Raw genomic sequence first — 57,671 nt, forward strand, 5'->3', positions numbered from 1 at the left:
TCTGCAGAAGACCCCGCGTTCATAGGCAAACTGCTGGAAACCTTCCAGGGTCTTTGGATCATGGACTTCGACGCAGGTACAGCCGCCCATGATACGGACTTCTTTGATGCGCGGGTCAGAGAAATTTTCCATTTCCTGACGGGAAATCTGTTCGATATGCCGGATCTTGCTCATATAATCGTCACGTTCAAAGATCTCGATTCCCTTAAGTGCAACGGCACAGGCAAGTGGATTTCCCATAAAGGTCGGACCGTGCATCAGGGCAAGGCGGTCATCGTCACTATAAAAAGCGTCAAAGACTTTGTGGTTTGCAACGGTGACAGCATGTCCGATATAACCGCCGGTCAGGGCTTTTCCGAGAACCAGGATGTCCGGAAGGACAAGGTCGGCTACAAAGCGGTTTCCGGTACGTCCGAATCCTGTTGCAACCTCATCAAAAATCAGAAGCACATCATATTGATTGCACAGTTCTCTGGCACGTTTCAGGAAAGAAATATCATACATCCGCATGCCGCCGGCGCCCTGGAGCAGCGGCTCTACGATAAAGCAGTTCAGCCGGTCATGATACAGTTCAAATGCATCCTCAAGCGCCGGGATCTCTGTCGAGATATGAACGACGCCTTCTTTTTTGTCAAAAGCGAAATGATAATCTTCGTCATCTCCGACTTCCATTGCCTTGAAAGTGTCTCCGTGGTAGGCATGTTCCAGAGCCAGCACCAGAGGGCGTTTCCTTCCCTGATTGGTGTTGTACTGGAGTGCCATCTTAAGAGAGACTTCTACTGCGACACTTCCCGAGTCAGAAAAGAAGCAGTAGTCCAGGTCACCCGGAAGAAATTCCTGAAGCTTATCAGAAAGTTTTTCTACCGGTTCATGGGTGAGACCGCCGAGCATTACATGGCAGAAACGGTCAGCCTGTTCTTTGATGGCGGCGGTCAGCTCCGGATGTTTGTAGCCGTGGATCATGCACCACCAGGAAGAAATTGAATCGATCAGCTTCTGGTCTTTGGTGTAGAGATGCACGCCTTCTGCATCCAGAATCCTGTAAGGTTCTTTCATTGTTTTCATCTGTTCATAAGGATACCATATCATCTGATCTTCACCTCGTCATAAAGTGCACTCAGCACATCTGCATCTGTTTCAAGTTCTGTGACATTGTCCTGTACCTTCGCAAGCACAGGAAGCCCTGTCATATGTTCACACATAAAAATATTATCTTCTTCCATGATGTTCCCCGGATGGTAATGATTAAAAATGATGCCCTTAAGCGGAAGGTTGTGTGCCTTCATATATTCGAAAGTCAGGACAACACTGTTGATTGTGCCAAGACCGGCATCGGCGATAAGGATACTGGAAAGATTAAATTCCCGGATCACATCTTCAAGCTGGATCTTATGCTCATCAAAACAGAGAGGGCAGAGGATTCCGCCGCTTCCTTCCATGGTGATGTAGTCATAGTTCTCAGCGACTTTTGCAAAACCTTCGCGGACAACAGCGAGGTCAACAGGATTTCCTTCCACGCGGGATGCAAGGTGTGGTGACCAGGCATTTTCATATACATAAGGGCACATTTCATCAAGCGGCTGTGAGATACCGGACATCTGTCGCACAAAAAGTGCATCGCCCGGGATCAGGCTTTCGTCTGACCGGCGGTCATTTCCGCTCATGGCTGCTTTATAGTAAGCTGGATTTTTGCCTGCCTGTGCAAGTTTTTTTACGATTAGTCCGGCAATAAAGGTTTTGCCGATATCTGTTCCGGTTCCGGTGAGAAAAATTGCTTTGCTCATTTTTATTTTACACTTCCTTCCAGTATTCAGGAGTTACGTCACGTCCCATGTCAGCGAGCATCTTGCGGTCGCTTCGGATCGTCGCACATGCAACGGTGGTCAGCATGTTTCCGGTGATGGAAGCGGAAGCTCCGGCTTTGAAAGCAGTTTCTCCGTCGTTGGTGAGAAGTGCGCGTCCGGCAGCGAGACGGATGTTTGCTTCCGGGTTGATATAGCGGAAGAAGGCGATCGTACGCAGGATATCCGGCTCAGAAAGTTCCGGTAGATGTTCCAGAGGTGTTCCTGGGATCGGCATCAGAGCATTGATCGGGATGGAATCGATGCCAAGTTCAGCAAGGCTGATCGCCATATCCAGACGGTCTTCCCAGGTCTCACCCATGCCGATGATACCGCCGGAGCAGGCACACATGCCTTCGGCTTTGACTTTTTTGAGGGTCTCGATCTTCATGTCGTAGGTGTGTGTGGTACAGATATTCGGGAAATTTCTACGGGAGGTTTCGATGTTGTGGTGGTAGCTGGTCACACCTGCCTCGTGAAGACGGTGAAGTTGTTCGGCAGAAATAAATCCCATGGAAGCGCAGAGGTCAATCTTGCATTCTCTGTGCATGGTCTCGTAAGCATGGATTGCCTGGTCGAATTCTTTTCCTGTCAGAGCTTTTCCGGCGGTGACGATGGAAAAACGGTCGACACCTTCGGACTCATTCATCTTACAGGCTTCAAGGATCTTTTCCTCCGGAAGAAAATTGTAAACTTCGCAGGAAGTGTGGTGGTGTGCGGACTGTGCACAGTATTTACAGTCTTCCGGACATCTGCCGCTGCGTCCGTTGATGATTGAGCAGAGATCTACTTTGTCTCCGATACAGGCTTCTCGAATGCGGTCTGCACCTTCACATAATTCATCCAGATCGCAGGTGAGAAAGAAGGAAAGATCATCCTCTCTTGTGATCCTGCGTCCGTCAATAATTTCCTGGGCTAAAGTAAGTGGGTTCATTTTGCTGTCTCCTCCGTATGTAATAAAGTTGTATTGGAATCAGAAAGGTACTGGATCACGACCGGACGAACACGTCTGGCAATGATGGCCCCAAGGATGCTTAAAGCGATGTCACCAGGTACTGCAAGAAGGAAGCAGTAGAGGATGAGCGGCCAGATTCCGATTGGTGTGTCGATCACATAATTGCAGATTACATAGTAGTAGATCATGCCGCAGGCATAGACGATCATAAGTCCAGCCAGGTTTGCGAGCAGGTAGCGGAAGATCGTCTTTTTCTTCAGATGTTCTGCGATACGTCCTGTCACGTAAGTTCCGAGGCAGAATCCAATGATATAGCCAAAACTCGGCTTAAAGACATACCAGAGACCGCCGCCCTCAGAGAAGATCGGAAGCCCTGCAAGCCCCAGAAGCATGTAGGCAACGACAGAGATTGTTCCACGTTTAGAACCAAGCAGCAGCCCTGCAAGCATCGTAAACAGATACTGCAAAGTAAAAGGAACCACCGGCACCGGGATCTTGATAAAAGCCCCCGCCGCAATCAGCGCAGTAAAAAGACTGCAGTAGATTAAAGTTTTCGTCTTTGACATTTGTAAACCTCCAAAATCTTTATGGTTTACAATTTTAAAAGAAAGAAAAGATAATGTCAACTAAAAAAATAGAAAAGTTTACAATTGTATTTAGATTTAAAACAAGACCGTTTTTTGTACCGGTTCCGATGCTCAGTCTCGTTGGCTGTGCAGTCTGTGGATTTTCTGTTGGAATTATGTGGCCGGGAACATTCAGCATTGCATCGGCATCCATCAGAGGTGGAGGTACGGCAATGTTTGCATTGCTTGCTCTTGCAGGAGACCTTGGCTGCTCCGGTGGTCCGACACTTGCAGGTTTTGTATCCAGCAGTGTGGGGAATAATCTGAGAATGGGAATTCTTGCGGCAATCGTATTCCCGGTGCTTTTACTTATGGGAATTCAGATATGTAAAAAGAGTCAGGAGAACTGAATAAAAGAGAAGCGTACATTATAAATGAATATGGAAAAAGGTCTGGACCTTTGAGAATGATACAGTTCCGTGCTGCGTAAACAGGCAGAGAAAAACTGTAAATATTCCCGATGGGTACAGACCTTTTTGCTTTATAGGACATTACTGCATAGATATATTATTTCATGGAATCAATGGCTTTTTGTGCATGCTCCACATACATCCTGCGTATTCCAGGATATTCACCCAGTCCTTTGATGATCGGACAGACTTCAAATCCGGCATTTTCAAACTGACATACCCAGGAATCCGGAGAATCACCAGCCATATCATTGTGTGCATGATCGCCTGCTACGATCATAAAAGGTGTTACATAGATTTTGGATGGCTGGAAAGATGTTACTTCTTTTACCAGATCATGGATGGTTGGATCAACTTCGACGGTTCCGATAAAAACATTGGCGTGGGCGGACTCTTTGAATTTCTGATCAAGTCCTGCATACACGGTGTTTACCTGATGGGTTGTTCCATGTCCCATGAATACAAGAGCTTCTGTTTCTTTCAGATCAGAAAATTCTGTTGTTACTGCGTTGATTGCCTGTGATTCATCTTTCGAATCTGCAAGAAGAGGAGTTCCAAATGCGATTTTGTCAAAAGATTCTTTATAAGAAAGAACTTCTTCTTTCATAATATTATTCTCGATACCGTCCAGGATATGGGTCGGCTGAACAACCACCTCCCGGATCCCGTCTGTGATCATTTGTTCAAGAGCTTCCTTTACAGTCGGAACCGTATAGTTATCTCTTTTTTTCAGAATTGAGATGATAAATTTACTGGTCCATGCACGATAGATCCGATGATCCTGAAAAGCGTTTCTAATGTCCTGTTCAATCTTCTCTATAGTGGCTTTTCGGGATGCTTCATAGCTGGTTCCGAAGCTCACGACCAGAATCGCTTTATCTGTCTGCTGATTCATAAAAAGTATTCTCCTAAGTATTTATTTTTCGCGTATAAATGAATTATACAATACCGCGAAAAAAAGTTCAAATTTTTTCCAAAAACCTATTGACATTTCGGGTAAAAAGGAATAACATACTAAACATATCAAAGAGGTATGTTAATAAAAACAGACACGAATAAATAAGTAAAAAGAAAGGCGGTAAACACCATGGCAAACATTTATAAAGGAACACTTGGACTGATCGGAAACACTCCACTTGTAGAAGTAACAAATGTAGAGAAGGAACTTGGACTGGAAGCAACTCTCCTTGTGAAACTTGAGTATTTTAACCCGGCAGGAAGCGTCAAGGACAGAATCGCCAAAGCGATGATCGAGGACGCTGAAGCAAAGGGAATCCTTAAAGAAGGATCTGTAATCATCGAGCCAACATCCGGAAACACAGGTATCGGTCTTGCATCTATCGCAGCAGCGAAAGGATACAGAATCATCCTTACCATGCCGGAGACCATGAGTATTGAGCGTAGAAATATTCTGAAAGCATATGGCGCAGAACTGGTTCTGACAGAAGGAGCCAAGGGAATGAAAGGTGCAATCGCCAAAGCAGATGAACTTGCTAAAGAAATCCCGAACAGCTATATCCCGGGACAGTTTGTAAATCCGGCAAACCCGGCAGCACACAAAGCAACCACAGGTCCTGAAATCTGGAAAGATACAGACGGAAAGGTAGACATCTTCGTAGCTGGTGTCGGCACAGGCGGAACACTTACAGGAACAGGAGAATACCTGAAAGAGCAGAAACCGGATATTAAGATCGTAGCAGTAGAACCTGCAACTTCCCCGGTTCTTTCCGAAGGAAAAGGCGGCCCGCATAAGATTCAGGGTATCGGAGCAGGATTCGTTCCGGAAGTCCTGAACACACAGATTTATGACGAGATCATGCCAATCGACAATGAAGTATGCTTCACAACAGCAAAACTTCTGGCAAAGAAAGAGGGCGTTCTCGTGGGTATTTCTTCAGGAGCAGCTCTTTATGCAGCAATTGAACTTGCAAAACGTCCGGAAAACAAAGGAAAGACTATCGTAGCACTTCTTCCGGATACTGGTGACAGATATTATTCTACAGCATTGTTTACAGAGTAAATTAGCAGATTTCGGATGTGTGCAATGTGCCAGTTGCAAATGTTTTGTACGGACTGAGAGGAAACGCAGACAGTGAAAGTAGCGTGCTACGGAGTACTCCGCAGTGTATAATATATATAATATAATGGTTTTAAATCAAAAAAACAGAAAAGAGGATCAGACTCATGGGTGAAAAAATCACAAGAGAAAACAGAAAATTCAAATTTGAAACACTTCAGCTTCACGTAGGACAGGAACAGCCGGATCCGGTTACTGACGCAAGAGCCGTTCCAATCTACCAGACTTCTTCTTATGTATTCCGTAACTGCGATCATGCAGCAGCTCGTTTCGGACTGGCAGATGCAGGTAACATCTATGGTCGTCTGACAAACCCGACAGAAGATGTTTTTGAAAAAAGAATTGCAGCTCTTGAAGGTGGTACAGCTGCACTTGCAGTAGCTTCCGGTGCAGCAGCAATTACATATACAATCGAAAACCTTGCACAGAATGGAGATCATATCGTAGCAGCAAAGAATATCTACGGTGGAACAACAAACCTTCTGGAGCATACACTTCCGGCATACGGAATCACAACAACATTTGTTGATATCTTCAATCTTGAAGAGGTAGAGAATGCAATCCAGGACAACACCAAAGCACTTTACATCGAGACTCTTGGAAATCCGAACTCTGACGTTGTTGACGTTGAGGCATGTGCTGAGATCGCACACAGACATCAGATTCCGCTTGTTGTAGATAATACATTTGCAACACCATACCTTGTAAGACCGATCGAATACGGTGCTGATATCGTTGTTCATTCTGCAACAAAATTCATCGGTGGACATGGAACAACAATCGGTGGTGTCATCGTTGAAGGTGGTAAATTTGACTGGGAAGCTTCCGGTAAGTTCCCGTCTCTGACAGAGCCAAACCCGAGTTATCATGGAATCAGCTTTACAAAAGCATGCGGACCGGCTGCATTTGTTACAAAGATCCGTGCAATCCTTCTTCGTGATACAGGAGCAACTATTTCTCCAGTAAGCTCATTCATCTTCCTGCAGGGACTTGAAACACTGTCTCTCCGTGTAGAACGTCATGTTGAGAATGCACTGAAAGTTGTTCAGTATCTGAATAATCATCCGCAGGTAGAAAAAGTTCATCATCCGTCTGTAACAGATGATGAAAGCCAGAAGGCACTGTATGCAAAATACTTCCCGAATGGTGGTGGATCTATCTTCACATTCGAAATCAAGGGAGATGCACAGACAGCCAAAGACTTCATCGATAATCTGGAACTGTTTTCACTCCTTGCAAACGTAGCAGATGTTAAATCACTGGTTATCCATCCTGCAACCACCACACACAGCCAGTGCACAGAAGAAGAGCTTCTGGATCAGGGTATCAAACCGAACACAATCCGTCTTTCCATCGGAACAGAAAACATCGATGATATCATTCAGGATCTGGACGAAGCTTTCAAAGCAATCCAGTAATTGAAATTCTGTAAAAAAACCAGATATGGTCTCACTGCGTTGGTGGATCTGGCTGCTCAGCCGTCCACCACACCGGTAGCCCTGAAAACCATTGCTGAGAGAAATGACATTTCTCTCCAGTTTCTGGAACACATATTTGCCTCGTTCCGCAGAACAGGCATAGTAAAAAGTGTCAAAGGCTCTCAGGGAGGATATAATCTGGCAAAAGCTGCTGACGAGATTACGGTTGCATCTGTGGTGGAAGCACTGGAAGGCAGTTACCACCTTGAAGATGAGGATGTTCTGGCGGAAAACAGTTATAAAGGAATCTCTGACACGATTCAGAAACTGGTGGTGGATTCCGTCAACCAGGAACTCGATCAGATTCTGTCAAATGTAACTTTGGCACAAATGAGCGGATATTATTCCGATCACTATGATAAACAGGAAATGTACTATATCTGAATATTACCGGGGGTTAGAGACACAGGGCTGTCCTGACTTCCGGTTCTTTTTTTACGGAGATCTGTCGAAGGAAAGCAGAGAGAGGAAATACATATGTCAATCAAAAAGATCGCAGAAAAAGCAGGAGTATCTATATCAACCGTATCACGTATCCTGAACCGGCCGGATTACAAATGTTCAGTGCCTGGCCTCAGAGAAAAAGTCTGGTCAATTGCCATGGAAATGAATTATGTTCCAAATGAGGCGGCACGAAACCTGAAAAAGGGAACACAGGCAAAAGAAAGCAAAATCTGGTATATCAACGTTCTTATGACACGTACAGATGAATCCAGAACAGATCCTTTTTTTACAGAATTGCTCAGGGTTGTAGAAAGTGAGATACATGAACATAACTGTATTTTATCAAAAGTCTGGTATATGCCGCTTTTTTCTGATGATCGAAAATGCAGAAGAGAAAATCTTGACCAGATCATTCAGCGAATGTATACTGAGACAGAAGAAAATAAAGACGGACTGATCATCATTGGACGATGTAATCCGCTTGCTTTGAAGAAACTGAATCAGAAATACAGAAGTGTTGTATCTGTTAATCGAAATTCTACAAATTATGAAGTTGATGAGGTTTTGTGCGATGGAAAGAAAATTGCACAGATGGCAGTTGAACATTTGATCTCGCTTGGTCATAGAAACATCGGATATGTAGGCGGCTGCAGAAATGAAGATCGTTATGTTGGTTATCTGGATACGTTGAAGAAAAATAACCTGGATGTCATACCGGAGTATGTAGTAGAAACAGATCAGACAGAGAGAGAAGGCTATGAGGCAATGGAGAAGCTTTTGAAATCTGAGGACTGCCCGACTGGCATTTACTGCGCAAATGATATCACGGCTGTGGGTATACTGAAATATCTCAGAAAGTGCAGAAATCTGTATTTTACTCCATCCATTATAGCCAGTGACGATATTGAAGAAGCGCAATTTACCAAACCAATGCTGACGACAGTTGGTCTTCCAAAAGAAGAAATGGGACGATTTGCCCTGTATCTGCTTCTGGACAGAATGAAAGGCGGCCATTCGGGAGTAGTCCGAATGGAACTATCCGGGAAACTGCTGGTAAGAAACAGCTGCTCTCATGTTTCGGAGAGCTTCTGGAGTGATTACTGTATATAAGAAAAGTATAAGGAAGATTGATATGTGTATTAGAACAATTGAAGAGTTACAGGAAGATACAAGAGAAAAGCAGATCATAGATATCCGTGATGCCGCGGATTTTGAGAAGGAGACTTATCCTGGTGCGGTCAATATTTACTGGGAGGAATTGGCAGCGCATATGGATGAAATACGTAAAGACTGTCCGGTTTACCTGCTTTGTTATACCGGTCAGAAGAGTGAAGAAATCGCAGAAGAGCTGACAGAACAGGGATATGAAATTTACAGCATCAAAAATGGCTATCGTGCATGGCTTAAGATGAAGCTCAGCAAAATGATGGCTGATCACAATGCAGCGGAACAGCGTACAAAGGACATTGAACGAAGCATTATCAAGAAATTCCGCAAACCTATCTGGAGACGGTTTACGAAGGCAATCAGAGAATATGAACTGGTGCAGGATGGTGATAAAATTGCAGTCTGCATTTCTGGTGGAAAAGATTCCATGTTGATGGCAAAGTTGTTTCAGGAGCTTTCCCGTCATGGAAAAAAGAATTTTGAAGTTGTCTTTCTTGTAATGAATCCGGGATACAATGAGATCAACTATCAGACGATCAAAGATAATGCACAGATCCTGAATGTTCCGATCACAGTATTTGAGTCGGATATCTTTAATATTGTAGCATCTGAGGAACAGTCACCGTGTTATCTCTGTGCTCGTATGAGAAGAGGTTATCTATACAGCAAAGCAAAGGAACTTGGCTGCAATAAGATTGCGTTAGGGCATCATTATGACGATGTTATTGAAACGATCCTGATGGGAATGCTTTACGGTGCGCAGGTACAGACGATGATGCCGAAGCTTCACAGTACAAACTTTGAGGGAATGGAACTGATTCGCCCGCTGTATCTGATCCGTGAGGCGGATATCATTCACTGGGCGAACTACAATGACCTTCATTTTATTCAGTGTGCGTGTCGTTTTACGGAGCATTGTGCTTCCTGTGGTGGTACGGAAAAAGGTTCCAAGCGTGCAGAGATCAAGGAATTGATTCACGAACTCGCTCAGAAAGATCCGGTAATTGAGTATAATATTTTTCGAAGTGTTGAGAATGTAAATCTGAATACAGTCATTGGGTATAAACAGGATGGTGTGAGACATAATTTCCTTGATACTTACGATGATGTGAAATAGCTTCCGGCAGGATTGCAGCTGTTATCATAAATGATGGCAGCTGCTTTTTTATATGCGTGTGCAAACGTTTTCTTATAAACATATTTAAAAACTATGTTTATTGGTATATAATGCCATTAACGTAAAACATACCAATCACATATGTTAACGAAATAATCATCCAACGGGAGTGGAATAAATGATAAAAAAGAAATTCAGAAACATCTGCCTGGTATCAGTACTTGGAATAGCTGCATTTGCCGGCGTCTGTTCTTACGATGCCGGTGCAGGTTCAAACATACATATCATCAATGTTTCTTATGATCCGACAAGAGAACTTTACGAGTCCTATAATGAGATTTTTAAGGAACACTGGAAAGAAAAAACAGGACAGGATGTTGATGTGATCCAGTCACATGGAGGCTCCGGTAAACAGGCACTGGAAGTGATCAACGGCCTGCAGGCAGATGTAGTGACACTTGCACTTGATTATGATATTGATGCAATCGAAAATGCCGGCATGATTCAGAGTGGATGGAAGGAAGAACTTCCTGATGACAGTGCTCCGTACACATCTACGATCGTATTTCTGGTACGGAAAGGAAATCCAAAGAATATCCAGGACTGGGATGACCTCATCCGAGACGATGTCGATGTGATCACTCCAAACCCGAAGACATCCGGCGGTGCACGATGGAATTATCTGGCAGCCTGGGCTTATGCTCAGAAAATATATAATAATGATGAAGAGAAGATGGAAGCATTTATAAAGAAATTATACCAGAATGTTCTGGTACTGGATTCCGGAGCAAGAAGTGCTACGACCTCTTTTGTAGAAAACGGGCAGGGAGATGTGCTGATTGCCTGGGAAAATGAAGCATTTCTTTCTGTAAAAGATGATCCGGATGAATTTGAGATCATTACTCCGAGTATCAGTGTTCTGGCTCAACCGTCGGTAGCTGTTGTGGATGAGGTTGCAGAGAATCGTGGTACAGAAGAAGTTTCCAGGGAATATCTGAATTATCTGTATTCTGATGACGCACAGAGAATTGCAGCTGAGAATTATTATCGTCCGGTCAATCAGGAAATTTTGGAGGAATACAGTGATGTTTTTGATCTGAATATGGAACTGAAGACGATTGATGATTTTGGCGGCTGGCAGGAAGTGCAGCGGAAACATTTTGCAGATGGAGGAGTTTTTGACAGAATCTATGGAAACTAGAAGATGAGGAGTGGATATTATGAAAAAAAGCAAAAAAAGAGTGATACCGGGATTTGGACTGACGATGGGTGTGACAATCACTATGCTGAGCATTGTTGTTCTGATTCCGCTGGCGTCACTTGTAATCTATTCTTCCCAACTTGGGTTTAATGAATTTATTGAGGTTATAACCCGTAAAAGAATTTTATCCAGTTTTTATGTGAGTTTTATTACGGCTCTTGGAGCTTCTTTTGTAAATGCAGTGATGGGGCTGATCTTGGCATGGGTGCTGGTACGTTATGAATTTCCGGGAAAAAGGATCATGGATGGAATGATTGAGCTTCCATTTGCGCTTCCAACAGCAGTAGCAGGCATTTCTCTGACTTCCCTTACTTCGGATCAGGGACTGATCGGAAGCTTTTTTACAAAGTTTGGAATTAAGATTGCCTATACAAAGCTTGGAATTACATTTGCACTGATCTTTGTGGGGATTCCTTTTGTAGCGAGAGCTGTTCAGCCGGTTCTTGAGAAACTGGATGGTTCTTATGAAGAAGCGGCAAGAGTTATGGGCGCAAAGCCAGCCTATATTTTTCGAAGAGTGATTCTTCCGGAACTTTTACCGCCGCTTTTGACTGGAACCGGACTTGCATTTGGACGATGCCTGGGAGAATATGGAAGCGTAGTATTTATTGCAGGAAACAGACCGTATGAAACAGAGATCACACCATTGATCATTATGTCTGAATTACAGGAATTTGATTATAAAAGTGCCACATCCATTGCACTGGTTATGCTGGTGGCTTCATTCCTGATTCTGTTTCTGATGAATCTGATGCAGGCACGCAATTCAAAAAGACTGAGAGGAGGCAATGCGTGATGGGTAAGAAAAAAGAATCAAAGCTGGTCAAATATCTGCTGATCGGAATCAGCATTCTCTTTCTTTTTGTTATGCTGGTGCTTCCTTTGTTTGTAGTTGTAACGGAGGCATTGAAAAAAGGATGGCAGGTTTATGTGGAAGCGGTGACAGATTCTTTTACGATCGCTGCACTGATGCTGACGTTAAAAGCAACAGTCATTGCGGTATTATGTAACACTGTTTTGGGCTTATGTGCAGCCTGGGCAGTGACGCGATTTCAGTTTAAAGGGAAAAAATTTCTGACGACTCTGATCGATGTACCAGTCACGGTTTCGCCAATCATTGCAGGTCTGATCTATCTTCTTGTATTTGGAAAACAGAGCATTCTTTACCCGTATCTGCAAAAAGCAAATATCCAGATTGTATTTGCTGTTCCGGGAATCATTCTGGCTACTGTATTTGTAACATTTCCATTTGTTTTTCGTGAACTGCTTCCAGTACTGGAGTCGATTGGAACGGATGAGGAAGAAGCAGCAGCACTTATGGGAGCAAAAGGATGGACGATTTTTTCAAAAATAACATTTCCACATATCAAATGGGCGCTGTTGTATGGAATCGTACTCTGTACTGCAAGAGCCATGGGGGAATTTGGCGCAGTATCTGTACTGTCAGGTCATCTCAGGGGACTGACGAATACATTGCCGCTGCATGTAGAAATTTTATTTAATGAATTCCAGTATGTTCCGGCATTTGCTGTATCATCAATTCTGGTAATCATGGCAATTATTCTTCTGGTCATTCGAAGCATCATGGAGTATAAAGGCAAAAAAGAGGAGGAAGCATAATGTACGTGGAATTAAAAGATATCAATAAAACCTTTGGGGACTATAAAGCTTCAGATCATGTTTCCTTCGGGATTGAGAAGGGAAAACTGATCGGTCTGCTTGGACCAAGTGGAAGTGGAAAAACGACAATACTACGTATGATTGCGGGACTGGAACAGCCAGACAGCGGGGAGATCATTATTGACGGAAAAGTAGTGAATGATATACCGGCAAGCGAACGTGGAATAGGATTTGTATTTCAAAGTTATGCGTTATTTCGTTACATGACAGTTTATGACAATATTGCATTTGGTCTGAAAGTACAGAAAGCGGATAAAACCTATATTAAAAAAAGAGTAACGGAATTGATTGAACTGATCGGACTGAAAGGACTTGAAAAAAGATATCCAAGTCAACTTTCCGGTGGTCAGAGACAGAGAGTGGCTTTTGCGAGAGCTCTTGCACCAAATCCGCAGCTTCTTCTGTTGGATGAGCCGTTTGCAGCGATTGATGCAAAAATCCGACAGGAACTTCGTACATGGTTGAAGGATATGATTGAAAAACTTGGGATCACCAGTATTTTTGTTACGCATGACCAGGATGAGGCAATTGAAGTGGCAGATGAGATCATTATTACAAACCGGGGACATATTGAACAGAAAGGCAGCCCGGTAGAGGTATATCAGAGTCCTGAAACTGCTTTTAGTGCGTCTTTTTTTGGACAGGCGGCTACAGTCAGGGATTATCATGTCTTCAATTACTTTGAAGATATTCCGGGTGCAGAATATGCAATTGTACGTCCTGAGTTTGTAAAGGTGACCAGAAAAAATGAAGTACAGAAATACAAAAGTTCTGCATCGGAAGCAGATGTTGAACGTGTGGCCTTCAGAGGCAGTTATTTTGAACTTCAGCTGAAACTTGGAGAAGTTGTGCTGTCTGCAAGAAGAGGACTGGATGAACCCCTGGTCCGTCAGGGAGAAAAAGTGGATGTGTTTGTACAGCGGCTTTTTGTAATAAAAGAAAACAAAGTATATGCACTGGAGAACAGCTCTGCAAGAGAAGATTATCTTGTAATCTGATGATTGACACTTGTTTTCCCTATAACCTTGTGGTATAATAGGTTTATGGAGGGGATTTCATGAAGATATCAACGAGAGGACGTTATGCGATCCGCGTTATGCTGGATCTTGCAGAACATAATAATGGAGAGTATATTCCATTAATGGACATTGCGAAAAGACAGGAGATTTCTGAGAAATATCTCGAGTCCATTGTTTCTGTCTTGAGCAAACAGAAATTTGTCAAAGCGCTTCGAGGAAAAGGTGGAGGGTATCGCCTGGTCAGGACTCCTGCTGAATATACGATCGGAAGTATCCTGCGTATCACGGAAGGTTCAATGGCACCGGTTGCCTGTCTGGATGATCATCCGAATCAGTGCGAGAGAGCGTCATCCTGCAAAACACTGCAGATGTGGGAAGGTTTCTATAAGCTGCTCAATGAATATTTTGACGGAATTACTTTGGAAGACCTTCTGGAGCAGAGCACAGATACAGGAGACTATGTAATCTGATGAATAGCGCGGAACAAAGGGCAGATCAGAATAAGTAAAATAGCTGTCGGATCAAGAGAACAGAACTGTCAGAAGTACAGTGGCTGTTCTTTTTTTCTGCGGAATAAAGTTTAAAATTGTAAATTTATAGAAAAAATGGAAAAAAGCATACATTACCTATTGACATGGTATGTTTATAGGTATATAGTAATACCAACACAAATGAAAAGAAAAAAGGAGCACAGGAATGAAAGAATACGGTTTTAATACAACTTTGCTTCATGGGACAGAGGGTAACAATCCTCACGGTGCGACACAGGTACCGATCTACCAGTCCAGTGCATTCCGTCATGATACAGCTGAGGAACTTGAGAAAATCTTTTCAAATAAAATGGCTGGGTATTCTTACACAAGAATCAACAACCCGACGATAGAATCTTTTGAAAAAAGGATGGCAAAGCTTGAAGGCGGGATTGGAAGTGTGGCGTGTTCTTCCGGCATGGCGGCACTTAGCATGGCTCTTATGAATGTCCTTCAGAGAGGAGACCATGTTGTTGCAGCAGCTGGCTTATATGGAGGAACTGTGGAACTTCTGGATGAGCTGAAAGTATATGGTGTTACGACAACTTATGTAAAAGTCAATACACCGCAGGCTTTTGAGGCGGAAATCACCCCTGAGACCAGAGCTGTTTTTGCTGAGACAATCGGAAATCCGAAACTGGATGTCACGGATATTCAGGGAGTTGCAGAAATTGCACATAAATATGGAATTCCATTTCTTGTGGATAATACAGTAGCGACACCTTATCTGATCAATCCATTGAAACTTGGAGCAGATGTAGTTATTCATTCCTCTTCTAAATATATCAATGGAAGCAGTGATGCAATCAGTGGTATACTGATAAGCGGCGGAAAGTTTAAATGGGATGCAGATAAATATCCAGGAATGAAAAAATTCAAAAAGTTTGGACCTTTTGCTTATCTTGCTAAATTGCGAAACGGATTGTTTCGAAGCATGGGAGCCTGTCTGGCACCACAGAATGCTTTTCTCAATAATCTGGGACTTGAGACACTTGGTCTTCGAATGCAGCGCCACTGTAGTAACGCCATGGGGCTGGCGGAGTTTCTGAATGGATTAGGACACGGCATTACGGTTTCCTATCCGGGACTTAAGGAACATCCATATCATGAGATTGCGGCAAAACAGTTCCATGGTGGATTTGGAGCAATCATTACATTAAGAACAGAAAGCAAAGAAAGAGCGTTTCAGATATTAAATGAATTGAAAATTCCATGGCTGGTTTCCAATATTGGAGATACCAAGACACTAGTGATTCATCCATCGAGTACGATAGCAGCTCATTTGTCACAGGAGGAAAAAGAACTCTCAGGAGTTTATGATGATATGATTCGAATCAGTGTCGGAATTGAAGATATAGAAGATTTGAAAGAAGATTTCAAAAGAGTAATAGAAGGAGATGACGAAAATGGCAAAAGTTGATTACGCAACCTTAAAAAAAGGCGGATTTATGCGCCAGAAACAGAAAAATAATTTTTCACTCAGACTTGCCTGCGTTGGTGGAGCTCTTACGGCAGAGAACCTCAAAAAGATTGCGGAAGTTGCAGAAAAATACGGAGATGGATATGTTCATCTGACTTCCAGACAGGGAGTTGAGATTCCTTTTATTAAATTAGACGATATTGATGATGTAACAGCAGATCTTGCCAAAGGTGGATGTCGTCCGGGTGTCTGTGGACCGAGAGTCCGCACAGTAACAGCCTGTCAGGGCAATGCAGTCTGTCCAAGTGGAAATATCAACAGCTATGACATCGCAGTAAAATTAAACGAAAGATATTTTGGACGAGAACTTCCTCACAAGTTTAAATTTGGTGTGACGGGATGTCAGAACAACTGCCTCAAAGCAGAAGAAAATGATGTTGGAATCAAGGGAGCAGCACAGATCAACTGGAAAGAAGATACCTGTATTCATTGTGGTGTCTGCGAAAAGGCATGTCGTGAAGAAGCAATTTCTTTCCAGGATGATAAACTGATCATCGATAATGAAAAATGCAACTATTGTGGCAGATGTGCAAAATCCTGTCCGGTAGATGCATGGGATGTAAATGAGGCATTTCTTGTATCGTTTGGTGGTACTTTTGGAAATCATATCAGTAAGGGAAGAGAATTCCTTCCACTGATCACTTCTGAAGAGCAGCTGTTCCGTGTGACAGATGCAGCCATCCAGTTTTTTGCAGATCATGCAAATGCAGGAGAGCGATTCAAATTTACAATTGATCGAGTTGGAGAAGAAAAACTGTACGAAGTACTGAAAGGAGCTTATGATGGCTGATTATAAAATTGATGATACCGTAGATATTACGGATGTTGTATGTCCGGTAACATTTGTAAAAGCAAAGGTTGCGCTGGAGGAACTTGATGACGGACAGATTCTTGCTGTTCGTATGAATAATGGAGAATCGGTACAGAATGTTCCGAGAAGTATTAAAGAAGAAGGACATCAGATTCTGAAACTGGAAGACAATGGGGATGATACATTTACCCTGATCGTTAAGAAAGTAGAGGATGAATGATATGGCACTCAGAATCAATGCAGAGAATTTCGAAGAAAAAGTGTTAAAAGCAGATAAGCCGGTCCTCATTGATTTTTACTCTGATACCTGTATTCCATGCAAACAGATGGCAGGAATACTTGGGGATATCGAAGATGAACATGAGGATACTGTTTATATTTACAAAGTGAACGTAAATTATGATAAGGCACTTGCTGAGCAATATAAGGTTATGTCTGTTCCGACGGTGATCTGTTTTGTGAACGGAGAACAGAAGGGGAAAGTAGTCGGACTGAAAGAACAGGAAGAAGTAGAAGCACTGTTTGAAGAATATCTTTGATAAGTTTATTTAATAAGTTTATGTGTGCGTGATCAAATATATAAAAGGAGAATAATCATTATGTTTATCAAAGTAGCAGGAGAAAAGAAAGAATATCCGGAAGGACTTACAGTTAAAGAACTGATTGAGAAAGAGGATGTAGAAACACCACAGTATGTTACAGTAACTATTAATGATGAATTCGTAGAAAGTGGAGCTTTTGAATCCACAGAAGTGAAAGACGGTGATGAAATCGAATTCCTGTACTTCATGGGAGGAGGAGCAAGATAATGGCATTTACGAATGAACAATTAGAGCGTTATTCCCGTCATATCATCCTCAAAGAGGTTGGTGCCAAAGGACAGAAAAAACTCCTGAACGCCAGTGTACTGATTATTGGGGCAGGTGGACTTGGAGCACCGGCAGCTATGTATCTGGCGGCAGCAGGTGTAGGAACGATCGGAATTGCCGATGCGGATGAAGTTGATCTTTCCAATCTTCAGAGACAGGTTATCCATACAACAGCAGACCTTGGAAAAGCAAAAGTAAAGTCGGCAAAAGAAACCATGCAGGCAATCAATCCGGATGTCAAAGTAAATACATACCGCAAGTTCATCACATCCGAGAATATCATGGATATCATCAAAGATTACGACTTTATTATTGACGGAACCGATAACTTTCCGGCAAAATTCCTGATCAATGATGCCTGTGTCATGGCACAGAAACCATTCTCTCATGCAGGAATCATCCGTTTCAAAGGCCAGCTTATGACCTATGTTCCAGGAGAAGGACCATGTTATAGATGTGTATTTAAAGATCCGCCGCCGAAGGACGCAGTACCGACTTGTAAACAGGCCGGCGTTATCGGAGCTATGGGTGGAGTCATCGGAAGCCTTCAGGCAATGGAAGCAATCAAATACATTATCGGTAAAGGAGAACTTCTCACAGGAAGACTTCTTACCTATGATGCACTGTCTATGACTTTCCGTACCATTAAACTTCCAAAGAACCATGACTGCCCGGTATGCGGTGATCATCCTACTATCACGAAGCTGATTGATTACGAGCAGGTCGAGTGCGATATGCATATGTAAATTTATATAACCTCACGTGTGCGTGATCAAATATTTCATCGAAGGCAGCGAGAGCGTGTCTTCGGTGAACTGTTTATCGTGTACACGCAGTTATTAGAGGAGTTCATATTATGAAATTATATCTTAAGAAATCAGACTACAACACCATCCTGGAGCACTGCACCGCCGGCCTCCCAAATGAATCCTGCGGCCTCCTTGCAGGAACAGAAGAAGACGAGGAGATCACCGTCACAAAGGTCTATCTCCTCACAAATGTGGATGCCAGCAGAGAACATTTTTCCATGGATCCCAAAGAGCAGCTTGCAGCCCTCAAAGATGCCAGAGCAAACGGATACAAGATCATCGGAAACTTCCATTCCCATCCGGAATCCCCATCCCGCCCATCTGAAGAAGACAAACGCCTGGCATTTGACCCGACCATTGAATACCTTATCCTCTCCCTTATGGAAGAAGGAGATCCGGTACTCAAAGCATTCGGAATCGACAAAGAAAAAAATGTCACGATCCACGAGATCGAGATCACAGAATAAAGTAAGGAAGAAAAAACCATGAGCAAACCCTTACAGGTAAAACACTTACATACAGATGTCCTGATCATAGGCGGCGGAACTGCAGGCTGTTATGCCGCACTCACAATCAGCAGAAACTCTGGACTTAACATTCTTGTTGCAGAAAAGGCAAATATCAAACGAAGCGGCTGTCTTGCAGCAGGTGTCAACGCGATCAACGCCTATATTGTAAAAGGCCGCCGACCACAGGACTACGTAGATTACGCAACTAAAGATGCGGCAGGAATCGTCAGAAACGATCTCCTTCTGACAGCCGCAGAAGAATTTAACGAAGTAACGGCAGATATGGAAAAACTTGGTCTCGTGATCCTTAAAGATGAAAACGGAGACTATGTGGCAAGAGGAAACCGTAACATTAAGATCAATGGCGAAAACTTCAAACCACTTCTTGCGGATGCCGTATATAAAAGTGAAAACGTAGATGTTCTCAACTACATAAACATCACAGACCTTCTTACGGAAAATGGAAGAGTCTACGGAGCTGTCGGTTTTTCCATCATGGAAGAAACTGCCTATGTGATCCATGCGAAAGCTGTTCTGATCGCAACAGGCGGAGCTGCCGGTCTCTACAAACCAAACAATCCGGGATTTTCCAGACATAAAATGTGGTATCCGCCATTCAACACAGGAGCCGGATACGCAATGGGAATCCGTTCCGGTGCAGAAATGACAACCTTTGAGATGCGTTTTATCGCACTTCGCTGTAAAGATACGATTGCTCCGACAGGAACCATCGCACAGGGCGTGCAGGCAAAGCAGGTCAACTCCAAAGGCGAAGTCTACGAGCATATTTATGGTCTGACTACCAGCCAGCGTGTATATGGAACCGTCAAAGAAAACCAGCTTGGTCATGGCCCGTGTTACCTTAAGACTTCTGGTATCACATCCGAACAGGATCAGGATCTTCTCAAAGCATACCTGAACATGGCACCGAGCCAGACCCTCAAATGGATCGAGAGCGGCAAGATGCCGAGCGAACAGGACGTAGAGATCCAGGGAACAGAACCGTACATTGTAGGTGGTCATACAGCCAGTGGATTCTGGGTAGATACCAGAAGAGAGACTACCATCCACGGACTTTATGCAGCCGGTGATGTGGCGGGCGGATGTCCTCAGAAATATGTAACCGGTGCTCTGGCAGAGGGCAAGATCGCCTCTCTCGCAATCATCGAACAGTTAAAAGACGATCACAGTGAAGAAACATCCGAAATCGAAAAACAGGCACAGATGATCCTTGCTGACTACGAAAAGATCCGCAATGGAGAAAACGGTCTGTTTACCATCGACGAACTGGAAGAAGCCATGCAGAAAGTCATGGACGAATATGCAGGTGGAATCGCCAGCAACTATCAGTTCAATGAGAAACAGTTAAATCTTGCAGAAGAAAAAATTACAAGATTAAGTGAACTGGCAGATCAGGTCGGTGCAGAAGATATGCATGAACTTCTTTTTGCATACGAATTAAAAGAAAGACTTCTTGTCTGTCAGGTGCTGATCGAGCATCTTAAGAATAGAAAAGAAACCAGATGGCATTCTTTCAATGAGAATCTAGATTATCCGGAAACAGACCAGAAGTTTGAAAAATATGTAAATTCCAGAATGGAAGACGGAAAGATCCGTATTCTGTTCCGGGATCTGGTAAAGGGGGATACTTATGAGCATACGAATTCGTGAAGAGCGATGTGTCGGCTGCGGTAAATGTCAGGAAGTATGTCCTGGTACCCTGATTCAGATCATAGACAGAAAAGCAGTCATGAAATACCCGAAAAACTGCTGGGGCTGCGTTTCCTGCGTAAAAGAATGTAAGGCAGGAGCCATTGAATTTTATCTTGGCGCAGATATCGGTGGTATGGGTGGAACCATGAATGTTACCCAGAAAGGTGATCTCCTCAACTGGAACATCACCAGATCTGACGGCAGTGAACTGGTCATCAGCGTTGACCGGCGAAATTCCAATAAATATTAGTACAGGAGTAGAACTATGAGCGGATTATCACATTTAGATGAACTGGAAGCAGAAGCAATATATATTATCCGGGAAGTGGCAGCAGAATGCGAAAAACCTGTTATGCTTTATTCCATTGGAAAAGACAGCTCAGTGATGCTTCATCTCGCACTGAAAGCCTTTTATCCGGAAAAACCACCTTTCCCGTTTTTACATGTAAATACAACCTGGAAATTCAAGGAAATGATCGAGTTTCGTGACAAGACAGCAAAAGATCTTGGAATCGAAATGCTGGAATATATCAATGAGGACGGTGTGAAGCAGGGAATCAACCCATTTGACAACGGATCCGCTTATACTGATATCATGAAAACACAGGCTTTGAAGCAGGCCCTCAACAAATACGGATTTACCGCAGCATTCGGAGGCGGCCGTCGTGATGAGGAAAAGAGCCGTGCCAAAGAGAGGATCTTTTCTTTCCGTAATGAAAACCACGCCTGGGATCCGAAGAACCAGAGACCGGAGATGTGGAAACTTTACAATACAGAGATCAACAAAGGCGAGAGTATCCGTGTTTTCCCAATCTCCAACTGGACAGAGAAAGATATCTGGCAGTACATAAAAAGAGAAAATATTCCGATCGTGCCTCTTTACTTTGCAAAAGAGCGTCCGGTAGTATATCGTGACGGAAACATCATTATGGTGGATGATGACCGTATGCGTCTCAAACCTGGCGAGAAACCGGAAATGAAAAAAGTCCGTTTCCGTACCCTGGGCTGTTATCCACTGACCGGCGGTATCCTTTCTGATGCAGATACCCTTGATGCGATCATCGATGAGACATTAAGTTCTGTTGAATCTGAGAGAACCAGCCGAATCATTGATTCTGACGGCGGTGCAGCCAGCATGGAAAAGAGAAAGAGAGAGGGGTACTTCTAGATGAGTGGTTTACTGAAATTTATTACCTGCGGTAGTGTGGATGATGGAAAATCTACACTGATCGGACATGTACTTTACGATTCTAAGCTGCTTTATGCAGACCAGGAAAAAGCCCTGATCCTTGACAGTAAGGTAGGATCCAGAGGCGGTGCGATCGACTATTCACTTCTTCTGGATGGTCTGATGGCAGAGAGAGAACAGGGCATCACTATTGATGTTGCCTATCGCTATTTTACAACAGATAAGAGAAGCTTCATCGTTGCAGATACACCGGGACATGAAGAATATACAAGAAACATGGCAGTTGGTGCTTCTTTTGCACAGCTTGCAATCATCCTTGTCGATGCAAAACAGGGTGTTCTGGTACAGACAAGACGCCACAGCCGTATCTGTGCCCTGATGGGAATCCATCACTTTGTATTTGCAGTCAACAAGATGGACCTTGTAGACTACAGCGAAGAAAGATTCAATGAGATTGTAAAAGACATCAATGAACTTTCAGAAAATCTTGGACTTCAGGATGTTGTGATCATTCCGGTCAGTGCAACAGAAGGAGACAATGTAACTGTAAAATCTGAGAACATGCCTTGGTATACAGGCAAAACACTTTTGGATCATCTGGAAACAGTCGATGTGACAGAGACAGAGAGCGAAGCAGGATTCTACATGCCGGTTCAGAGAGTCTGCCGTCCTAACCACGAATTCCGTGGTTTTCAGGGACAGATTGAAAGTGGTAAGATCAAAGTCGGACAGACTATCACCACGCTTCCAAGCAATGAGACTGCAACGGTAAAATCTCTTCTGAACGGAAGTACTTCCGTAGAGGAAGCAGTGACAGGACAGGCAGTAACGATCCAGCTTGATAAAGAAGTAGATGTCAGCCGAGGCTGCGTACTCACTGACCAGGCCCGGCTCTCCGTAGCAAAAAGCTTTACTGCAACACTTCTCTGGATGGATGACAGTAAGCTGACACTTGGAAAAGAGTATCTGGTCAAACTGGGAACCAAGAGAATTCCTGGATTCATCCGTAGCATTAAATATAAAATCGATGTCAATACAGGTGAACATATCTCAGCAGATCATATTGAGAAAAATGAGATTGCTCTGTGTGAGATCGAACTGGCTGAGAAGATCGTTCTTGACGAGTTTAAGAAACACAAGACACTTGGCGAGATGATTCTGATCGACCGCGTAAGCCATATGACATCTGCCTGTGGTGTGCTTGAAACAGTAGAAAATGACGGAGAGAAACCATATTTCCAGAAAGATGACATCAAAGTCGGTGGTTATGTATTTGAAGAATTTTATTTTAATCTTGAAAATGCGATGATGTCCAAAGCTGGTTCTGATAAGAAGACTTATCATGTCGGTGACGAAGTGCCGGCTGTTGGGGACAGCTTCAAATATCCAGAATATTTTGATATTCTTTCTGTAGAGGATGGCGCAGCAGTTTTGATCCGCGATGGCAAGGTGGAAGATATTCAGAAGATTGAAGACTATCGTTATGTGGGACTTCCGGTTGTAGATGAGAGAGGAATGGCATTGCTTGTGAAGAGCAGAGCGGATCTTGAAAAATTCCTTGCGGAAGCAAAAAAGGTTACGGTAGAGAAACGCTCTGAGGTACACAATAAATGGTTTAGATTTGAAACATACAGGAAGGTTGTTTGTATGGACAACTTTTGGGTAATTTAAGGGTACTTCCTTAATAGGTTTGTGTATTAAAAATTATAATAATACATAACGGTATAATAAACAGAATGATAATTTTGTAAAAACACAATAAAAAAGATTTAACCTCTTTTTTATTGTGTTTTTTGATTATCTGTGGTATATTTATTTCAGATGAAAAATAATTCATGCCGAGACAGGAGAGCATATTGGAAACAGTGGATCGCTGTTTTACTTGTGCTCATTTTTTTTGCAAAGAACAGTGGGGAAGGAACTTAAGATGGAACGTATATTCTGGGAGGCAGTAGAAGAAAACCCAATCATAGCAGCAGTGAAAAATATGGAAGATCTGGAGAAGTGTTGCAGCCTTTCAGATATACATGTGGTGTTTATTTTATTTGGAGATATCTGTTCTATTGCCGACATTGTACAAAAGGTTAAAGAAGCGGGTAAGATTGCGATGATCCATGTTGACCTGATCGGAGGATTAAGTACAAGAGAAATTGCTGTTGAATTTTTAAAGAATAATACAGAAGCTGATGGAATCATTACGACAAAGCCGGCATTGGTCCGAAAGGCCAGAGAACTTTCTATGTATACGGTACTTCGTTATTTCCTTTTGGATTCGATGGCATACGAGAATATTCTTTCACAGCAGCACAGTGTACATCCTGATTTCATTGAAGTTCTTCCAGGTGCAATGCCAAAAGTTATACATAGACTGTGTGCTGAAATCAAAGTGCCTGTGATCGCCGGAGGTCTGATCACTGACAAAGAATCCGTGATGGGAACTCTTACTGCCGGAGCGACAGCCGTCTCTTCAACCAATCATAAAGTGTGGAATTTGTAATTCGAATACACTTTTAAAAGGGAGGTTTTTATATGAAATATATTATGGCGCTGGATGCGGGGACAACCAGCAATCGTTGTATCTTATTTAACGAAAAAGGAGAAATGTGCAGCGTGGCACAGCGTGAATTTCACCAGTATTTTCCGAAGCCAGGCTGGGTAGAGCATGATGCGGATGAAATCTGGGCAAGCATGCTTGGTGTAGCAGTTGAAGCGATGAATATGATTGGAGCAGAGGCACGCGATATTGCGGCAATTGGTATTACGAATCAGCGTGAAACCGCAATTGTCTGGGATAAAAACACCGGTGATCCAATCTATCATGCAATCGTATGGCAGTGCCGCAGGACATCTGAGTATTGTGATTCTCTGAAAGCAAAGGGACTCACCGATAAATTCCGTATGAAAACCGGACTGGTGATCGATGCGTATTTTTCAGCAACTAAGGTAAAATGGATTCTGGATAATGTGCCGGGAGCCAGAGAAAAAGCAGAACGTGGAGACCTTCTTTTCGGAACAGTCGAAACCTGGCTGATCTGGAAACTGACCAAGGGTGCAGTACATATTACAGATTATTCCAACGCATCCCGAACAATGTTGTTTAATATCAATACGCTGCAGTGGGATGATGAAATACTTGAAGAACTGAATATCCCCAAATCTATGCTTCCGACACCAAAACCGTCCAGTTGTATTTATGGTACGGCAGATCCTTCTTTCCTGGGAGGACCAATTCCGATTGCAGGAGCTGCAGGAGACCAGCAGTCTGCATTGTTCGGACAGACTTGTTTCCAGCCAGGCGAAGCAAAAAATACATATGGTACCGGCTGCTTTCTTCTGATGAATACGGGGGAGAAACCTGTTTTTTCTGAAAATGGCCTGGTTACGACAATTGCCTGGGGCCTGGATGGCAAAGTGAATTATGCGTTGGAAGGTTCGATTTTTGTTGCAGGAGCTGCAATCCAGTGGCTTCGAGATGAAATGCGTCTGATTGATTCTGCTGAGGATTCGGAATATATGGCAAAGAAAGTCAAAGATACAAATGGTTGTTATGTTGTGCCAGCTTTTACCGGGTTGGGAGCTCCACACTGGGATCAGTATGCGAGGGGGACGATCGTTGGAATTACCCGTGGGGTAAATAAATATCACATCATCCGTGCGACGCTGGACTCTCTTGCATATCAGGTAAATGATGTGCTGCAGTCCATGAGAGCAGATTCCGGTATTCAACTGGCTTCACTTAAGGTAGATGGAGGAGCCAGTGCGAATGACTTTTTGATGCAGACGCAGGCAGATATCATTAACGCTCCGGTCAATCGTCCACGATGCGTAGAGACAACGGCCATGGGTGCTGCTTATCTGGCAGGGCTTGCTGTCAAATACTGGACCAGCAAGGAAGAAGTCCTTCAGAATTGGGCAATTGATAAGACCTTTATCCCAGAGATCACAGATGAAGCGCGAAGTAAACGCATTTGTGGATGGGAGAAAGCAGTCAAATATGCCTACGGATGGGCACGTGATGAAGAAAACTGATTACAAAAATAAAAATATATGATGGCATGAGAGAAGAGAGCCTGACATTAGATCCATGATACATGGGTTTATTTGTCGGGCTTTTTCTTATATAGAATTCAACAATGAGGAGGAAAATAAAAATGGAAAAATATGATGTGATCATTATTGGTGCTGGAGTTACCGGTACGGCAGTTGCAAGAGAACTGTCCCGTTATCAGATAAAAACCTGTGTACTGGAAAGAGAGGAAGATGTATGTTGTGGAACTTCCAAAGCAAACAGTGCGATCATCCATGCCGGTTACGATGCAGAACCGGGAACTTTGAAAGCAAAATTAAATGTAAGAGGAAATCTGCTGATTGGAGAACTGGCTGAAAAACTGGATTTTCCATTTAAACGGAATGGTTCACTTGTGCTATGTCTGGACGAAAAAGACTATCCAAATCTACAGAAGCTTTATGAAAAAGGAATTACAAATGGGGTAAAGAAGCTTCGGATTTTGAATCATGATGAAGTGCTGGAGATGGAACCAAATGTGTCTGAAAATGTGTACGCAGCTCTGTACGCGCCAACCGGTGGAATTGTGTGTCCGTTTAATATGACAATTGCTTTTGCGGAAAATGCCTGTGTCAATGGAGTGGAGTTTCGTTTTGATACAGAAGTATTAAACATTTCACGGATTTCTTCTGGTACAGAGAACTGGAAAATTGAAACAACCAGTGGTACTTATGAAACAAAATGTATTATTAATGCAGCTGGAGTCTATGCTGATCGTTTTCATAATATGGTCAGCGAAAAGAAAATTCATATTATACCACGTAAAGGTGAATACTGTCTCCTTGACAAAAGTGCGGGCAGCCATGTGAGTCATACAGTTTTTGCACTCCCGGGAAAATTTGGCAAAGGTGTTCTGGTTACGCCTACTGTTCATGGAAATCTGCTGATTGGTCCAACTGCACAGGATATTGAAAATAAAGAAGGAACAAATACAACAAGAGATGGGCTGGATCAGGTATTTATCAAATCCTCCAACAGCGTCAGAAATATTCCGACAAGACAGGTGATCACATCTTTTGCAGGTCTTCGAGCCCATGAAGACGGAGATGATTTTATTATTGGAGAAACGGAAAAAGATTTTATAGACTGTGCCGGAATTGAATCCCCGGGATTATCCAGTGCACCGGCAATCGGAGAAATGGTTGCAGATATTCTTAAGAAAAAATATGACCTGAAAGAAAAAGAAAACTTTGTATCAACAAGAAAAGGTATTGCTGACCTGAATGCAATGTCGCTTGAAGAGAGAAACGAATATATTCGTCGCAATCCGGCTTATGGAAATATTATTTGCCGATGTGAAATGGTAAGCGAAGGGGAAATTATTGATGCGATCAAAAGACCTGTTGGAGCCAGATCCCTTGATGGTGTCAAACGACGTACCAGAGCAGGCATGGGACGATGTCAGGCAGGCTTCTGTTCACCGAGAACAATGGAAATTCTTGCGAGAGAACTTGAAACTCCAATTGGAAAAATTACAAAATGTGGCGGAGATTCCAGAATCATTGAAGGCGTAAATAAAGATTCATTTCAGGAGGGAAATAAATGAAAACATATGATATTGTAATCATTGGTGGTGGCCCGGCAGGATTGTCGGCAGCTGTTGCAGCACGAAAGAATGGAACAGAAAGTATTTTGATTCTTGAAAGAGACAAGGAACTCGGAGGAATTCTGAATCAGTGTATTCACAATGGATTTGGTCTTCATACATTTCAGGAAGAACTGACAGGACCGGAATATGCAGGACGTTTTATCACACAAGTTATTGAATTGGGAATAGAGTATAAATTACATACTATGGTCATGGATATCAGTGCCGACAAGGTTGTAACGGCAATGAACCGTGAAGACGGTATGTTTCAGATCCAGGCAAAAGCAGTGATTCTTGCAATGGGATGCAGAGAACGTTCCCGGGGAGCACTTAATATTCCGGGATACCGTCCGGCAGGCATTTTTTCGGCAGGAACTGCACAGCGTCTTGTTAACATTGAGGGATATCTTCCAGGACGCAAAGTTGTGATTCTTGGATCAGGTGATATTGGTCTGATCATGGCAAGAAGAATGACTCTGGAAGGTGCAGAAGTACAAGTTGTTGCAGAACTGATGCCATATTCCGGCGGATTGAAGCGAAATATTGTACAGTGTCTGGATGATTTTGGAATTCCGCTGAAACTTAGCCATACTGTAATCGATATAAAAGGAAAAGAAAGAGTGGAGGGTATTACTCTTGCAGAAGTAGACAAGTCAGGTAAGCCAATTCCTGGAACAGAGGAAGAATATGAATGTGATACGCTGCTTCTTTCGGTTGGTTTGATTCCGGAAAATGAAATTTCACGTGGAATGGGAGTTGAACTGAATCCGGTCACTTCAGGCCCAAGGGTAAATGAAAGCCTGGAAACAAACATGGAAGGTGTTTTTGCATGTGGAAATGTGCTTCATGTTCATGATCTGGTGGATTTTGTATCGGAAGAGGCTGCAGCTGCCGGACGGAATGCATCCATGTATGTTCGGAGAAAAGAGAATGCAGGTGAATCCTATAAAGATGCACGAGAAATACTTTTGGTGCCAGAAGCAGGAGTAAGATATACGGTTCCTTCCGTGATTCGCATAGAACATATGGCAAAAGAGCTGACAGTTCGTTTCCGCGTCGGCGGAGTATATAAAAACTGTTATATCAGCTGTTATTTAGGTAAAGAGAGAATTATCCACAGAAAACGTCCGGTAGTGGCACCTGGTGAGATGGAACAGATCAAACTGACAAAAGAACAGCTGCTGGGATATCCATATGCAGATAAAATCACACTTAAAATTGAGGAGGCATAGAGTATGGAGACGAGAAATCTGACATGCATTGGCTGTCCAATGGGCTGCCCGCTTACAGTGAAAATAGAAAATGGAACCGTATTAAGTGTAGAAGGAAATACCTGTAAAAGAGGTGCAATATATGGAAAGAAGGAGGTAACAGATCCGACTCGTATTGTAACAACAACTGTTCACGTATCTGGTGGTGTTGAAAATATGGTATCTGTCAAAACACAGAGCGATATTCCAAAAGATAAAATTTTTGACTGTATTCATGCACTTAAAAATGTTACTGTTTCTGCACCTGTGCATATCGGAGATGTGATCCTTAAAGATGTTGCGCATACAGGTGTCGCCATCATCGCAACTAAAAATGTCGAGTAAATCCATTCAATTCCATTGACAATCCAGCATGAAAAGTCTATCATAAAAACAGTATTTTTTCCTGAAAATCCACCTCAGACAGGGGTGGATTTCGTTCAGGAAAGGGTATCATACATCAACAAAGGAGAATTACATATCATGACAATATCCATGATAGGCATCGATCATGACAGAGCGCCCGTAGATATCCGGGCTTTGTTTGCGTTTACAAAGAAAAATGCCGGTGAAGCAATGGAAAAACTCAAAGAGACAGCAGGAATCCATGGCTGTATCATACTTTCAACCTGCAATCGTCTTGAAATTTGGGCAAGCCACGAAGACGACCAGGAACTTTCTCTTTACCAGTGCCTTTGCCAGCTTAAAAATATACAGGATGATTCTTATGAATCTTATTTTGTTTCAAGAACAGACCGTGAGGCTGCAGAACATCTTTTTTATCTGGCAGGAGGACTGAAATCTCAGATTCTGGGTGAAGATCAGATCCTGACGCAGATTAAAGATGCACTGAACCTTGCAAGGGAACATTTTACGACAGATAGTATACTGGAAGTCCTTTTTCGCATGGCTGTTACAGCCGGAAAGAAAATCAAGACAGAAGCACCACTTGCACATGGAAATCCATCGGTTATCCATCAGGCGGTCAGTCACCTGAAAGAGCAGGGATATGATATGCATGGAAAAATCTGCATGGTGATCGGAAATGGTGAAATGGGAAAAGTTGCAGCGCAGACTTTGCGGGATGCAGGGGCAAATGTAACGGTAACTGTCCGTCAGTACCGCAGTGGTATGGTGAGTATTCCGATAGGATGCAGCCGCATTCATTATGGAGAACGTATGAACTTTTTGCCAAACTGCGATATTGTAGTCAGTGCGACCGCCAGTCCGAATTTTACTTTGCGGGAAGAATTGTTCCGGGACATTACAATCCGGAAGCCACTTTTGCTTTTGGATCTTGCGGTTCCGAGAGACATTGAACCATCTCTGGGCAGAAAAGAAAATATTACGCTTTATGATATGGACAGCTTCCATACAGAAAAACTGTCACCGGAAGCCAATGAGAGTCTGGTCAGGGCAGCTGCAATCGTAGAAGAACAGATGGCTGAATTTTTTCAGTGGCTGGATGGAAGAGATGTAATTCCGAGAATTCAGGAGATTAAGGCAGAGGCTGTTCAGGATCTGAATCTCCGTATTGAAAAGATACTCAAAAAGACACCTATGCAGGAAGAAGACAGAGTGCAGCTTCTCGAGGCAGTGGATACCGCAGCAGGAAAAGTTGTCAATAAAATGATCTTTGGGCTCAGAGACAGCCTGAATCAGGAAGCTTTTCTGGAATGTGTGGCAGGATTGGAGAAAGTATATGAAGAATAAACGATATTTTCCGATGTTTATTGATCTGTCCGATAAAAAGATTGTTGTAGTTGGTGGCGGAAATATTGCGACCAGGAGAATAAGGACATTGCTGCAGTTTACAAGAAATATTACGGCAATTGCACCGAAATCGACTATGGAGCTGCAGGAACTTGGCAAAACCGGTTATGTCAATCTGATTACACGTCCGGTAAAAAGGTCAGATTTTGATATGGCATATATGGTGATCGCAGCTACAAACGACTGGAAATTAAACGATGAGATATACCGTGTCTGTAAAGAAGAGGGAATTTATGTCAATGTTGCAGACGATAAGAGTAAATGCGATTTCTATTTCCCGGGTATTTATATGAAAGATGAAGTTGTGATCGGAATTACCGCCAGTGGCCTGGATCACAGCAGAGCCAAAAAAGTCCGCCTGGCAATTCAGGAAGCAATGGAGGCATCAGATGATACAGACAACAGCGAAGAATAAAGTTATTATCGGAAGTAGAGAGAGCCGTCTTGCTGTTTTACAGAGTGAGATGGTACGTGATTACATAAAAGAACAGCATCCGGGACTGGATGTTGAAATTCTTACAATGAAAACAACTGGAGACAAAATCCTTGACCGGACACTTGACAAAGTTGGCGGAAAAGGCCTTTTTGTAAAAGAACTGGACAAGGCATTGCTGGAAGGCAGAACAATGCTGTCTGTGCACAGTCTGAAAGACATGCCGATGGAAGTTCCGGAAGACCTGCCACTGCTTGCTTTTTCCAGAAGAGAGGATCCGAGAGATGTTCTGGTGCTGCCGGAGGGTGCAGCCAGCCTGGATCCTTTGAAACCTCTGGGCTGTTCCAGTCTTCGTCGCACTTTGCAGCTGCAAACAATTTATCCGGATATGAAAGTGAAAAGTATCAGGGGAAATCTTCAGACAAGACTGCGTAAGCTGGATGCAGGAGAATATGCGGGGCTGATCCTTGCGGCAGCAGGCCTGAAGCGTCTGGGCCTGGAAAAAAGAATTCATCGTTATTTTTCAGCAGATGAGATTCTTCCGGCAGCCGGACAGGGGATTCTTGCCGTACAGGGACATAAAGGCCTGAAATATGAATATCTGAGTGGATATAAGGACGAGGATGCATGGATAGCAGGCACTGCAGAAAGAGCTTTTGTCAGATATCTGGACGGAGGCTGTTCCTCACCGGTTGCTGCATTTGGTATTGTGGAAGGTGAGGAGCTGTTTCTTCGAGGACTTTATTACAGGGAAAAAGATGGCAGATATTTTAAAGACAGTATCCGAGGACCAAAGACAGAAGCGGCCCGCCTGGGTATGTGTCTGGCCGAACAAATGAAACGTGAGCATGAAGAACAGGAGAACGACAAATATACAGGAGGAGAGCCAGTATGAAAAAAGGAAAAGTGTGGCTTGTGGGAGCCGGACCGGGTGATATCGGGCTTTTCACACTGAAAGGTATGGAAGTGCTTCAGCAGGCGGAGGTCGTGGTATATGACAGCCTGGTGGGGCAGGGGGTCCTTGCAAAAGTGCCGACCACGGCTCGTCTGATCGATGTAGGAAAACGTGCTGATAAGCATACGATGCCACAGGAACAGATCAATCAGGTATTGCTTGAAGAAGCGCAGAAAGGTCAGCGCGTGGTTCGCCTGAAAGGAGGAGACCCGTTTCTTTTTGGAAGGGGTGGAGAAGAACTGGAACTTCTGACAGTAAATGGTATTCCCTATGAAATCGTTCCAGGTGTGACTTCATCCATTGCAGTTCCTGCATATAATGGAATTCCGGTAACGCACAGGGATTTTTGCTCATCTGTGCATATTATTACCGGACACAGACGTGCCGGAAAGGAATACGATATAGATTTTAAAGCTCTGGTCAATACAAAGGGAACTCTGGTATTTCTGATGGGTATTGCGGCACTGTCAGATATTTGTTTTGGCTTACTTGAAGCTGGAATGGATCCGGCTATGCCGGCGGCCGTTCTCCAAAAGGGAACTACGGCAGATCAAAAGAGGGTGGTGGCAACCGTAGCAACTCTGAAGGAGGAAGTAGATCGCCAGGGAATAGAAACACCGGCGATTATTGTTGTCGGAAAGGTATGCAGACTTGCAGATGAATTTGGCTGGTATGAAAAACTTCCTCTTGCAGGATGGAAAGTTCTTGTAACCCGTCCAAAGGGGCGTAGTTCACGAACCGCGGAGGAATTGCGCAGAAGGGGCGCGGAAGTTCTGGAACTTCCATCAATTCGAACAGTTCCGCTTGAAGATCAGAGTACACTTGTTCATGCATTTGAGGAAATTTCCTCTTACCAGTGGATCGTATTTACCAGTCCGACCGGAGTGGAAATCTTTTTTGATGAGCTGAAAAAAGCACATAAAGATATTCGCAGCCTGGCAGGAGCACAGATTGCTGCAATCGGTCAGGGCACGGCAAAAGTTCTGGAAGACAGGGGCATTCTTGTTAATCTGATTCCGGAAGTTTATGATGGCGAATCACTTGGCGAAGCACTGGCAGTGAAACTTCAGGGAGGAGAGAAGATTCTTCTGCCGAGGGCGAGAAAAGGCAATCAGAAGCTTGTAAAGATTCTTAAGGAACAAGGCGGACAGGTCAGTGATATTCCAACCTATGATACAGTATATGAGAAAAGCAGTCTGATTCATATTGACAGGGAAATTGAAAGTGATTCCATAGATTGTGTAGTATTTACAAGCGCATCTACTGTAAAAGGATTTGTAGAGAGTACCGGGCTTTTGGATTACTCCAAAGTTACTGCGGCATGCATTGGAAAACAGACAAAAGCTGCGGCAGACAATTATGGAATGCAGACATATATGTCAGAAAAAGCAACCATTGATTCGCTTGTAGAACTGGTTGTTAAAATAAAAAACAGATAAGGTAAACAAATAAGGAAGAGGTGCATTAAAATGGATCTGATTCAGAGACCAAGAAGACTTCGTGGAAGTGAAACATTACGTAAAATGGTAAGAGAAACAAGAATTGATAAATCATCGCTGATCTATCCGCTTTTTGTAAAAGAAGGTACTGGAATTGAAGAGGAAATTCCGTCTATGGAGGGACAGTACCGTTACAGTGTGGATCGTCTTCCATATGAACTGGAACGTCTGCAGAAAGCAGGAGTCAGCAGCATCATGCTTTTCGGTATTCCAGATCATAAAGATGAAGTGGGCAGTGGCGCATATGACGAATACGGAATTGTTCAGAAAGCACTGAGAGAGGCCAGAAGACAGTTCCCGGATCTTTACTATATTACAGATGTATGTATGTGTGAATATACTTCTCATGGCCATTGTGGTGTGCTCTGCGGACATGAGGTTGAAAATGATGCGACGTTAGATCTGCTTGCAAAGACAGCACTCTCTCATGTAGAGGCAGGTGCTGATATGGTGGCGCCTTCCGATATGATGGATGGCCGTGTGCGTGCAATCCGTGAGTGCCTGGATAAAGCAGGACATAAAGAAACACCAATCATGTCTTATGCGGTCAAATATGCATCGGCTTTTTATGGCCCGTTTCGTGATGCGGCAGGTTCTGCACCATCTTTTGGAGACCGTAAAAGTTACCAGATGGATTACCATAATCGTCGTGAAGGAATGAAAGAGGCACTGACAGATATTGAAGAAGGTGCAGATATTATTATGATCAAGCCGGCAATGTCTTATCTTGATATGGTTTCAGAAGTATCAAAAGCAACCAATGTACCGATCGCAGCGTACAGTGTCAGCGGTGAATATGCCATGGTCAAGGCTGCCGCTAAAATGGGCTGGATCGATGAAGAAAAAATCGTCTGCGAAATGGCAGCAAGTGCATACAGAGCAGGTGTGAATATATATCTTACCTATTATGCAAAAGAACTTGCGCGTTTTATTGATGAAGGGAGAATTGGATAATGGGAAGATCAGAAGAATTATTTGAACGGGCGGTCAAAAGAATTCCGGGAGGGGTTAACAGTCCGGTAAGAGCTTATGGTGCAATTGGAATGGCACCGAGATTTATCAAACGTGCGGATGGATGCCATATTTATGATGTAGATGATAACTGTTATGTTGATTATATTGACTCCTGGGGACCAATGATCCTTGGACATAATTTTCCAGAAATCCGGGAGGCAGTGGTAAAAGCATGTGCGGAAGGCTTGAGCTTTGGATGTGCTACAGAGATTGAAGTGGAAATGGCAGAATTTATCTGTGAGCATCTTCCACATGTGGAAATGGTACGTATGGTAAATTCCGGTACAGAAGCAGTTATGAGTGCGATCCGTGCAGCCAGAGGCTATACAGGAAGGGACAAAATCATTAAATTTGCCGGATGTTACCATGGACACAGTGATGCGCTGCTGGTAAGTGCCGGTTCTGGTGTGATGACGAGTGGGGTTCCAGACAGCGCCGGTGTACCAAAGGGATGTACCCAGGATACGATGACCGCGGTCTATAATGATCTTGACAGTGTAAAAGCTCTTTTGGAGCAGGCAAAAGGACAGGTTGCAGCGGTGATTGTTGAACCGGTAGCTGCCAACATGGGTGTGGTTGCTCCGAAAAAAGGTTTTCTGGAAGGCCTTCGTACTTTGTGCGATCAGCATGGAACACTGTTGATCTTTGATGAGGTTATTACAGGATTTCGTCTGGCATTTGGTGGTGCCGCTGAATATTTTGGCGTAACACCGGATATGGTGACTTACGGCAAGATCATAGGTGCGGGTATGCCGGTGGGAGCATATGGCGGAAGAAGAGAAATCATGGAAATGGTTTCTCCTGCAGGTCCGGTATATCAGGCTGGTACTTTAAGTGGAAATCCGATTGCAATGGCAGCAGGACTTACACAGCTGAAATATCTGTATGAACATCAGGAAGTATATAAGGATCTGGAAGAAAAAGGCCAGAAACTGTATGGAGGAATTGAAGAGATCCTGAAAGAGGCAGGAAGTGAATATCATGTAAATCATGTTTCTTCTCTGGGAAGCCTGTTTTTTGCAAAAGAAGAAGTGGTGGATTATACTTCAGCCAAGTCTTCTGATACAAAAGCATTTGCAGATTATTTCCTAGCCATGCTGAAACAGGGAATCCATCTGGCACCTTCTCAATTTGAAGCAATGTTCCTTTCAACAGCGCATTCCGATGAAGTACTTGAAGATACACTTGCCAAGATCCGAAATTACTTTATGTAAAGTACGTAAGAAAATACACATTCAACAGAGAATGTCAACTTGTTCTTGCAAATGAATTGTGCTATAATTAGGACACCAAATGCGGATAGAGCTTTCGCACATATTCATCGAATTTTAGGAGGCAGTATAATGGGGAACAAGAAATATGTGGCCTATGTGGGTACATACACTTATGGTACCAGTAAGGGCATTCAGGTTTATGATGTAGATGTGGAGAATGGTAAACTGATCGAACGAAGCGAAGTTAACGTCAGCAATGCATCTCACACAGCAGTTTCCAAAAACGGTAAGTATCTGTATTCTATTGAGGACGAGGGTGTTGCGGTATTCAAACGTGACGAGAACGGAGACCTTGTTCGAATTAACAGTGTAGGAATTGACGGCATGAGAGGCTGTTTCCTTGCTACAGATGTGGACGGTCGTTATCTTTATGTTGCGGGATATCACGATGGCAAAGTAACGGTTGTACATACACATAAAGATGGAAGTCTTGGCCGTATTATGGATGGTGTATTTCATAAAGGACTTGGAAGTGTCGCAGAGCGTAACTTCCGTCCACATGTAAACTGTGTACGTCCGACACCGGATAATAAATATCTTTGTGCAGTTGACAATGGAATTGATCAGGTTAAGATCTATCGGATCAACAAAAGACGCCATAAACTGGAATTAGTAGATATTCTTCGCTGCCCGAGAGAGAGCGGACCAAGAATCATTCGTTTCAGTGCTGATGGAAAGTATGCATATATTCTGTTCGAATTAAGTAATGAGATTAAAGTTTACAGTTATGATGGAAGTGGAAACAATCCGGAATTTGAACTTCTGCAGAGTGTTTCTACATTGAGTAAGCAACATGACAAGGATGCGATTCACAATGCGGCTTCCGGTCTGGCACTTGCTCCTGATGGCAAACATCTTTTCTGCACAACAGCTGGTGAAAACACAGTCTCCATGTATGAGATTGATGCAGAAACCGGACTTCTGGAGAAAAAGTTCACTCTGCCGATCAGCGGTGATTATCCGAAGGATATAGTAATCTTCCCTGACAATCAGCATATTGCTGTTGCGAACCATGCAAGTAATACAATCACAACATTCAAAGTGGATTATGAGAAGAATATTATTGTGATGAATGATAAACCACATAAAATTGAAACTCCAAACAGTATTCATATGTGGCCGGTACCACAGGACTTTGATGCTGTTGAACCTTTAGCTGATGCAGAAGCTGAGCAGGAGTGATTTTTCTCATATATATTTGTAAATGTAAAGATCCCGCAGTTATGACTGCAGGATCTTTTTTGCGTTATAGAAGCGACTCTGTCTGATTTATTTTGTGTAAAATTTCTGAATATAGTCCAGACGGGAAGTCATATTGGCAAAAAGTGCATCTGTAATTGCAAGCGCACACATAGATTCAATAACGACAACTGCCCTTGGTACGATGACTGGATCGTGACGTCCATGAATTTCAAGAGAAATATTTTTGCCGTTGCATGTAGTTGTTTCCTGTGGCTGGCTAATGGAAGGGGTTGGTTTGATATAAACACGGAGAATGATCTCGCTTCCATCACTGATACCACCCATGATGCCACCGGCGTGATTGCTTGTTTTGCTGATTTGCCCGTTTTCAAAATGAAATCCATCATTATCATCGGAACCGTTCATATGTGCAACTTCTGTACCGTCACCGATTTCGACAGCTTTAACAGCACCGACAGACATAACTGCCTGGGCAAGTACTGCATCAAGTTTTTCGAAGACAGGGCTTCCAAGACCTGCTGGGACACCTGTGATACGACACTCTACAACACCACCGGCACTGTCCTGGCTTTTCATACATTTCTCCAGATATGTACCTGCCCTGGCAGCGGCATCCGCATCTGGCATATAAAATGCATTATTGTTGATTTCTTCTGAATCAAATTTTTTGATGGAAACAGGTCCGATGGATTTTGTATAAGTACAGAAAGAAATCCCTAAAGTTTCCAGAATTTTGGAGGCAATTGCACCTGATGCCACACGCCCGATAGTTTCCCGACCGGAAGAGCGGCCGCCGCCTCGATAATCACGAAAACCGTATTTGGCATCAAAAGTATAATCTGCGTGTCCGGGACGATAGGAAAGCGCGATATTGCCGTAATCTCTGGAACGCTGGTCAGTGTTGCGGACTATTAATGAAATTGGGGTACCGGTAGTTTTTCCCTCAAAAATGCCGGAAAGGATTTCGACAAGATCGCCCTCTTTACGTGCAGTTGTGTAGCGGCTCTGACCGGGTTTGCGTCTGTCGAGAAATTTTTGGATGTCTTCTTCACAGAGAGAAAGTCCTGCCGGGCAGCCGTCCACAACAGCACCAAGCGCTTTTCCATGAGATTCCCCCCAGGTAGTTACAGTGAAATGTGTACCAAAGCTGGATTTATTCATAAGTCTTATTGAGTCCTCCCTTATTACTGTAGTCCATCTTAACATATTAAATAAAGAAAGTCTACAATTTACACTATACCACTTTAAAACATAAATTGAGTAAATTTTTTGTGAATACAATTCCGTTGGAATTGACAAAAATCCTGTCACATTTTATAATATATCCATATGACCTAAAATGAGAGTGGAAGGGGAGTGTAATCGTGGTTAGGATGTTTCGTACATCAGACGGAGCAATTCATGAAATTCAGGAACCTCAGGATGGCTGCTGGGTTGCCCTTACAAATCCTACGGCAACAGAAATCTTTGAGATATCCGAGCAGTTTCAGATAGAGGTCGATGATCTGAGAGCTCCTCTGGATGAGGAGGAACGGTCACGTATTGAGGTGGAGGATAATTACACTCTGATCCTGGTTGATGTTCCTATGATCGAGGAACGAAATGACAAGGACTGGTATGGTACGATTCCGCTGGGTATTATAGTCACAGATAAGATGATTTTTACGGTATGTCTGGAAGATACACAGGTTCTTACCAGATTTATGGAGGGACGTGTGCGTAATTTCTTTACTTATATGAAGACACGTTTTATTCTTCAGATACTGTATCGTAATTCCAGCATGTATCTGCGTTATCTGCGTATTATTGACAAGAAAAGTGAACAGGTTGAGGAAAAACTTCATTTTTCTCCGCGAAATCAGGAACTGATCGAGCTTTTGGAACTGGAAAAATCTCTGGTGTATTTTACTACTTCACTGAGATCAAATGAAGCGGTGCTCGAGAAGCTGATCAAGCTGGAGAGCATTAAGAAATATCCTGAAGATACAGAACTTCTTGAAGATGTTATCATTGAGAATACACAGGCGATTGAGATGGCGAATATATACAGCGGTATCCTGCAGAGTATGATGGATGCGTTTGCATCTGTTATATCCAATAACCTGAATGATGTTATGAAAATTTTGTCTGTGATCACGATCGTTATGAGTATTCCGACGATTATCTTTAGTGCATATGGAATGAACCTGGCACCGTCCGGAATGCCTTTCTCCAGTACGATTTGGGGATTTCTGATCGTAATTCTGGTCTCTATTGCGGCCAGTATCATTGCAGCACTTTTCCTGTCAAAAAAGAAATATTTTTGATAAGGCAGGTATTCATCTTTCCGAACAGTACTTATTAACTGAAAAAGGAGAAGAAGTGATTTTATGAATTGGATCGATAAACTGGAACGCAAATTTGGAAGACATGGTGGAATACCGAATCTGACAGTGTATATTATTATCTGTTATGTGATAGGGTATTTGCTCACTTATATGAATCCATCGCTGCTCAGTATGATGAGTCTGGATGTTTCCAAGATTCTGCAGGGACAGATCTGGCGTCTGGTCACCTGGGTGATCTATCCACCAAGCACCGGTAATTTCCTATTGTTTGCGATTTCTATTCTGTTCTTTTATTATCCGATCGGTACCTCTCTTGAGCGTACCTGGGGAAGCTTCCGGTATACATTGTATATATTTTCCGGGCTTCTCTTTGTTTTGATCGCAGCGTTTATCACTTATTTTGTGACAGGTGGTTTTGTTGTGATCGATGGAATGACTTATATGATCGGTGGAAGTGTTTTTACGACCTATTATGTCAGTCTTTCTGTATTTCTTGCTTATGCGGCATGCTATCCGGATATGCAGATCCTTCTGTGGTTTGTGATTCCGATCAAAATGAAATGGATGGCATGGGTATATGGCGCGATCATTGTTTATAATATGATTTCATATGTAAGAGTTGGTCTGTGGGTTATGGCTGTTCCGATCCTTGCATCTCTCTTGAATTTTGTTCTGTTCTTTTTCAGTAACAGAAACATGTATCGGTATAATCCTAAAGAGGTACACCGACGCAGAGAGTTTAAGAAGGCAATGGCACAGAGCAGAGTAAATCTGGCAACAGGTGGCATTACCAAACATAAATGTGCAATTTGTGGTCGTACAGAGAAGGATGATCCGAATCTGGAATTTCGTTTCTGTTCCAAATGCAATGGTAATTATGAGTACTGCCAGGATCATCTGTTTACACACCAGCATGTGAAATAATGCCAATATAACGAGGAGATAAAAATATGAAAAAAAAGCCGTTTGTAACTTTGGAAAAGCTTCAGGAAATCACTGAAAAATATCCGACACCTTTTCATCTTTATGATGAAAAAGGAATTCGCGAAAATGCAAAAGCATTGAAAGAAGCTTTTGCATGGAATAAAGGATTTAAAGAATTTTTTGCAGTAAAAGCAACTCCGAATCCGTATTTGATTCAGATCCTTCAGGAATATGGCTGTGGATGTGACTGTTCTTCTATGACAGAACTGATGCTGTCCAAAGCAATCGGCTGCAAAAAAGGTGATATCATGTTTTCTTCTAATGATACACCAGAAGCAGAATTCCGTTATGCAAATGAAATCGGTGGCATTATCAATCTGGATGATATTACCCATATTAAAGCAGTTGAAAAAGCGGTCGGATATATTCCGAAGACGATCAGTTGCCGTTATAATCCAGGCGGAGTCTTTAAAATCAGCAATGATATTATGGATAACCCGGGAGATGCTAAATATGGAATGACAACGGAGCAGATTTTTGAAGCATTTCGCACTCTGAAAGCAAAAGGAGCAGAGAATTTCGGTATTCATGCATTTCTTGCCAGCAATACAGTAACGAATGAATATTATCCGATGCTCGCCAAAGTCATGTTTGAACTTGCAGTAAAGCTTCAGAAAGAAACAGGAGCACATATCGGATTTATTAATCTTTCCGGTGGAATCGGTATTCCATACAGACCGGACCAGACACCGAATGACATTCGTGTGATTGGAGAGGGCGTTCGTAAAGTATACGAAGAGGTTCTTGTTCCGGCAGGAATGGGAGATGTTGCTATCTATACGGAACTTGGGCGTTTCATGATGGGACCTTATGGATGCCTTGTTACAAAAGCAATTCATGAGAAACATACACACAAAGAATACATCGGTGTAGATGCATGTGCGGTAAACCTTATGCGTCCGGCAATGTATGGAGCTTATCATCATATTACAGTTATGGGCAAGGAAGATCAGCCATGTGATCATCTTTATGATATTACAGGTTCTCTTTGTGAGAATAATGATAAATTTGCAATTGACCGTTATCTTCCAAAGATTGATATGGGAGATCTTCTTGTTATCCATGATACAGGTGCACATGGATTTGCCATGGGATATAACTACAATGGCAAACTGAAATCTGCAGAAATTCTTCTTCATGAGGATGGAACTTTTGATATGATCCGTCGTGCGGAAACTCCAAGAGATTATTTTGCGACATTTGACTGTTTCCCGATTTATGAAAAAATACTTGAAGATGAAGACAGACTTTATAAATAAAAACAAATAAAAATATTTGTATTTCTATCTAAAATGCTTGCAATGGACTGAGAATTATGATATTATAATTTTCGGTTCATTTGCCGCTGTGGCGGAATTGGCAGACGCACTTGACTCAAAATCAAGCGGGAAACCGTGCCGGTTCGAGTCCGGCCAGCGGCACTTAACTCAGGCTCTCTGATAATCAGAGAGCTTTTTTGATTATCAACATTGTAGCTTTTTTATGAAAAGTTTATAAAATTTCATAGAATGGACATTGAATCTTGGAAAGAAAAATGATATGGTACATGACATAAATGATTTTGAAAGAATCCGGAGATACTAAATACCGGGACTTTCGAAGATTTGGAGGACAAAAGATAAATGAAGTTTGGGAACAAAAAACCAGAGAAAATACCTATGTATGTATATTATATCATTGCAGGTGTTATCATCGTTCTTCTGAATATGCTGGTTGTTCCGGCCGTACAGGAACGAAGCGTGCAGAAGACGGACTATTCTACGTTTATTGAAAATGTTGAAGATGGGAATGTAACAAAGGCTACAGTAGAAGAAAATTATATATATTATGAGATGAAAGACAGTAATTCCGGGAATATGGTTCTGTGTAAAACTGTCAAGATGGATGACTCTGATCTGGTTAATCGCCTGTTGGATGCAGGGGTAACAATGGATGAAGTTCTTCCGGAAAGTCCTTCTATACTGATGACACTGCTTCTCAGCTATGTAGTACCAATCGTGATCTTTATTTTTATTGGTCGCTGGCTGAGTAAGAAGATAATGTCATCTATGGGTGGCGGCCCTGGTGGTGCAATGTCTTTTGGCAAAAGTAATGCCAAGGTATACGTGAAATCTTCTACAGGAATTAAATTTTCTGATGTTGCAGGTGAAGATGAGGCAAAAGATCTTCTGACGGAGATCGTTGATTATTTGCATAATCCGCAGAAGTATACAGAAATTGGGGCGTCTATGCCAAAGGGTGCACTGCTTGTGGGTCCTCCTGGAACAGGTAAGACTCTTCTTGCCAAGGCAGTTGCAGGTGAAGCTGAAGTTCCGTTTTTCTCTATTTCGGGATCTGAGTTTGTAGAAATGTTTGTTGGTATGGGCGCGGCCAAAGTACGTGATCTTTTTAAACAGGCAAATGAAAAAGCACCATGTATTGTATTTATTGATGAGATTGATACAATTGGTAAGAAACGTGATGGAGCTGGATTTACAGGTGGCAATGATGAACGTGAACAGACTTTGAATCAGCTCCTTACAGAAATGGATGGCTTTGATGGATCCAAAGGCGTGGTAATTCTTGCGGCAACAAACCGTCCGGATTCTCTTGACCCTGCACTTCTTCGTCCGGGACGTTTTGACAGACGAATTCCGGTAGAACTTCCGGATCTTCAGGGCCGTGAGGAGATTTTGAAGGTACATGCAAAGAAAATCAAGATTGCAGATACCGTTCGTTTTGATGATATAGCGAAGGCTGCTGCCGGCGCTTCCGGAGCTGAACTTGCCAATATTGTCAATGAAGCGGCGCTTCGTGCAGTACGTGATGGACGTAAATTTGCCACACAGGCAGATTTTGAAGAAAGTATTGAAGTTGTAATTGCCGGATATCAAAAGAAAAACCGTGTTCTTTCTAATAAAGAAAAACTGATCGTATCTTATCATGAAATCGGACACGCTTTGGTAGCAGCTAAACAGACAGAATCTGCACCGGTACACAAAATTACGATTATACCACGTACTTCCGGTGCTCTTGGATATACGATGCAGGTAGATGATGGAGAACATTATCTGATGAGTAAAGAAGAACTGGAAAATAAGATAGCAACATTTACGGGCGGTCGTGCTGCAGAGGAACTGATTTTTCATTCGATCACAACAGGTGCTTCCAATGACATTGAGCAGGCAACAAAGATTGCCAGAGCCATGATCTCGCGTTATGGCATGAGTGATGATTTTGATATGGTTGCGATGGAAAGTGTCAGCAATCAATATCTGGGTGGTGATTCCAGCCTGACATGCTCTTTTGAAACACAGACAATGCTGGATAAAAAAGTTGTGGAACTTGTTCGCAAACAGCATGAAAAAGCGCTGAAGATTCTTCAGGATAATATCGGCAAACTCCATGAACTTGCGCAGTATCTGTATGAGCATGAGACGATTACCGGAGAAGAATTTATGAAGATTCTCGAAACTCCTACACTAGTGGTAGAAGATACTTTGAAAACTTCCGAAGAGGAAACCGATAAGATATAATATTGCCATGTGAATTACTATGAACAGCAGCTGTACGAAAGAGACGTTTCTCATTGTGAAACGTCTCTTTTTGTGTTATACTACAAAACAGTGAAATTATAATCTTTTCAGTAATATGATATTGAAAAAAGGAGGAAGAACGTTGTCAGGTATTGACTGCAGACAGGCAGAAACACTGGTTGCCAGATATATCAAGCATACATTGTCCACAGACGAACTGGAAGAATTTCTGGATCATATAGAGCATTGTTCTTCCTGTTATGATGAGTTGGAGACATATTTTATCGTTCATGAGGCAATTCAGCAGCTGGATGAGAAGGAAGATGGTACGGTCCTTGATTTTCGGGAACTTCTGGAACAGGACATCCGTCGATCACGCAGATATATCCGCCAGAAAAGATGGCTGCATTTTTTGTCTGTGATTTTTTTTATGGCAGTAGTGATCGCGGCTGCATCATTTGTTGTATTTCTTGTAATGGAAGTAACGCATTTTTTATAACATGATACAGGAGGATATTATTTTGAGTGAAAAGATATTATTGATAGACGGACACAGTATTCTGAACCGCGCTTTTTATGGACTTCCGGATCTGACCAATGCAGAGGGAAAACATACAGGTGCGGTTTATGGCTTTTTAAATATCCTTTTTCGTATCCTGGAGGAGGAGAAACCGCAGTATCTGACAGTTGCTTTTGATCTTCATGAGCCTACCTTCCGCCATAAGATGTACGAAGCATATAAGGGAACACGTAAACCAATGCCGGAGGAACTTAGAGAGCAGGTTCCGTTGATGAAGGAAATGCTTACGGCAATGGGAATAAAAATTGTTTCAAAAGCAGGATATGAGGCAGATGACCTTTTGGGAACTCTGGCTGTCAGAAGTGAAAAAGAAGGAATGGATGTTACAATCCTGTCAGGTGATAGAGATCTTCTTCAGCTGGCAACAGAAAAAGTTATGATTCGTCTGCCAAAAACCTCAAGAGGAAAGACAACTATCGAAAATTTTCATGCAGCAGAAGTCCTTGAAAAATATCAGGTAACACCGCCACAGATTATAGAATTAAAGGCTTTGATGGGAGATTCGGCAGATAATATTCCGGGAATTCCAGGCGTTGGTGAAAAGACGGCAACCAAAATGATCGTTGAGTTTGGAACAATTGAAAATGCCTATGTACATCTGGAAGAAATAAAACCAAATAAAGCCCGGGAATCGTTGAGAGAGCATTATGATCTTGCAGAACTTAGCAAGGCACTTGCTACGATCAATACAGAAAGTCCGCTGGAATATGTATATGAAGAGGCGAGACTTGGGAATCTTTATACTCCGGAAGCGTATCAGCTCTGTAAACAGCTGGAATTTAAAAATCTTCTTGGAAGATTTGATACTTCAGCTGTACCGGAGAACACGATTGAGCAGAATTTTTTTACCTGCAGTGATCTTGGAGGCGCAGAAGCACTGTTTAAGAAAGCTGCTGAGAAAAATTATATCGGTGTGGCATTGCTTTCTGATAAAGAAGGCGTATATGGCCTTGGAATAGCTCTTACCAAAGGAGAAATTTATTATGTTCCGGTTGAGGGATTGCTTACCGGTGATTATATTTGTGCAGCATTGAAGGAAATCGCTGACAGTACAATTCTCTGTTCCATAGATGTAAAATCTATGTTGAAACACGTTGGACTCGAGGATGCAGGCCATGTATTTGATACAGGTGTGGCAGTATATCTTCTGAATCCATTAAAATCTTCTTATACATTTGACGATATTGCAAGAGAATATCTTGATGGAGCCTTACTTCCGACGCGAACGGATCTGCTCGGCAAAGATTCTCTAAAGGCAGCCTGGGAAAAATCCTCTGATGGATTGATGTCTTATGCGTGTCATTTGGCTTATACGGCATATGCAACCAGAGAACCGATTGAAAATGCCTTAAAAGAAACAGAAATGTGGAATGTTTACAGAGAAATTGAACTTCCATTAATCTTTACACTGGATTCTATGGAAAAATGGGGGATTCGTGTCAAAGGCGAGGAACTTAAATCTTATGGAGAGAAACTCCAAGTTCGTATCGCAGAACTTGAAAAGCTGATCTATGAACAGGCTGGAGGAGAGTTTAATATCAATTCTCCTAAACAACTTGGCGTGATTCTTTTTGAAAAAATGGGTATCCCTGGTGGAAGAAAAACAAAGACGGGCTATTCTACAGCTGCTGATATTTTGGAAAAACTTGCGCCAGAGCAGCCAATCGTTAATGATATTCTGGAATACAGACAGCTTACCAAGCTGAAATCTACTTATGCAGATGGTCTAAGTGCAGTGATTGAAGCGGATGGCAGAATTCATTCTACTTTTAATCAGACGATTACAGCGACCGGGCGTATCAGCAGCACAGAACCGAACCTGCAGAATATTCCAGTGCGTATGGAGCTTGGACGTCTGATCCGCAAAGTTTTTGTGCCGGAAGATGGGTATGTATTTCTGGATGCAGATTATTCACAGATCGAACTTCGTGTGTTGGCACATATGTCAGGCGATGAGAAACTGATTCAGGCATACAGAGAGGCGGAAGATATCCACAGACTGACTGCATCACAAGTATTTCATGTACCGTTTGATGAGGTTACAGATCTGCAGCGAAGAAATGCCAAAGCAGTTAACTTCGGAATCGTGTATGGCATCAGCTCTTTTGGCCTGAGTCAGGATCTGAGTATCACACGAAAAGAAGCTGCTGAATATATCGAAAAATATTTTGAAACTTATCCAAAGATCAAAGTATTTCTTGATGGACTTGTAGCGGATGGAAAAGAAAAGGGGTATGTTTCTACAATGCTTGGACGCCGCAGACCGATTCCGGAACTGAAATCCGGTAACTTTATGCAGAGATCTTTTGGAGAGCGTGTGGCGATGAATTCGCCGATTCAGGGCACAGCCGCTGATATTATCAAAATCGCGATGAATCGGGTATATCAGCGCCTGAAAGAAGAAGGACTGCAGTCCAGACTGGTTCTTCAGGTGCATGATGAGCTTCTGATCGAAACAAAGAAGGAGGAAGTGGAAACAGTATCCCGCATCCTTGAAGAGGAAATGAAGGGAGCTGTACATCTTTCTGTAGAACTGGATGTCGATATGCATGAAGGAAACAGCTGGTATGAAGCAAAATAATGAGGCGTAACAAATGAAAATCATAGGAATTACCGGCGGTGTGGGCGCCGGCAAAAGTACGATTCTGGATTACTTAAGTCAGAAATATGATGCGTATGTGATTCAGGCAGATAAGATTGGACATCTGGTTATGGAACCAGGTGGACTCTGCTATGAGCATGTAATTGCATTATTTGGCAGACAAATAATAAAAAACGATAAAACTATTGACCGAAAGCAGGTTTCTGATGTAGTATTTGGTAATGAGTTAATGCGTCAAAGTCTTGATGCTATTATTCATCCTGCTGTCAAAACATATATTTTAGAGGAAATCCGAAAACAGAGACAGGCAGGTTGCAGATTGCTTGTGATAGAGGCAGCACTTCTTCTGGAAGAACATTATGAGGAATTTTGTAACAATGTCTGGTATATTCATACGGATGCAGAAATCCGTATTCAGCGTTTGATGGACAGCCGTGGCTATACAAGAGAAAAAGCTGAGAGTATCATCGCCCGACAGGGCTCTGAAGAATTTTTCAGGAAACATTCGGATTATGTTATTATAAATAATGGAGATTTGAAGACAACCTGGAAACAGATAGAAGAGGGGATTAAATTATTATGAGATTTTGCAGTATTGCCAGTGGCAGCAGCGGAAACTGTATCTATGTAGGATCTGACAATACACATGTACTGGTAGATATCGGGATCAGCGGTAAGAAAATGGAAACTGGCTTGAATAGTCTGGAGCTTACCGGACGTGACCTTGATGGCATTTTGATCACACATGAACATTCGGATCATATTAAAGGGCTTGGCGTGATCTCAAGAAAATACGGCATTCCAATCTATGCTACCGCCGGAACCGTGGATGCCATGGTGCGTACCAATGCACTTGGAAAGATTCCAGAGGGGATTTTTCATGAAATTCAGGAAGACGAACCATTTATGATCAATGATCTGAAGGTAAACCCATTTACGATTCCACATGATGCGGCTCAGCCAGTTGGTTATCGGCTGGAACATGAGGGACATTCTGTGGGAATTGCGACGGATCTTGGAAAATATAATGATTATATTATTGAGAATCTGCAGGGACTGGATGCGCTTCTTCTGGAAGCAAATCATGATATTCGTATGTTGCAGGTGGGTAAATATCCATATTATCTGAAACAGCGTATTCTGGGAGACAGAGGGCATTTGTCCAATGAAAATGCAGGCAGATTGTTGTGCAGGCTGCTGCATGATAATCTGAAAGCAATTTTTCTGGGACATCTAAGCAGAGAAAACAACTATGAAGAACTGGCTTATGAAACTGTTTGTTCAGAGGTAACACTGGGAGACAACCCTTACAAATCAAAAGATTTCAGAATTCAGGTGGCGAAACGGGACTTTGTTTCGGATGTAGTTACCGTATAACAGAAAGGAAAAAAGTCATGAAAAAAACAATCATTACAGTAGTAGGAAATGACACCGTAGGAATTATTGCAAAAGTATGTACATATCTTGCAGACAACAATGTAAACATTCTGGATATTTCCCAGACTATCGTACAGGGGTATTTTAACATGATGATGGTTGCAGATACCAGTAAATCTGACAAAGATGCCGCGGCTCTCTCTAAAGAACTTTCTGAAATCGGCGATAAGATCGGCGTAGTGATCCGCTGTCAGCACGAAGATATCTTCAATGTAATGCATCGTATTTAATCGTATCTTACCGAAAAGGAGAGTTGACATGATCAATATTTTTGAAGTTAATGAGACAAACAAAATGATTGAGCAGGAAAATCTGGATGTGCGTACCATTACCATGGGAATCAGCCTTCTGGACTGCATTGACAGCGACCTGGATACTATGAATGAAAAAATCTACAATAAGATTACAACGAAAGCAAAAGATCTGGTTGCTACAGGTGATGAGATTGCAGCAGAATTTGGTATTCCGGTTGTAAATAAACGAGTTTCTGTCACACCAATTGCACTGATTGGTGGAGTTGCATGCCATTCTACAGAAGATTTTGTCTCTGTTGCAAAGACTTTGGATAAGGCAGCAAAGACTATTGGTGTAAATTTTATTGGAGGTTATTCAGCCCTTGTCAGCAAGGGGATGACTCCGGCAGAAGAACTTTTGATCCGTTCCATTCCACAGGCTCTGGCAGTAACAGAACGTGTCTGCAGCTCTGTAAATGTTGGTTCTACCAAGACAGGTATTAATATGGATGCGGTGAAACTGATGGGTGAGATTGTCCTGGAAACTGCAGAGGCATCCAAAGAACAGGATTCCCTTGGATGTGCGAAACTTGTTGTGTTCTGTAATGCGCCAGATGATAACCCGTTTATGGCTGGTGCTTTCCATGGAATTACAGAAGCTGACTGCATCATTAATGTAGGCGTAAGTGGTCCGGGAGTTGTAAAAACAGCTTTGGAATCCGTACGTGGTGCTGATTTCCAGACTTTATGCGAAATGATTAAACGTACTGCATTTAAAGTTACCCGTGTAGGTCAGCTGGTAGCACAGGAAGCATCTAAACGCCTGGGTGTACCGTTTGGAATTGTTGATCTCTCTCTTGCACCGACACCGGCAATTGGCGACAGCGTAGCAGAGATCCTTGAAGAAATCGGGCTTGAAAGAGTAGGAGCACCAGGAACAACTGCAGCACTTGCGCTTTTGAACGATCAGGTTAAAAAAGGCGGTGTTATGGCGGCACAGGCAGTTGGAGGTTTAAGCGGTGCATTTATTCCGGTCAGTGAAGACCAGGGAATGATTGATTCGGTAAATCTTGGTGCGCTGACACTGGAAAAACTGGAAGCTATGACTTGTGTCTGCTCTGTAGGGCTTGACATGATTGCTATACCGGGTGACACAAAAGCATCTACTATTGCAGGAATTATTGCAGATGAATCTGCAATCGGTATGATCAATCAGAAGACAACAGCTGTCAGACTGATTCCTGTAATTGGTAAGGGAGTAGGCGAGACAGTAGAGTTTGGCGGACTGCTGGGATATGCACCGATCATGCCAGTGAATCAGTTCTCCTGTGATGCATTTGTAGAACGTGGCGGACGTATTCCGGCACCAATCCATAGCTTTAAGAACTGATTTTAAAACGTATTTCCCTGGGGAGAAGCAGAGCCCCGGGGATTTTTTTTGTCTTATCATCCTTTGATGTAATTCTAAACGTTTTTTTATTGAAAGTTTAGAAGATTACTGAAAATACTTTATTTAACATAACAATTATGCTATAACATAATATATGATAAAAATGAAAAATAATGTTATATATTGATTTTAAAGGATATAAAGGAGACTTCACTAATAAGAAAATGAATGAACAAATAAAAAGCTATATAGAAAAAATACTGGGAATATCGGTGCAGTTTCACCACTGGAAAGGTGAACTGGAACTGCCGTTTTATATTACAGAGCGCTACGATATGCGACTTGCGGAGCTTGATGATATTCGCTGTATTTTTCTCAGTCCGAAGAAAAAGCTGAATCAGATTGGTTCGCTTAAAAAGCAGATCCGGCGAATTCAGATGGAGGAATCACTGCCGGTTGTGTTTGTTTTTGATAAGATGGATTGTTATCACAGAGATGCTTTTATTCATGCACATCTTCCTTTTATTGTAGTAGGAATCCAGCTTTATCTGCCGTTTATGGGAATATATCTTCAGGAAAAATATATAAAGGAAATCAAGACTTCGGATACGTTTCAGCCCTTTACACAGCTACTGCTCTTCTACTGGTATTATCAGCAGGAAAATTGTCTTTACATGAATGATATGGTAAAAATACTTGGCTGTTCAGCGATGACTGTAACGCGTGCGTTTCGCCAGCTGGAGGAGACTGGTTTGTTTGAAACCGGCAAAACCGGTGTGCAGAAATATCTGAAAGGAACAGAAGAACGAAATGTGATCCTGCAGCAGCTGGAAGATGCTTTGAGTACTCCTGTAGCAGAAACTGTATTTATAAGTAAAAAGGAACTGGAAGAGGAAACAGATATTTCAGAGCGTTTCCTTTCGGGCAATTCGGCACTTATCCGTATCGGAAAAGACGCGGAAGAAGAAGTTCCGTGCTATGCAGTGAATAAAAAAATATTTCATCTATCGGGAAGTAAAGAACTTCTGAATGCAGAAACACAGGCAGAAGTGCAGCTGTGGAAATATGATCCTTCTATATTAGCGAAGAATGGTTTCGTAGATTCTCTTTCCCTGGCATTGAGTTTTCAGAAACCAGCGGATACTTTTCTAAAAAATGATTGACAGCAATGATTTCCTGTGGTAAAGTATAAAACAACAAAACCGATGAGGAAGAAGAGTAAATAATTTCGTATCATTCCAGAGAGCAGGTGTTGGTGTAAGCCTGTATGAAACAGATTATTGAATGGCCTTCCGAGGGCAGCCCGAAATTTTAATCTGAAGAGTAGGCGCTGACGGGAACCGAACCCGTTATCAATCAGGAGTGTATGTTTGTACATGAGAAAGTGGACGATACGTCAATTTGAGTGGTACCGCGATAATAAGAAATTATTACCGTCTCAAGCATAGCTTGGGACGGTTCTTTTTTTCTCATGGAACATGAAATGTAGAAACACATAAAATGCAGAAAAGAGAGGAAAAAGACTATGAAAAAAAGAATGTTAGTAATCGCAGCAGCAGTAACAGCAACTATGATGATGACCTGTCCGGTAATGGCAGATGATTTTAAAGTAGGTATCTGTAATTATGTGGATGATGCTTCTTTAAATCAGATTGTAGATAATATTCAGTCCCGCCTGGAAGAAATCGGTGAAGAAAAAGGGGTTACATTTGACGTATCTTATGATAACTGTAATGCAGATGCCAGCGTTATGGAACAGATCATTTCTGATTTTCAGGCTGACAATGTAGATCTGATGGTAGGCGTGGCTACACCGGTGGCAATGCGTATGCAGTCTGCAACAGAAGGAACTGACACACCGGTTGTTTTCTCCGCAGTATCTGATCCAGTTGGTTCCGGACTTGTAGATTCTCTGGAAGCTCCTGGTGCAAACATCACAGGAACCAGTGATTATCTGGATACTTCTTCTATTATGAAACTGATCCAGGCGCAGAACCCGGATGTAAAAAAAATCGGTCTTCTGTATGATGTTGGACAGGATTCATCCACAACAGCGATCCAGGAAGCAAAAGATTACCTGGATGAACAGGGAATTGAATATGTAGAGCGTACCGGAACGACAACAGACGAAGTACAGCTTGCAGCAGAAGCACTGATCGCTGATGGCGTAGATGCCGTATTTACACCTACTGACAATACTATCATGACAGCAGAACTTTCTATTTATGAGAAATTCATCGAAGCCGGAATTCCGCACTATACAGGAGCTGACTCCTTTGCGCTGAACGGAGCATTTGTGGGATATGGTGTTGACTATGCGAATCTTGGACAGAAAACAGCTGATATGATTGCTGATATTCTGGTAGATGGAGCAAAACCATCAGAAACTGCAGTTGAAACATTTGACAATGGTACTGCAACAGTAAACACAGAAACATGTGAAGCTCTCGGTCTTGATTTTGATACTGTAAAGAAAGCATTTGAGCCTCTCTGCACACAGGTAAATGAAATCACAACTGCTGAAAGCTTTGATGATGTAGAAGCAAAATAAACATTAACTGGAGGAATTTACTGTGACGATTGCAACTATGCTCTCCCTTGGAGAGACTGCCCTGAAGCTTGGACTGATCTGTTCTTTGACAGTTCTTGCTCTGTTTCTTAGTTATTCTATGCTGAATGTCTGCGATCTTTCTACAGACGGCTGCTTTACTTTTGGCGCTGCTGTAGGAGCCGTAGTAGCTGTGAGCGGGCATCCTTTTCTGTCTATTGCAGCAGCAATGGCAGCCGGTGTGACATCTGGATTTGTAACGGCTATTCTGCAGACCAAACTTGGAGTGGACAGTCTGCTTGCCGGAATCATTGTTAACACTGCATTGTATTCGGTGAATATTGCAGTGATGGGAGGTTCTTCTCTTATTAATATGAACCGGACGACCACCGTGTTTACCATGATGAAAGATACACTTGCCGGAACTTTGCTGAAGGGAAGAGAGGATATTATAATTGCAGCGATCGCAGTGATCCTCGTGATCATATTTCTGGTATTTTTCCTGAAAACAAGACTTGGTCTTGCAATCAGGGCAACTGGAAATAATTCAGACATGGTAAAATCATCTTCGATCAATCCGGTGTTTACAACGGTAATTGGTCTTTGCGTAGCAAATGCATTTACAGCACTTTCCGGATGTCTTTTGTCCCAGTCACAGAAATCTGTAGATATCAATATTGGCCAGGGTATGGTAACGATTGCACTGGCATCTCTGCTGATCGGAGGTACGATTCTGGGACGTGGTGGAATCTTTGTAAGAGCAGTGGGAATGGTTCTTGGTTCATTTATCTTCCGCCTTGTATATACGATTGCACTTCGGTTTAATATGCCGGCATTTATGTTGAAACTGGTATCCTCTGTCATTGTTGTTCTTGCAATATCTGGTCCATATCTTAAGAAACAGTGGCCACAGATTCGAAGAAGAATGACACATACAAAAGGAGGCAGATGATTCATGTTAAAAATCAGCCATATTTCCAAGACATTTAATCCGGGAACAGTAAACGAGAAAAAAGCAATTGAGGATTTATCTCTGGAACTGAAACAGGGAGATTTTGCAACGATCATTGGCTCCAATGGTGCTGGAAAGTCCACGTTATTCAATGCAATCTGCGGAGATTTCCTGACCGATACAGGCTCGATCGAACTAGATAACAAAGATATCACATTTATGCCGCAGCATGCACGTGCAAGAAGCATTGGACGGCTTTATCAGGATCCGATGCGTGGAACTGCACCGGGCATGACGATTGAAGAAAATCTTGCGCTTGCAGCAGGTAAGGGAGGATGGCTTTCACATACGACTCGTCAGGAAAAAGAACGCTTTCGTGAAGAATTGAAGAAACTGGATATTGGTCTTGAAGAACGGATGAGCCATCCGGTAGGGCTTCTTTCCGGTGGACAGAGACAGGCGCTGACACTTCTGATGGCGACAATGAATCCGCCGAAACTTCTTCTTTTGGATGAACATACAGCAGCACTTGATCCTGGCACAGCAGAAAAAGTTCTGAATCTTACCAGACGGATCGTAGAAGAACATCAGCTTACCTGTCTGATGATCACACACAATATGCAGTCTGCGATTGAACTTGGTAACCGTATCCTGATGATGGACTCCGGTAATATTGTGCTTGATATCGGAGGCGAAGAAAAGAAAAATATGACAGTAGAGGGACTTCTGGAAAAATTCAGAAGTGGCGCTGGTAAAGCACTCGATAATGACCGTATCCTGCTGTCCGATTAAATGCTTTATGATTAAGCAGAATGTGAGAGAAAGACTTTTCGACTATTCGTTGGAAGGTCTTTTTTTCTTGCAGTTTTTTGCAGATTTATGGCATGACGGCCCGCAGGCAGGTGTAAAATACTATTACTATGTAGTTGCATGCAAGAATGGCACAACATACAACTGGAAACCATCAGATAATAAATATGATGACGATGAAGATGATGTAATCACAAGTGGATGCAGCGCAGCAGCAACAGCATCTGTTTCCAACACAACGATCGGCAAGACTAAGATTACATCCGGCAAGAGCTCTAAAGGTAAAGTAAACCTGAAGTGGCAGAAAGTAGATGGTGCAGCAGGATATGTTGTTTATCGTTCTACAAAGAAAGGTTCCGGATATACTAAGATTGCTGAGATTACAAAAGGATCTACTGTAAAATATACAGATAAAACTGCTAAGAAAGGCAAAAAATACTACTACAAAGTTCGTGCCGTAAAAGCAAATGAAGCTGGTGTAGACGTATTCTCCCCTTATTCTGCAGCTAAAGCAGTCAAAGTGAAATAATGTTTTGGATTTAAGATAAAATCTGATTCTGTCAGAATAAAAGGACAGCTGGCCCTATAAAAGGACCAGCTGTTTTTGATATTCATGAACAAAAGGACGCCCTGTTTTCTGAGCCAGAATACTTTCGTAGATATTGGAAGCTCTCAGATTATCATTCCATATTTTCTGTCCGTCTGCTGAAAGAATTCCCGAGGCATCGGCAGCTTTCGTGATGACAGGGATAGTTGTATGCTGCTTGATTTCTTTAAGCAGAGGGGAAGAAGATTTTCTGAATCCCAGGACACGTGCATATGGAATTTCTTTTGGTTGTTCTCTTATCTTCAGGATGGTATGGAGCAAAGCGCGCTGAATTCTGGTATAAGTCAGTTCTTTGGTTTTCAGAAGTTCTGTGAACTGTGTGAAATTTTTAAAATGATTGATCTGATTGCAAATTCTGGCAGCAAGATCTTTTGACATATCAGCATAGCTGATAAGTGATTCAGGAGTTTCGTTTAACAGACAATACTGCAACAGAAGAGAAAAGTCATCTTCCAGCAGAAATTCATTTTTATTAACAGCAGTTTCCAGAATTGATGCAGCTTCATTCGGAACTTTCTTTAGGACTCCGTTAATTTTTGAATCCGATTTCAGGGCATTTCGAATCGCAGATGCAGATGCAAAATGCTCCGGAGCAGAAGTGAACTGTTCATTTAGCACGGTATCATGATATCTCATTCCCTGGCGTTTCAAAGTGACCGGCCGGATGGAACTATCTAAACGGAGCAATGCTTTACAGTATTCGATGCCAAGGATGTTGTTTGGTAAATTTAAAATCTGTACGATTTGATTGAGAAGTGGCGTCAGAATACCATCAAAATCGTCTCCCTCAAAATGATGAGGATCTTTGAAATATTCGATCAGCGCCTGGCTTCTGGCAGCGGGGAAAGACAGCCCTTCGCTCAAAAAAGTTTTCAGAAGTACACGGTATTCTTTGGGTTCTTTTACAAGGACAGCAGCAAGTTCCTGTAGTGCAGAAACTTCACCATATTCACTTCCAAAACAGAGCTGGTCAACGACATGCAGATTGTCCAGTATGGAAACACCGGCCATGGCAAATGTCTCTGCACTGGCAGTACTTACGGACACCGGCATTTCAAGTATAAGATCGGCACCGCATCGAAGTGCCATTTCTGCACGCAGATGTTTGGGCAGCAGAGCAGGAGTACCTCTTTGCACATAATCGCCACTCATGACTACGATCACATAATCTGCCTGCAGTTCTTTTTTGCAGTAATTTATCTGGTATTTATGACCTCTGTGAAATGGATTATACTCCGCAATGATTCCGGTTACATTCATATGAAATACCTGCCTTTGTACAAATTAAAATTATTTTTTATTGTATCATCTGACGGAAAATTTATAAAGAAAAACTGCAAAACATTTCAGAGCATATTTCCGGCATGGGAAAATGATAAAATTGCACGTTAAAAAATACCACTCTTTGGAAGAATCTCTCTGTCAACTACTTGAAATGCACAAATTCTGGGGGTATAATGAATTCAGCTGTGAGGTCATGTTTCAGACGCTCACACGGTCTGATGACCGAAATAACGAAAGGAGCCATTTAATCATGGGATTTGTTGATTTACTCAAAGAAAGAGCAAAAAAAAGCATCAAAACTATCGTACTGCCAGAGACAGAGGATATGAGAACTATCGAGGCAACAGATAAGATTCTGAAAGAGGGAGTTGCTAAGATTATCCTCATCGGTAACGAAGAAGAAATCAATAAGAAAGCTGCAGAAGGCGGATTCGATATCTCCGGAGCAACCATCGTTGATCCTGAGACATCTGACAGAACTCAGGCATACATTGATAAATTTGTAGAACTGAGAGCTAAAAAAGGTATGACACCTGAAAAAGCAAAAGAAATCCTTCATACTCAGTACCCATACTATGGTGTAATGATGGTAAAAATGGGTGATGCAGACGGTATGGTATCCGGTGCATGCCATTCTACAGCAGACACACTTCGTCCATGTCTGCAGATTCTGAAAACCAAACCGGGAACAAAACTTGTATCCGCATTCTTCCTGATCGTAGTCCCGGATTGCGAATATGGTGCAAACGGTGCATTTGTATTTGCTGACTCTGGTCTGAACCAGAATCCGACTCCGGAAGAACTTTCTGCAATCGCAGCATCTTCAGCAGAATCCTTCCAGCTTCTTGTTCAGGAAGAACCAGTCGTTGCAATGCTTTCACACTCTACAAAGGGAAGTGCAAAACATCCGGACGTAGATAAGATGGTAGAAGCTACAAGAATCGCAAAAGAAGAACATCCGGAACTCAAACTGGATGGAGAGTTCCAGCTTGACGCAGCAATCGTACCTAGCGTTGGTGCTTCTAAAGCTCCGGGAAGTGAAGTTGCAGGTAAAGCAAACGTTCTTGTATTCCCTGACCTTGATGCAGGAAACATCGGATATAAACTTGCTCAGCGTCTTGGAAAAGCAGAAGCTTACGGACCTGTTACACAGGGTATCGCAAAACCAGTCAATGACCTCTCCAGAGGATGCTCTGCAGATGATATCGTTGGTGTTGTTGCTATCACAGCTGTACAGTGCCAGGCTGAAGACAAATAAGAATTACATATTTTGAAACTTATTGAATAGGAGAATATTAAGATGAATGTATTGGTAATTAACTGCGGAAGTTCCTCCCTGAAATATCAGCTCATCAACTCTGA

At 42.6% G+C, this 57,671-nt stretch carries 57 protein-coding genes, 1 tRNA gene, 1 pseudogene and 1 other annotated feature (2 of these 60 cut by a window edge); of the genes and pseudogenes, 52 read left to right on the forward strand and 7 right to left on the reverse strand.

Features of this window, described 5'->3' with window-relative positions:
• The 4 genes in view from bioA to LI112_RS02830 are tightly spaced (at most 7 nt apart) and all read right to left on the reverse strand, a layout consistent with a single transcriptional unit that may run on beyond the window.
• Nucleotides 1-1,089, reverse strand: the 5' portion of a protein-coding gene (gene bioA, locus LI112_RS02815) for an adenosylmethionine--8-amino-7-oxononanoate transaminase (RefSeq protein ID WP_227190200.1). The gene continues 96 nt to the left of window position 1, outside the view; the window shows 1,089 of its 1,185 coding nt (coding positions 1-1,089); the start codon lies at nucleotides 1,087-1,089; its stop codon lies off the left edge, out of view.
• Nucleotides 1,086-1,784 carry a dethiobiotin synthase gene (bioD, locus tag LI112_RS02820; RefSeq protein WP_227190201.1) on the reverse strand — a complete coding sequence of 233 codons (699 nt, stop codon included), beginning with the start codon at nucleotides 1,782-1,784 and terminating at the stop codon, nucleotides 1,086-1,088. The genes bioA and bioD overlap by 4 nt, the downstream gene beginning before the upstream one ends.
• A gap of 7 nt (nucleotides 1,785-1,791) precedes the next feature.
• A complete protein-coding gene (gene bioB, locus LI112_RS02825) occupies nucleotides 1,792-2,775 on the reverse strand; it encodes a biotin synthase BioB (protein WP_005422323.1) in 984 nt (327 codons plus the stop codon).
• On the reverse strand, nucleotides 2,772-3,362 hold the full coding sequence (locus LI112_RS02830; RefSeq protein ID WP_005422324.1) for a biotin transporter BioY: 591 nt from the start codon (nucleotides 3,360-3,362) through the stop codon (nucleotides 2,772-2,774). The genes bioB and LI112_RS02830 overlap by 4 nt, the downstream gene beginning before the upstream one ends.
• A gap of 116 nt (nucleotides 3,363-3,478) precedes the next feature.
• Between LI112_RS02830 and LI112_RS02835 the strand changes: the two are divergent.
• Nucleotides 3,479-3,772, forward strand: a pseudogene (locus LI112_RS02835) (MFS transporter); the annotation flags it as partial.
• Between the two features lie 157 nt (nucleotides 3,773-3,929).
• Here LI112_RS02835 and LI112_RS02840 read toward each other — a convergent pair.
• The gene (locus LI112_RS02840; RefSeq protein ID WP_227190202.1) at nucleotides 3,930-4,727 is read right to left on the reverse strand and encodes a sirohydrochlorin cobaltochelatase; all 798 of its coding nucleotides are present in this window, start codon (nucleotides 4,725-4,727) and stop codon (nucleotides 3,930-3,932) included.
• Nucleotides 4,728-4,919: 192 nt separating this feature from the next.
• Here LI112_RS02840 and cysK point away from each other — a divergent pair, with 192 nt between their 5' ends.
• The 33 genes from cysK (at nucleotide 4,920) to LI112_RS03005 (ending at nucleotide 37,019) form a co-directional block, all read left to right on the forward strand.
• Complete coding sequence (cysK, locus tag LI112_RS02845) at nucleotides 4,920-5,852, forward strand: cysteine synthase A (protein WP_227190203.1); 933 nt, start codon at nucleotides 4,920-4,922, stop codon at nucleotides 5,850-5,852.
• A 164-nt stretch (nucleotides 5,853-6,016) separates the two neighbouring features.
• Nucleotides 6,017-7,327 carry an O-acetylhomoserine aminocarboxypropyltransferase/cysteine synthase family protein gene (locus tag LI112_RS02850; RefSeq protein WP_005422338.1) on the forward strand — a complete coding sequence of 437 codons (1,311 nt, stop codon included), beginning with the start codon at nucleotides 6,017-6,019 and terminating at the stop codon, nucleotides 7,325-7,327.
• Complete coding sequence (locus tag LI112_RS02855) at nucleotides 7,328-7,771, forward strand: Rrf2 family transcriptional regulator (protein WP_227190204.1); 444 nt, start codon at nucleotides 7,328-7,330, stop codon at nucleotides 7,769-7,771.
• Between the two features lie 93 nt (nucleotides 7,772-7,864).
• Nucleotides 7,865-8,941: a LacI family DNA-binding transcriptional regulator gene (locus LI112_RS02860; RefSeq protein ID WP_005422341.1), complete on the forward strand. Its 1,077-nt coding sequence runs from the start codon at nucleotides 7,865-7,867 to the stop codon at nucleotides 8,939-8,941.
• A gap of 22 nt (nucleotides 8,942-8,963) precedes the next feature.
• Nucleotides 8,964-10,115, forward strand: coding sequence for an ATP-binding protein (locus LI112_RS02865; RefSeq protein WP_022389385.1), 1,152 nt, complete (start codon nucleotides 8,964-8,966; stop codon nucleotides 10,113-10,115).
• 178 nt (nucleotides 10,116-10,293) lie between these two features.
• Nucleotides 10,294-11,316, forward strand: coding sequence for a sulfate ABC transporter substrate-binding protein (locus tag LI112_RS02870; protein ID WP_227190205.1), 1,023 nt, complete (start codon nucleotides 10,294-10,296; stop codon nucleotides 11,314-11,316).
• Between the two features lie 19 nt (nucleotides 11,317-11,335).
• Nucleotides 11,336-12,172, forward strand: coding sequence for a sulfate ABC transporter permease subunit CysT (cysT, locus tag LI112_RS02875; protein WP_227190206.1), 837 nt, complete (start codon nucleotides 11,336-11,338; stop codon nucleotides 12,170-12,172).
• Nucleotides 12,172-12,996 (forward strand): sulfate ABC transporter permease subunit CysW, encoded by an 825-nt coding sequence (cysW, locus tag LI112_RS02880; protein WP_055055190.1) that lies wholly within the window; start codon nucleotides 12,172-12,174, stop codon nucleotides 12,994-12,996. The genes cysT and cysW overlap by 1 nt, the downstream gene beginning before the upstream one ends.
• On the forward strand, nucleotides 12,996-14,054 hold the full coding sequence (locus LI112_RS02885; RefSeq protein WP_022389388.1) for a sulfate/molybdate ABC transporter ATP-binding protein: 1,059 nt from the start codon (nucleotides 12,996-12,998) through the stop codon (nucleotides 14,052-14,054). The genes cysW and LI112_RS02885 overlap by 1 nt, the downstream gene beginning before the upstream one ends.
• Nucleotides 14,055-14,113: 59 nt before the next feature.
• Nucleotides 14,114-14,545, forward strand: coding sequence for an Rrf2 family transcriptional regulator (locus LI112_RS02890; protein ID WP_005425531.1), 432 nt, complete (start codon nucleotides 14,114-14,116; stop codon nucleotides 14,543-14,545).
• A gap of 226 nt (nucleotides 14,546-14,771) precedes the next feature.
• Complete coding sequence (locus LI112_RS02895) at nucleotides 14,772-16,025, forward strand: O-acetylhomoserine aminocarboxypropyltransferase/cysteine synthase family protein (RefSeq protein WP_195967730.1); 1,254 nt, start codon at nucleotides 14,772-14,774, stop codon at nucleotides 16,023-16,025.
• Complete coding sequence (locus tag LI112_RS02900; protein ID WP_195967732.1) at nucleotides 16,012-16,875, forward strand: 4Fe-4S binding protein; 864 nt, start codon at nucleotides 16,012-16,014, stop codon at nucleotides 16,873-16,875. Before LI112_RS02895 ends, LI112_RS02900 begins: the two co-directional genes overlap by 14 nt.
• Nucleotides 16,868-17,116 carry a sulfurtransferase TusA family protein gene (locus LI112_RS02905; RefSeq protein ID WP_227190207.1) on the forward strand — a complete coding sequence of 83 codons (249 nt, stop codon included), beginning with the start codon at nucleotides 16,868-16,870 and terminating at the stop codon, nucleotides 17,114-17,116. The genes LI112_RS02900 and LI112_RS02905 overlap by 8 nt, the downstream gene beginning before the upstream one ends.
• A 1-nt stretch (nucleotide 17,117) precedes the next feature.
• Nucleotides 17,118-17,435, forward strand: coding sequence for a co-chaperone YbbN (locus tag LI112_RS02910; protein WP_138343284.1), 318 nt, complete (start codon nucleotides 17,118-17,120; stop codon nucleotides 17,433-17,435).
• 60 nt (nucleotides 17,436-17,495) lie between these two features.
• Nucleotides 17,496-17,705 (forward strand): sulfur carrier protein ThiS, encoded by a 210-nt coding sequence (gene thiS / locus LI112_RS02915; RefSeq protein WP_005425524.1) that lies wholly within the window; start codon nucleotides 17,496-17,498, stop codon nucleotides 17,703-17,705.
• Entirely contained in the window at nucleotides 17,705-18,511 is an 807-nt protein-coding gene (locus LI112_RS02920) for a molybdopterin-synthase adenylyltransferase MoeB (protein ID WP_227190208.1), read from the forward strand. The genes thiS and LI112_RS02920 overlap by 1 nt, the downstream gene beginning before the upstream one ends.
• Nucleotides 18,512-18,621: 110 nt before the next feature.
• Nucleotides 18,622-19,041: a M67 family metallopeptidase gene (locus tag LI112_RS02925; protein WP_227190209.1), complete on the forward strand. Its 420-nt coding sequence runs from the start codon at nucleotides 18,622-18,624 to the stop codon at nucleotides 19,039-19,041.
• 18 nt (nucleotides 19,042-19,059) lie between these two features.
• The gene (locus LI112_RS02930; RefSeq protein WP_227190210.1) at nucleotides 19,060-20,754 is read left to right on the forward strand and encodes an adenylyl-sulfate reductase subunit alpha; all 1,695 of its coding nucleotides are present in this window, start codon (nucleotides 19,060-19,062) and stop codon (nucleotides 20,752-20,754) included.
• Nucleotides 20,735-21,046, forward strand: a complete 312-nt coding sequence (locus LI112_RS02935) for a ferredoxin family protein (RefSeq protein WP_022389393.1) — start codon at nucleotides 20,735-20,737, stop codon at nucleotides 21,044-21,046. The genes LI112_RS02930 and LI112_RS02935 overlap by 20 nt, the downstream gene beginning before the upstream one ends.
• A 15-nt stretch (nucleotides 21,047-21,061) precedes the next feature.
• The gene (gene cysD, locus LI112_RS02940) at nucleotides 21,062-21,964 is read left to right on the forward strand and encodes a sulfate adenylyltransferase subunit CysD (RefSeq protein ID WP_005425519.1); all 903 of its coding nucleotides are present in this window, start codon (nucleotides 21,062-21,064) and stop codon (nucleotides 21,962-21,964) included.
• On the forward strand, nucleotides 21,965-23,656 hold the full coding sequence (locus tag LI112_RS02945) for a sulfate adenylyltransferase subunit 1 (RefSeq protein WP_227190211.1): 1,692 nt from the start codon (nucleotides 21,965-21,967) through the stop codon (nucleotides 23,654-23,656).
• Nucleotides 23,657-23,912: 256 nt separating this feature from the next.
• On the forward strand, nucleotides 23,913-24,482 hold the full coding sequence (locus LI112_RS02950) for a glycerol-3-phosphate responsive antiterminator (protein ID WP_227190212.1): 570 nt from the start codon (nucleotides 23,913-23,915) through the stop codon (nucleotides 24,480-24,482).
• Nucleotides 24,483-24,514: 32 nt separating this feature from the next.
• Nucleotides 24,515-26,014 carry a glycerol kinase GlpK gene (glpK, locus tag LI112_RS02955; RefSeq protein WP_227190213.1) on the forward strand — a complete coding sequence of 500 codons (1,500 nt, stop codon included), beginning with the start codon at nucleotides 24,515-24,517 and terminating at the stop codon, nucleotides 26,012-26,014.
• 122 nt (nucleotides 26,015-26,136) lie between these two features.
• Nucleotides 26,137-27,597: an NAD(P)/FAD-dependent oxidoreductase gene (locus tag LI112_RS02960; protein ID WP_227190214.1), complete on the forward strand. Its 1,461-nt coding sequence runs from the start codon at nucleotides 26,137-26,139 to the stop codon at nucleotides 27,595-27,597.
• Nucleotides 27,594-28,871 carry an NAD(P)/FAD-dependent oxidoreductase gene (locus LI112_RS02965; RefSeq protein WP_227190215.1) on the forward strand — a complete coding sequence of 426 codons (1,278 nt, stop codon included), beginning with the start codon at nucleotides 27,594-27,596 and terminating at the stop codon, nucleotides 28,869-28,871. Before LI112_RS02960 ends, LI112_RS02965 begins: the two co-directional genes overlap by 4 nt.
• Before the next feature lie 3 nt (nucleotides 28,872-28,874).
• Nucleotides 28,875-29,234 (forward strand): DUF1667 domain-containing protein, encoded by a 360-nt coding sequence (locus LI112_RS02970; protein WP_138343278.1) that lies wholly within the window; start codon nucleotides 28,875-28,877, stop codon nucleotides 29,232-29,234.
• A 138-nt stretch (nucleotides 29,235-29,372) separates the two neighbouring features.
• The gene (hemA, locus tag LI112_RS02975; protein ID WP_129796101.1) at nucleotides 29,373-30,602 is read left to right on the forward strand and encodes a glutamyl-tRNA reductase; all 1,230 of its coding nucleotides are present in this window, start codon (nucleotides 29,373-29,375) and stop codon (nucleotides 30,600-30,602) included.
• Complete coding sequence (locus LI112_RS02980) at nucleotides 30,592-31,077, forward strand: bifunctional precorrin-2 dehydrogenase/sirohydrochlorin ferrochelatase (RefSeq protein ID WP_005425427.1); 486 nt, start codon at nucleotides 30,592-30,594, stop codon at nucleotides 31,075-31,077. Before hemA ends, LI112_RS02980 begins: the two co-directional genes overlap by 11 nt.
• On the forward strand, nucleotides 31,052-31,990 hold the full coding sequence (gene hemC / locus LI112_RS02985) for a hydroxymethylbilane synthase (RefSeq protein ID WP_005425429.1): 939 nt from the start codon (nucleotides 31,052-31,054) through the stop codon (nucleotides 31,988-31,990). The genes LI112_RS02980 and hemC overlap by 26 nt, the downstream gene beginning before the upstream one ends.
• Entirely contained in the window at nucleotides 31,987-33,489 is a 1,503-nt protein-coding gene (cobA, locus tag LI112_RS02990) for a uroporphyrinogen-III C-methyltransferase (protein WP_227190216.1), read from the forward strand. Before hemC ends, cobA begins: the two co-directional genes overlap by 4 nt.
• A 30-nt stretch (nucleotides 33,490-33,519) precedes the next feature.
• Complete coding sequence (hemB, locus tag LI112_RS02995) at nucleotides 33,520-34,503, forward strand: porphobilinogen synthase (protein WP_055055201.1); 984 nt, start codon at nucleotides 33,520-33,522, stop codon at nucleotides 34,501-34,503.
• Entirely contained in the window at nucleotides 34,503-35,777 is a 1,275-nt protein-coding gene (gene hemL / locus LI112_RS03000; RefSeq protein WP_227190217.1) for a glutamate-1-semialdehyde 2,1-aminomutase, read from the forward strand. Before hemB ends, hemL begins: the two co-directional genes overlap by 1 nt.
• Nucleotides 35,778-35,906: 129 nt before the next feature.
• Nucleotides 35,907-37,019, forward strand: coding sequence for a lactonase family protein (locus LI112_RS03005; protein ID WP_118392906.1), 1,113 nt, complete (start codon nucleotides 35,907-35,909; stop codon nucleotides 37,017-37,019).
• An 87-nt stretch (nucleotides 37,020-37,106) separates the two neighbouring features.
• Here the strand turns inward: LI112_RS03005 and aroC are convergent, their stop codons facing one another.
• Complete coding sequence (gene aroC / locus LI112_RS03010) at nucleotides 37,107-38,201, reverse strand: chorismate synthase (RefSeq protein ID WP_227190218.1); 1,095 nt, start codon at nucleotides 38,199-38,201, stop codon at nucleotides 37,107-37,109.
• Between the two features lie 203 nt (nucleotides 38,202-38,404).
• Here aroC and LI112_RS03015 point away from each other — a divergent pair, with 203 nt between their 5' ends.
• From LI112_RS03015 to LI112_RS03090, 16 genes are all read left to right on the forward strand, one after another.
• On the forward strand, nucleotides 38,405-39,346 hold the full coding sequence (locus LI112_RS03015) for a magnesium transporter CorA family protein (protein WP_022389407.1): 942 nt from the start codon (nucleotides 38,405-38,407) through the stop codon (nucleotides 39,344-39,346).
• 63 nt (nucleotides 39,347-39,409) lie between these two features.
• Nucleotides 39,410-40,291: a rhomboid family intramembrane serine protease gene (locus tag LI112_RS03020; RefSeq protein WP_227190219.1), complete on the forward strand. Its 882-nt coding sequence runs from the start codon at nucleotides 39,410-39,412 to the stop codon at nucleotides 40,289-40,291.
• A 26-nt stretch (nucleotides 40,292-40,317) separates the two neighbouring features.
• Nucleotides 40,318-41,610, forward strand: a complete 1,293-nt coding sequence (locus tag LI112_RS03025; RefSeq protein WP_117638580.1) for a diaminopimelate decarboxylase — start codon at nucleotides 40,318-40,320, stop codon at nucleotides 41,608-41,610.
• An 82-nt stretch (nucleotides 41,611-41,692) separates the two neighbouring features.
• A tRNA-Leu gene (locus tag LI112_RS03030) sits at nucleotides 41,693-41,772 on the forward strand.
• Nucleotides 41,773-41,973: 201 nt separating this feature from the next.
• Nucleotides 41,974-43,866, forward strand: a complete 1,893-nt coding sequence (ftsH, locus tag LI112_RS03035) for an ATP-dependent zinc metalloprotease FtsH (protein WP_227190220.1) — start codon at nucleotides 41,974-41,976, stop codon at nucleotides 43,864-43,866.
• A gap of 142 nt (nucleotides 43,867-44,008) precedes the next feature.
• Nucleotides 44,009-44,365 (forward strand): anti-sigma factor, encoded by a 357-nt coding sequence (locus LI112_RS03040; RefSeq protein ID WP_022389410.1) that lies wholly within the window; start codon nucleotides 44,009-44,011, stop codon nucleotides 44,363-44,365.
• 22 nt (nucleotides 44,366-44,387) lie between these two features.
• Nucleotides 44,388-47,027: a DNA polymerase I gene (polA, locus tag LI112_RS03045; RefSeq protein WP_227190221.1), complete on the forward strand. Its 2,640-nt coding sequence runs from the start codon at nucleotides 44,388-44,390 to the stop codon at nucleotides 47,025-47,027.
• A gap of 13 nt (nucleotides 47,028-47,040) precedes the next feature.
• Complete coding sequence (gene coaE / locus LI112_RS03050) at nucleotides 47,041-47,631, forward strand: dephospho-CoA kinase (RefSeq protein ID WP_022389412.1); 591 nt, start codon at nucleotides 47,041-47,043, stop codon at nucleotides 47,629-47,631.
• Nucleotides 47,628-48,425, forward strand: a complete 798-nt coding sequence (locus LI112_RS03055) for an MBL fold metallo-hydrolase (protein WP_005425456.1) — start codon at nucleotides 47,628-47,630, stop codon at nucleotides 48,423-48,425. Before coaE ends, LI112_RS03055 begins: the two co-directional genes overlap by 4 nt.
• Before the next feature lie 17 nt (nucleotides 48,426-48,442).
• A complete protein-coding gene (locus LI112_RS03060; protein ID WP_005425458.1) occupies nucleotides 48,443-48,715 on the forward strand; it encodes an ACT domain-containing protein in 273 nt (90 codons plus the stop codon).
• 28 nt (nucleotides 48,716-48,743) lie between these two features.
• Nucleotides 48,744-50,108, forward strand: a complete 1,365-nt coding sequence (locus LI112_RS03065) for a PFL family protein (protein WP_227190222.1) — start codon at nucleotides 48,744-48,746, stop codon at nucleotides 50,106-50,108.
• Nucleotides 50,109-50,281: 173 nt separating this feature from the next.
• Complete coding sequence (locus LI112_RS03070; protein WP_227190223.1) at nucleotides 50,282-51,271, forward strand: hypothetical protein; 990 nt, start codon at nucleotides 50,282-50,284, stop codon at nucleotides 51,269-51,271.
• 33 nt (nucleotides 51,272-51,304) lie between these two features.
• Nucleotides 51,305-51,552, forward strand: a binding site (T-box leader).
• 81 nt (nucleotides 51,553-51,633) lie between these two features.
• Nucleotides 51,634-52,659: an ABC transporter substrate-binding protein gene (locus LI112_RS03075; RefSeq protein WP_005425396.1), complete on the forward strand. Its 1,026-nt coding sequence runs from the start codon at nucleotides 51,634-51,636 to the stop codon at nucleotides 52,657-52,659.
• Nucleotides 52,660-52,681: 22 nt separating this feature from the next.
• Complete coding sequence (locus LI112_RS03080; protein ID WP_330664043.1) at nucleotides 52,682-53,608, forward strand: hypothetical protein; 927 nt, start codon at nucleotides 52,682-52,684, stop codon at nucleotides 53,606-53,608.
• Nucleotides 53,609-53,611: 3 nt separating this feature from the next.
• Nucleotides 53,612-54,400, forward strand: a complete 789-nt coding sequence (locus LI112_RS03085) for an ABC transporter ATP-binding protein (RefSeq protein WP_005425401.1) — start codon at nucleotides 53,612-53,614, stop codon at nucleotides 54,398-54,400.
• Nucleotides 54,401-54,467: 67 nt separating this feature from the next.
• Entirely contained in the window at nucleotides 54,468-54,947 is a 480-nt protein-coding gene (locus LI112_RS03090; protein WP_227190224.1) for a hypothetical protein, read from the forward strand.
• 54 nt (nucleotides 54,948-55,001) lie between these two features.
• Here LI112_RS03090 and LI112_RS03095 read toward each other — a convergent pair whose 3' ends face one another.
• Nucleotides 55,002-56,285 carry a nucleotidyltransferase gene (locus LI112_RS03095; RefSeq protein WP_227190225.1) on the reverse strand — a complete coding sequence of 428 codons (1,284 nt, stop codon included), beginning with the start codon at nucleotides 56,283-56,285 and terminating at the stop codon, nucleotides 55,002-55,004.
• 274 nt (nucleotides 56,286-56,559) lie between these two features.
• On the opposite strand from LI112_RS03095, the gene pta reads away from it, so the two are divergent.
• A complete protein-coding gene (gene pta, locus LI112_RS03100) occupies nucleotides 56,560-57,567 on the forward strand; it encodes a phosphate acetyltransferase (RefSeq protein ID WP_022389420.1) in 1,008 nt (335 codons plus the stop codon).
• Nucleotides 57,568-57,609: 42 nt separating this feature from the next.
• Nucleotides 57,610-57,671, forward strand: partial view of an acetate kinase gene (locus LI112_RS03105; protein ID WP_005425411.1) — the 5' end (the start) only. Its footprint extends 1,129 nt past the window's final position; only the first 62 of its 1,191 coding nucleotides appear in the window; it begins with the start codon at nucleotides 57,610-57,612; its stop codon lies off the right edge, out of view.

It is taken from the genome of Blautia sp. 210820-DFI.6.14 (assembly GCF_020558815.1).
Lineage (GTDB): Bacteria > Bacillota > Clostridia > Lachnospirales > Lachnospiraceae > Blautia_A > Blautia_A obeum.

Excerpts from the sequence above, each read along its gene's own strand:
- bioD (WP_227190201.1), bottom strand. The coding sequence starts at position 1,784 with ATGAGCAAAGCAATTTTTCTCACCGGAACCGGAACAGATATCGGCAAA.
- bioB (WP_005422323.1), bottom strand. The coding sequence starts at position 2,775 with ATGAACCCACTTACTTTAGCCCAGGAAATTATTGACGGACGCAGGATC.
- LI112_RS02830 (WP_005422324.1), bottom strand. The coding sequence starts at position 3,362 with ATGTCAAAGACGAAAACTTTAATCTACTGCAGTCTTTTTACTGCGCTG.
- LI112_RS02840 (WP_227190202.1), bottom strand. The coding sequence starts at position 4,727 with ATGAATCAGCAGACAGATAAAGCGATTCTGGTCGTGAGCTTCGGAACC.
- cysK (WP_227190203.1), top strand. The coding sequence starts at position 4,920 with ATGGCAAACATTTATAAAGGAACACTTGGACTGATCGGAAACACTCCA.
- LI112_RS02850 (WP_005422338.1), top strand. The coding sequence starts at position 6,017 with ATGGGTGAAAAAATCACAAGAGAAAACAGAAAATTCAAATTTGAAACA.
- LI112_RS02860 (WP_005422341.1), top strand. The coding sequence starts at position 7,865 with ATGTCAATCAAAAAGATCGCAGAAAAAGCAGGAGTATCTATATCAACC.
- LI112_RS02865 (WP_022389385.1), top strand. The coding sequence starts at position 8,964 with ATGTGTATTAGAACAATTGAAGAGTTACAGGAAGATACAAGAGAAAAG.
- LI112_RS02870 (WP_227190205.1), top strand. The coding sequence starts at position 10,294 with ATGATAAAAAAGAAATTCAGAAACATCTGCCTGGTATCAGTACTTGGA.
- cysT (WP_227190206.1), top strand. The coding sequence starts at position 11,336 with ATGAAAAAAAGCAAAAAAAGAGTGATACCGGGATTTGGACTGACGATG.
- cysW (WP_055055190.1), top strand. The coding sequence starts at position 12,172 with ATGGGTAAGAAAAAAGAATCAAAGCTGGTCAAATATCTGCTGATCGGA.
- LI112_RS02885 (WP_022389388.1), top strand. The coding sequence starts at position 12,996 with ATGTACGTGGAATTAAAAGATATCAATAAAACCTTTGGGGACTATAAA.
- LI112_RS02890 (WP_005425531.1), top strand. The coding sequence starts at position 14,114 with ATGAAGATATCAACGAGAGGACGTTATGCGATCCGCGTTATGCTGGAT.
- LI112_RS02895 (WP_195967730.1), top strand. The coding sequence starts at position 14,772 with ATGAAAGAATACGGTTTTAATACAACTTTGCTTCATGGGACAGAGGGT.
- LI112_RS02900 (WP_195967732.1), top strand. The coding sequence starts at position 16,012 with ATGGCAAAAGTTGATTACGCAACCTTAAAAAAAGGCGGATTTATGCGC.
- LI112_RS02905 (WP_227190207.1), top strand. The coding sequence starts at position 16,868 with ATGGCTGATTATAAAATTGATGATACCGTAGATATTACGGATGTTGTA.
- LI112_RS02910 (WP_138343284.1), top strand. The coding sequence starts at position 17,118 with ATGGCACTCAGAATCAATGCAGAGAATTTCGAAGAAAAAGTGTTAAAA.
- thiS (WP_005425524.1), top strand. The coding sequence starts at position 17,496 with ATGTTTATCAAAGTAGCAGGAGAAAAGAAAGAATATCCGGAAGGACTT.
- LI112_RS02920 (WP_227190208.1), top strand. The coding sequence starts at position 17,705 with ATGGCATTTACGAATGAACAATTAGAGCGTTATTCCCGTCATATCATC.
- LI112_RS02925 (WP_227190209.1), top strand. The coding sequence starts at position 18,622 with ATGAAATTATATCTTAAGAAATCAGACTACAACACCATCCTGGAGCAC.
- LI112_RS02930 (WP_227190210.1), top strand. The coding sequence starts at position 19,060 with ATGAGCAAACCCTTACAGGTAAAACACTTACATACAGATGTCCTGATC.
- LI112_RS02935 (WP_022389393.1), top strand. The coding sequence starts at position 20,735 with ATGAGCATACGAATTCGTGAAGAGCGATGTGTCGGCTGCGGTAAATGT.
- cysD (WP_005425519.1), top strand. The coding sequence starts at position 21,062 with ATGAGCGGATTATCACATTTAGATGAACTGGAAGCAGAAGCAATATAT.
- LI112_RS02945 (WP_227190211.1), top strand. The coding sequence starts at position 21,965 with ATGAGTGGTTTACTGAAATTTATTACCTGCGGTAGTGTGGATGATGGA.
- LI112_RS02950 (WP_227190212.1), top strand. The coding sequence starts at position 23,913 with ATGGAACGTATATTCTGGGAGGCAGTAGAAGAAAACCCAATCATAGCA.
- glpK (WP_227190213.1), top strand. The coding sequence starts at position 24,515 with ATGAAATATATTATGGCGCTGGATGCGGGGACAACCAGCAATCGTTGT.
- LI112_RS02960 (WP_227190214.1), top strand. The coding sequence starts at position 26,137 with ATGGAAAAATATGATGTGATCATTATTGGTGCTGGAGTTACCGGTACG.
- LI112_RS02965 (WP_227190215.1), top strand. The coding sequence starts at position 27,594 with ATGAAAACATATGATATTGTAATCATTGGTGGTGGCCCGGCAGGATTG.
- LI112_RS02970 (WP_138343278.1), top strand. The coding sequence starts at position 28,875 with ATGGAGACGAGAAATCTGACATGCATTGGCTGTCCAATGGGCTGCCCG.
- hemA (WP_129796101.1), top strand. The coding sequence starts at position 29,373 with ATGACAATATCCATGATAGGCATCGATCATGACAGAGCGCCCGTAGAT.
- LI112_RS02980 (WP_005425427.1), top strand. The coding sequence starts at position 30,592 with ATGAAGAATAAACGATATTTTCCGATGTTTATTGATCTGTCCGATAAA.
- hemC (WP_005425429.1), top strand. The coding sequence starts at position 31,052 with ATGATACAGACAACAGCGAAGAATAAAGTTATTATCGGAAGTAGAGAG.
- cobA (WP_227190216.1), top strand. The coding sequence starts at position 31,987 with ATGAAAAAAGGAAAAGTGTGGCTTGTGGGAGCCGGACCGGGTGATATC.
- hemB (WP_055055201.1), top strand. The coding sequence starts at position 33,520 with ATGGATCTGATTCAGAGACCAAGAAGACTTCGTGGAAGTGAAACATTA.
- hemL (WP_227190217.1), top strand. The coding sequence starts at position 34,503 with ATGGGAAGATCAGAAGAATTATTTGAACGGGCGGTCAAAAGAATTCCG.
- LI112_RS03005 (WP_118392906.1), top strand. The coding sequence starts at position 35,907 with ATGGGGAACAAGAAATATGTGGCCTATGTGGGTACATACACTTATGGT.
- aroC (WP_227190218.1), bottom strand. The coding sequence starts at position 38,201 with ATGAATAAATCCAGCTTTGGTACACATTTCACTGTAACTACCTGGGGG.
- LI112_RS03020 (WP_227190219.1), top strand. The coding sequence starts at position 39,410 with ATGAATTGGATCGATAAACTGGAACGCAAATTTGGAAGACATGGTGGA.
- LI112_RS03025 (WP_117638580.1), top strand. The coding sequence starts at position 40,318 with ATGAAAAAAAAGCCGTTTGTAACTTTGGAAAAGCTTCAGGAAATCACT.
- ftsH (WP_227190220.1), top strand. The coding sequence starts at position 41,974 with ATGAAGTTTGGGAACAAAAAACCAGAGAAAATACCTATGTATGTATAT.
- coaE (WP_022389412.1), top strand. The coding sequence starts at position 47,041 with ATGAAAATCATAGGAATTACCGGCGGTGTGGGCGCCGGCAAAAGTACG.
- LI112_RS03055 (WP_005425456.1), top strand. The coding sequence starts at position 47,628 with ATGAGATTTTGCAGTATTGCCAGTGGCAGCAGCGGAAACTGTATCTAT.
- LI112_RS03060 (WP_005425458.1), top strand. The coding sequence starts at position 48,443 with ATGAAAAAAACAATCATTACAGTAGTAGGAAATGACACCGTAGGAATT.
- LI112_RS03065 (WP_227190222.1), top strand. The coding sequence starts at position 48,744 with ATGATCAATATTTTTGAAGTTAATGAGACAAACAAAATGATTGAGCAG.
- LI112_RS03070 (WP_227190223.1), top strand. The coding sequence starts at position 50,282 with ATGTTATATATTGATTTTAAAGGATATAAAGGAGACTTCACTAATAAG.
- LI112_RS03075 (WP_005425396.1), top strand. The coding sequence starts at position 51,634 with ATGAAAAAAAGAATGTTAGTAATCGCAGCAGCAGTAACAGCAACTATG.
- LI112_RS03085 (WP_005425401.1), top strand. The coding sequence starts at position 53,612 with ATGTTAAAAATCAGCCATATTTCCAAGACATTTAATCCGGGAACAGTA.
- LI112_RS03095 (WP_227190225.1), bottom strand. The coding sequence starts at position 56,285 with ATGAATGTAACCGGAATCATTGCGGAGTATAATCCATTTCACAGAGGT.
- pta (WP_022389420.1), top strand. The coding sequence starts at position 56,560 with ATGGGATTTGTTGATTTACTCAAAGAAAGAGCAAAAAAAAGCATCAAA.